Source organism: Nonomuraea basaltis (genome assembly GCF_005893125.1).
GTDB lineage: Bacteria > Actinomycetota > Actinomycetes > Streptosporangiales > Streptosporangiaceae > Nonomuraea > Nonomuraea basaltis.
This window is the reverse complement of sequence record NZ_VCJS01000021.1, coordinates 54,964-104,161: the sequence shown is the minus strand read 5'-3', so window position 1 is coordinate 104,161 and position 49,198 is coordinate 54,964. Positions and strand designations below refer to the sequence as shown.

Here is a 49,198-nt window from a genome sequence, read left to right as displayed (position 1 = left end):
TCCCGGTCCCCACCTGACGCCATCACGGACGCCTTTTCCTCATCGCTCACCACGACGGTCTTCAGCCAACGCAGCATGAGGCGGTTTGAAGCCTCCCTCCGCAGGGCGACTTCGAAGGGCCACGACCTTCATCATCCGAGCAGCATCGCTCCAGATCGCTCTCCTACATCGAACTCTCCTTCGCGTTCAGGACACACAGCCACACCCACCTCCAGGAACAGACCTGGACCAAGCGTGACGGCCTCACCACAAGAGATCAATTACCCCAGCAACGTTGAGAGACGAGCCATTAGGTAGTCAGTCCCTCTTCGGCGAGCAGAGCGAGCAGACTTTCGGGCGGGTTGTCACCGAAGAGGCTCGCAACGAGTTCGTCGCCCTGGGGAATCTCGCCCGTGCGCGGGAACATGGCCTGCTCGTACTCGGCGAGTGCGGCCTCGATGTCCTCGAGGTGCGCGGCGATTGCCTTGCCCAGCTCCGCGCCGTCGAACATGGCCAGGTTAGCGCCTTCGCCGTTCGGAGGCACCAGGTGCGCGGCGTCGCCGACCAGGGTCACGCCCGGCGCACGGTCCCACCGGTGCCCGACCGGCAGGGTAAAGAGCGGGCGCAGGATCGGCCCGCTGTCGGCGTCCGTGATCAGCGCGGTGAGCTCCGGCGCCCAGCCCTCGAACTCCTGCACGACCCGGGCGGCGGCTGCGGCGTGATCGGAGAAGTCGATGGCGTCGAACCACTCCAGCGACCGGGTGAGAGACACGTACGCATGCAGGGTGTCGCCGCTCTCGCGGTGAGCGACGATGGCGTTGCCGGGCGCGGGCGCGAACATCGAGCCGTCGCCGACCGCCCTCGCGGCCAATTGGTGGCGGGTCTCCGCGTGGTACAGGTAGGTCTCGACGTACGACTCGCCGGTGTACTCGGGGGTGGCGTCGGACAGCAGCGGACGGACCCGGGACCAGGTGCCGTCCGCGCCGACCAGCAGGCTCGTCTCGACCGTGGCGCCGTCGGCAAAGGTCACCTCGTGACGGCCGCCACCGAGCGTGCGTACGCCGCTGACCTTGTGTCCCCAGCGGACGGTACCAGCCGGGAGCGATTCGAGCAGGATCCGCCGCAGGTCGCCGCGCTGCACTTCGGGGCGTCCGCCGGTGCCGTCGTCGCCCTTCTCGAACATGACTTTGCCGTCCTTGTCGAGGAAACGCATCGCCTGGCGGCCCTCCAGGATGATGGCGTGGAACTCGTCCATCAGGCCGGCCGCCTCGAGCGCGAGCTGCCCGTTGTAGTCGTGGATGTCGAGCATGCCACCCTGGGCGCGTGCCGTGGGCGAGCCCTCGGCCTCGAAGATCGTGCTCGGGATGCCGTGCACGTGGAGGACGCGGGCCAGGACGAGCCCGCCGAGGCCGGCGCCGATGATCGTGGCTGGGGTCTTCATGATGTTCTCCTGCAAATCGTCGGGTTGACGAACCAGCGGGTGGCGACGTGCTCGAACGTTTCGGGACCGCCGGCGGCGACGCCATCGGGCCGGACGAGCACGGCACTCACGCCGAGGTCGCTTCTCGCCGGGCCGGCGCCCACGATCACTGCCCCGTGCTGCCCGCGCCGCGACGCTGACGATCCCCCGCGGCGCCGCTTGATGTCGTTCAAGGTTTCCTCCTGTGGTTCGGCATGTGAAGACTGAGGCGGGTCGCTCACACGGGGCACACACAGGGCACACGCGGCGCTGACACGGCCGCCCCGATTTGGGGCCTTGCGGGTGAGCGCGCGAAAATCGGGGAATGGACGGGGATGCACGGCTTCGCGTCAGGCTGCTCGGCGCGTTTCAGGTGTCTCGCGGTGACGCCGTCCTGCCCGTTGCGGGCGCGCGGTTGCAGGGCCTGCTCGTACGGCTGGCGCTCGCCGGTGGCCGCGCGGTCGAGCCGGGCGTGCTGGTCGACGCGATCTGGGCCGAGGAGCCGCCGTCCGGCCCTGCCCACGCCCTGCAGACCCTCGTCTCCCGGCTGCGCCGCGCCCTCACCCCGACCGGCGCGGCCGGTGGCGTGGTCGTGCAGGTCGCGGGGGGCTACCGGCTGGCGGTGGACGCGGCCGACGTGGACGCGCCGCGCTTTGAGCGGCTCACCGCTACCGGTCGGGAGAGGCTGCGGGCAGGTGACCCGGAGGCCGCGGTCGCCGCGCTTGCCGAGGCCGTGGCGTTGTGGGGCGACCATCCTGGCGCCGAACCCGCGGTCATCGCCGCGGTCGCGCCCACGGTCGCGACACGGTTGGTACATGTGTCGATCGAGGCGGTCGCCGACCTCGCCGACGCCGAGTTGTCGCTGGGGCGGGCCGAGGTGGCCGCTGCCCGGCTGACCGGGTTGCTGGCCGAGCAGCCGGTCCACGAGCGGGCGGCCGCGCTGCTGATGGACGCGCTCGCCGCTCAGGGGCGTCAGGCCGAGGCGCTGGCCGTCTACGAGCGGGTCCGGCAGACCCTGGCCGATGTCCTCGGCGCCGACCCGGGCACCGCCCTGCGGGAACGCCACCAGCGCCTGCTGCGCCCCGACCAGAGCGCTGCGGCTGTATCCGGGCGGAATGCCGGGTGGCAGGCGGCCACCGACCCCGGCCAGATCCGGCCGACCAACCTGCCCGCGCCGCTGACCAGCTTCATCGGCCGCGACGACGACCTCAGCCGCATCGGCACCCTGCTCACCACCAGGCGCCTGGTCACCGTCCTCGGCCCCGGAGGCGCCGGGAAGACTCGGCTCGCGCTGGAGGCCGCTCGCCGCCACCGCCACGAATACCGCGACGGCGCCTGGCTCATCGACCTCGCCCCCGTCACCGAACCAGCGAAGATCGCCACGGCGGTGCTCGCCGGGATCGGGCTGCGCGGCGGCGCGATGCTCGACGCCCGCAAGCGAGTCGAGGGTGACGAGCTGGACGTCCTCGTCGGCGAGCTCGGCGGCTGGGAGAGCCTGCTGCTGGTCGACAACTGCGAGCACCTGATCGACGCCGTGGCCCACCTGGTCGCGGCGCTGCTGCCCCGTAGCCCCGGGCTGCGCGTGCTCGCCACCAGCCGCGAACCCCTCGCGGTCGACGGCGAGGCGCTCGTGCCGCTGGCCCCGCTCGCGCTGCCCGACCCGGACGACAGCGTCGGACAGGCCCGAAGGGCGGCCTCGGTGCGCCTGTTCACCGAGCGGGCCACCGCCGTGCGACCCGGTTTCGACGTCGACGAGACCACACTGCCCGACATAGTGCGCGTGGTGCACGGCCTGGACGGCCTGCCGCTGGCCCTCGAGCTGGCCGCCGCCCGGCTGCGGACGCTGTCACTGCCCGACCTGGCCGACGGGCTCTCCGACCGGTTCCGGCTGCTGTCCACCGGCAGCCGCACCGCACCACCCCGGCACCGCACCCTGCGCGCGGTCATCGCCTGGAGCTGGGAGCTGCTGAGCGAGCACGAACGCATCGTCGCGGAACGGATCTCCATCCTGCCCGGCGGCGTCACACCCGTCTCAGCCACCGCCGTCTGCACCGGCACCACCGTGCCCACCGCCGCAATCCCCGAACTGCTCGCCACCCTCGTCGACCGGTCACTGCTGCAGCTCGCGCCCGGCACCGGCCGCTACCGCATGCTCGAAACCATCCGCGAGTACGGCGCCGACCGCCTGACCGGCACCGGCGACCTCCGCACGGCCCGCGACCTGGCCGCCGCCCACTTCACCGAGCTGATGGCCCGCCACGACCCTCGACTGCGCGGGCCCGGCCAGCTGACAGCCATGAAGGTCATCAGCGCCGAGTACGACAACACCCTCGCCGCCCTGCGCCACCTGTGCGCCACCCACGACTCCCCCGGCGCGACCACCCTCGCCCTGACCCTGACCTGGTACTGGCAGATGTCCGGCCGCCACCCCGACGCCGCCTACTGGCTGGGCGAGGCCCTGGCGGTGCCCGGCGACGGGCCGACGCCCGAACGCGACTGCGCCCGAGCCGCCTACCTGCTCAACCGGGCGGACATCCTGTCGGGGACCACCACCGGGCAAGCCGCGGACGACCGGGCGGAGATGCGCGAACTGGCCGACCGGCTGCTCGCGCATCCGGAGCTGCCGAGCCACTACCGCGTGTTCGGCCCGATCCTGCTCTTCCTGCTGGAGCAGGAGGCCGCGCTCGCGATCTTCCAGCGCCTGGCCGACGGCGACGACGTGTGGCTGTCCGGGCTGGCCCATATGTTCCAGGCCGAGATCGCCGAGAACGCGGGCGCGCTCGACCGGATGCGTGGCCACGTGAAGGCGGCCCTGGCCTGCTTCCGGCAGGTCGGCGACCGTTGGGGCGAGGCCGCCACGCTGCCGATGCGCGCCCAGCTGCGGCGATACGACGACCTCGACGGCGCGCTGGCCGACCTGCGCGAGGCCCGCACGCTGGCCGGTGAGTTCGGCTCGCTCAGCCTCGGCGACCAGCTCTACAGCGACTTGCGCTGGATCGACGTGCACATCCGGCGCGGCGACACCGACCGGGCGATGACGATGATCGACTCCGCCCGGGAGCGGGCGTTGCACGCGTCCTCGGCGGAGATGCTGGTCCTGGTCGACACGCAGGAGGCCGACCTCCGGGTGCGGCTCGGCGACCTGGACAGGGCGGCCGACCTGCTCGACGACGCCGAACGGGGTCTGCCCGGCGACACCGCGTTCCCCGCCGGCCACGCCCGGACGCTGGTCGGCAGCGCACGGGCCGCGCTCTGCCTGGCGCTGGGCGACCTGCCCGGCGCCGACAAGGCGCTGCGGGAGGCGTACGCGGCCGCACTGGCAACCCGGGAACTGCCGATCCTGTCGCTGGTGACGGTGAACGCGGCCGCGCTCGCCGAAACGCGTGGGCGGCAGCACGAGTCTGCCGTGCTGCTCGGGGCCGCCGCCCGGCTGCGGGGCGCGCACGACCACACCGATCCGCAGGTCCGCGAGCTCACCCGGCGTGGTCAGACCGCGCTGGGCAGGGAAGAGTTCGCCGCAGCGTACGCGAAAGGCTGGGAGCTGGACGCAAAGACGGCCGTGACCACAGCCGACCCGGCCGGCTGAGGTGCCCCCCGGGCTACGGGTCGCCGTCGTACAGCGCCTAGCCGACTACTGACACTTTCGTGGCGGAGCCCCCTGACATCCGGTGGCAATACCCACTGGCACCCTCGTGGCACTTGGCAGCTCGGCCGCCCGACCGCCCTTGACCCGCGCAAGGCGGAAGGAGTCGTCACCGCGTACCGCGAGGGGGCCACTGTGAAGGTGCTCGCTCGTGAGCACGGCGTTGCCTCCCGAACGATCCGCCGGATCCTCGATGCCGCCGGGGCCCGCGAGCTCCCCGACGACGTCAAGCAGCTCCTGCAGAGCCCGCCCACGCCGAGGACCAGGAGCGGGTGACCGCCGATCAGCCGGCGACCATCGATATCCCCGGCCTGCTCGCCGAGCACCTGCAGAACACCCCGGACGCCACGATCCGCGACGCGCTGCGCGAGGGCTGGGCCATCCGCCGCGGACAGGGCTACTCTCTCCGTATCACCGCCCCGCCGACAGTCCACCAGACCGTGCTGGAACAGTGCGCCGCGTGTAGTCGCGCACCCGCCTGCGCCCGCTCCAGCGCCAGCCGAAACAGGCGCGCGGCGTCGAGGTGTATGGGCATTATGACGACGACACCCGGGGCCGGGCTGGGTGCGATGATCCGTACGTGGCGGGATCCAGCCCAGGCTGGGCAGGTTGCGCGTGTCCAGGGTCGTGACCGCGCACGACCCGGGACGGGTGCTCAACCACCGGACCGCGCGCGGGCAGGTCATCGGCGGTGTGACCTGGGGGATCGGCTTCGCGCTGATGGAACACACGATGGTGGACCCGAACACGGCGCGGGTCGTCAACCCGAACCTGTCCACCTATCTGGTCCCGGTCTGCGCGGACACGCCGTCGGTGGAGGCCCTGTTCGTGGACCGGCCGGACCCTGACAGCACCGCGCTTGAAGCCCGCGGCTTCGGCGAGACGCCGGGGACGGGCGTGCCCGCGGCCATCGGCAACGCGATCTACCACGCCATCGGCCGCCGCCTCCGAGAGGTCCCCTTCACCCAGGACAAGCTGCTCTGATCACCGTACGCGCCGGCAGACGGACGCCCGGAGACGCTGTCCACCTGCCGGCGCCGGCTGGGCGGCCGGCCGGGTCAGCGGGCGGGGGTGTGGTTCGCGGCGCGGTCGAGGAGTTCGTTCAGCAAGGCCCGCTCACCCAGGCTGTACAGGTCCGCCACCTCGCCGAGGACGGCCTTCAAGGCCACGGCCCGCTGGGCCGCGCTCGGGGCGCTGGCCGGGCCCGCCGTGGTGATCGACACGATCATGGCCTCGCGCAGGCGGTCGGGGAGGGCCGGATCGCGCTCCTCGGGAGGTGTCCCGATGAGGTTGAGGGTGAGGCCGACGCCCGCGGCGTGCACCATGCTGACGGCGGCCTCGACGCCGACGGAGAGCAGGCCCGCGACGGCGATGCGCTCGACCAGCATGCGTAGCCGCTCCAGCGCCTGTTCGGCGGCGCGGCTCCGGGACCCGGGAGTGGGCTGGCCGTACATGAGCAGGTAATGGGCCGGGTTCTCCAGGCCGAAGCCGATGTGCGTGTTCCATCCGCGGCGCAGGTCGTCCACGGGGTCATCGGAGAGCGCCTGACTGTGCTTCTGCGCGAGGTAGTGCGCGAATCCGTCTGCCGCGACCGCTTCGAGCAGCCCGTTCATGTCGGTGAACAGGCGGTAGAGCGTGGGGGCCTGCACGCCGGCAGCCGCGCTGACGGTGCGCGTCGTCACTCCTTCGCGGCCCTTGTCCCGAAGCAGCTTGGTCGTGGCGTCGATGATGCGCCGCCGGACCTCTTCCCGATCACCCATGAATCGATGATAACAGGAAACTGATAACAGCAGTTGCGATATCGATGCTCCTGCTCGCAGGGTCCACCTCGCTGAACGGCAAGATGCGCAGCCGCCCAGGAACCGAGGTCGTCAGCGATCACGGTCGGCTGACCGCTTGATCGGCATGCGCGCGAGCGGGACATGGTGCTGGCCGGCGTGCATGTCGCGGTCCCGGAGCGATCCCTGGCTGATGGGACGTGGAAAGGAGATCTTCACGACGTTCAGCGACGGGATCCGGAACATCTGGACCGAGCTCTCCTCGACCCGGTAGAGCTCGGCGATCACGCGCTCGTTCAGGAAGGACTCGTCCGCAGCGATCCGGTAGCCGTCGGCGTCGCGCAGGAAGAGCTCCATGGTGACCCAGAACGGGCCCGCGTTCTTGGACCGGACCTCGTGGGCGAGGTCCGCCAGGGTGGTCTCAGACATCGGCCTTCCTTCCCATCTCGATGCGGAACAGGCTCGTCGGGTCGGCGCAGTCGACGACATGGTTCAGCACGAACTCGTACGCCGCGCCGCGCTCGACCTCGGCCGGCGAGGACGCGAACGCGAGGCTCGGCAGGTAGTCCATCGCCGGCGTCGGCAGGTGCAGCATCAGCGGGTTGGCGACCTTGGCGATCGCCGTGGCCGTCGCCTGGTCGGGCGCGTTGACCAGCAGCATCACGCCCACCTCCCGCGGCGGCCCGGTCTCGGGCTCGAGGTCGTCCAGCACCGCGTTGTGGCCGTAGAGGCGCAGGTCGAAGGCGTACTCGTCGTCCGCCAGCCCCAGCGTCTGGCCCACTCGCTGCTTGATCATCGTGCGCATCAGGTCCGCCCAGGCGTCGATGTCGGCGAGGATGAGGGGGTCTCGGATCGCGGTGAACGACATGGTCTCGTAGCCGGTGATCCGGGCGCCTTCCAGCTTGATCGTGTACTGGTCGGCGACGTGGAACCTCGACCCCTCGACGCGGACGATCCGGTCGTCGACCGCGGTGTACCGCGCGTCCCGAACGTCGAGGGTGCCGTCGGGCTCCCGCATCTCGAACGGGTTCGCGGTCTCGTAGAGCATGTGGGCGGCCACCGAGATCGGCGTGCACGACACCGCGGGGTCGAGCGGTTCGATGGTGAAGCCGTCGGCGTCGATGGTGGCGAGGACGCCGCCCGCGCGCGGGTTGCTGGTGCACTGACCGCCGCACTCGACGATCTTGGCGGCGTGCCACGTCGGCCCGGCGGGCATCCCCTTCATGAGCGGGTAGGCGGCGGCCACCGCCGTGTCGGTGGCACGGCCGGCGAGCACGACCTGGGCACCGGCACGGAGTGCCTCGACGATCGGTTCGTGGCCCATCGCGCCGACGATGTGGGTGCAGCTCTCGAGGGTCTCGGCCCGCAGCTGTCCCAACGGGGGTAGCGGGTGGATCCGGCCCGCGTCGAGGTGCTCCTTCAACCTGGCCGCGTCCTGCTCGCTGTAGATCCGCGAGACCTTCAGGTCCAGGCCCTCCTCCGCCATCACCTCGGCCGCGATCCCGGCGACCCAGTCGACGCCGCTGTCGGTCCCGCTCGTACCGCAGGAGCCCACGATCACGGGTATGCCCGCGCTGGACGCGGCCGTCAGCAGGCTGCGCAGGTCGCGTGCCACCGCCTTGGCCGTCGTCTTGGGGGTCGCGGAGCCGAGGTAGTAGGGGCCGGAGTCCGTTGACCCGGCGTCGATGCTGATGACGTCGGCACCCAGTGCGATGCCGCGCTCGATCGTCGCGTGGTCCCAACCTGCGCCGAGCATGCCGCTCGGCGACAGGACCCGGACCGACTTGACGGGTTCGCTGTCCATGTCCCTCTTTCTCTCGGTGTCAGTTCACCGGGAACTGTGCTCGGCCTTCGAGCGCCGCCACGAGTTCCTCGGCCCCTCTGCGCCCTGCGGCGGCTCGTGCTTCGGCGGTTTGCCCGGCCATGTGGGAGTAGACGACGATGCCGTCGACGCCGCGCAACGGGCTGCCAAGCGGAAGCGGCTCCTCTCCCACGACGTCGAGTGCGGCGCCCGCGATCTGTCCCGCCCGCACGGCCGCGACGAGCGCGTCCTCGTCGACGATGGGACCACGCGCGGTGTTGACCAGCAGCGCGGTCGGCTTCATCCGCTTGAACGCCGACTCGCCGAGCAGGCCTCGGGTCCGTTCCGTGAGCGCGGTGTGCACCGAGACGTAGTCGGCGACGGCCAGCAGCTCGGGCAGGTCGGCGAACCCGACCAAGGGATCGCTCCGCAGCCGCGCCGGCACGTTGGTGGAGCAGACCACGCTCATGCCGAAGGCGCGAGCCAGCGGCACCACCGCCCGCGCCGACGCGCCGTAGCCGATGAGTCCGAGGGTCGACCCACGCAGTTCACGTCCGTCCTCACGCGGCCAGGCCCCCTGGGCCACACCGTGTGCGGACTGCACGAGACGTCGGGCGCCCGCGAGCAACAGACCCATGGTGTACTCGGCGACGGCGTTGGCGTTGATGCCGGGCAGGTTGCTCACGCTGATCCCCAGCCGGGCCGCGGCGGCGACGTCGACCGAGTCGTAGCCCACGCCTGTCCGCACGATGACCCTCAGCCTCGGCGCGCGGGCGAGGACGTCGGCCGTCAGCGGTTCGTTGGCCACCAGCGCGGCGTCGATCCCGGCGAGCGCTGCCACGAGCTGCTCGGGGTCGCGCCGACCGACCATGGGCAGGTGCACGGTCTCCAGGCCGGAGAGTCTCAGGAACTCGTCGACCTCGTCGCCGGGGCGGAGGTAGTCCGTGGTGATCAGCACGCGGGTTGCCGTCACAGCACACGTCCGGAGGAAGACCGTCGTTGCAGGGCACTGACGCGCGCGACCGTCAGCACGGCGATGACCGCGATGATCGCGACGTGGATCAGCAGCAGGGACCAGCTCGTCAGGTCGACCATGCCGCCGACCACCGCCGGCCCGAGGAAGCCGCCACCCACCCATCCGACGGTATAGAGCCCGGTATAGGTCCCGACCACTCCGTCAGACGGGGCGAGGTTCCACAGGACGACGACCGCGTTGACCAGGAACGAGGACGCACCCGCCGCCGCGACGCACAGACCGGCCACCGCACCGGTGGGCGTCTGCACCACGGTGCCGAGCACGAGGCCGGCCGCGAACACCGCCATCCCGGCCATCATCACGCGCAACCGGCCGAAGCGCTCCGCGAGCATCGCCACCGGGTAGGCCGCCACGATGAAGGCCACCCCGCTGGGCAGGGTCAGCCCGCCCGCTTCGCCGCGGGACAGGTCCAGCACCTCCATGCCGTACGGCGTGATGAGTGCCCGGGAGGCGGCCCACGCACCGCCGAAGAGGAGGATGGACACGATGAGCAACAACCTGCTGCGGTTCGGATCCCGCACGATGTCGAGCACGACGTCCCGCACCCGCACCCGCACGCCCGCCGACGCCGTACCCTGCCGCTCGTGGTCCTCCTCCAGTGCCGTCTGGTAGGCCGGGGACCGGCTGTCCCGCAGCTTCGCGGCGAGCACGACCACGGACGCCACCATCAAGACCGCGGGAATCGCGAACGACAACCTCGGGAAGTCGTCGATCAGGAAGATGCTGATCAGCGCCGCGACCATCACCGTGAGGCTCGACGCGATCTTGACCGCCGCGTTGGCCCGGCTCCGGCGCTGCGGCCGGATGAAGTCCGGGAGCAGGGACTCGGCGATGGGCTTGAACGAGTTCGCGACCAGCGCGTAGGCGAACATCACCAGGACCAGCAGTGGTAACGCGGCCGCGGCATGCGGGATGGCGAGGAACAGCAGCGCCGCCAACGGCATCCCGACGACGAGGTACGGGATACGTCTTCCCCACGAGGTACGGGTGTTGTCCGACCGGTTGCCCATCCACGGCTGGATGAAGATGCCGAGCAGGTTGTCCATCCCCATGAGCAGGCCGATGAGCGCGGCACTGCCGATGTGCTCGCGGAGCAACGGCGGTACCTGCGAGTCGTAGAGGTTCCACGTCGACTCCTGCGCGAAGACCGCCAGGGAGACGAAGAAGGTGATGCGTCCCGCTCGCGTGGGCTGCCCGCTCATCGTCGTGGACATGGACACCTTCCCTTCACTCCTGCCGTTGTGGCGAGCACAACGCTACGGTTGCTATAGCAAGACGGTCAAGTGTCTCAATTGAGGTTTGCCATGGCAGATAGACTGCTCGCATGGCGGATGAGACGTTGAAGGGCCTGACGGCCGGCACCCTGGCCGACCGCGCGTACCGCGCCATCCGCGACGCGATCACGATCGGCGAACTACGTCCCGGTCAGAAGGTCACCGAACGGGGGCTCGCCGAGCGGTTGTCGGTCAGCCCGACGCCGGTGCGCGAGGCCATCCGGCGCCTGGAGCAGGACGGCCTGCTCGAACGAACGGGACCGAGGACGGTGCAGGTGGCCACGTTCGGCGACGTCGCGATACAGGACCTCGCCGAGGTCGAGGTGGCCCTGCGCGGGATGGTGGCCCGCTTCGCCGCCCGGCACGCGTCCCCGGAGCAACTGGACCAGCTCGACGCCATCCTCGACGATGCCGACGACCTGCTGATCCTGATCAAGCAGCGCCAGAAGGCCGGGCAGGAGCTGTCGCGGCACCTTGGCCGGCTACTCGACGCCATGCAGCGCTTCAACGAGGTCGTCGAGTCCTGCGCCGGCAACCCGGTCCTCGTGCGCCTGCTCGACCAGACCCGGGTGTTCTCGTGGCCGGAGCGCCGGGCCAGGCTGATCGAACGGATCCGCCACGACGCCGAGTTCGGCCTGCACCGCTACACGAGCCATCGTGCACTCGTCCGGGCGTTGCGGGCGCGTGACTCGGCGGCGGCCGAGGCGCTCGTGATCGAGGACGCCCGTGGCGGGCTCGGGGACCTGCTCGCCGCACCCACGACACCGGCGACGGCTTCCGTCGCCCAGCCCTGAAGGACCATGCCTGGTGTCATGACGCCGTGGTGACCTTCGGCTGCGAACCGCGCTGCCCGGATGCCCCGGTCGCGATCTCGGCGGCGATCGCCGTGCCGAGACCCGCGGTCGTCCCGGAGCCGCCGAGGTCGGGAGTGAGCACCTCCGGTTGCCCGTCGAGCACGCTCTCGATCGCGGCCACGACCCGCGCCGCCGCGGCGGGCTCTCCCAGGTGGTCGAGCATCATGGCGCCGCTCCAGATCTGACCCACCGGGTTGGCGATCCCGCGTCCGGCGATGTCGGGAGCCGAGCCGTGAACCGGCTCGAACAGGCTCGGCCAGGTGCGGTCCGGGTTGATGTTGGCGCTCGGGGCGATCCCGATCGTCCCCGCGCACGCCGGTCCGAGGTCGGAGAGGATGTCCCCGAAGAGGTTGCTGGCGACGACGACGTCGTACTGCTCGGGGCGCAGGACGAACTTGGCCGCGAGGATGTCGATGTGGTCCTTGTCCGCGACCACGTCCGGATACCGCTCCGCCATCGCGGCCGCGCGCTCGTCCCAGTACGGCATCGTGATGGAGATGCCGTTGCTCTTGGTCGCCCACGTCAGGTGCTTGCGTGGCCGGGAGTCGGCCAGCTCGAACGCGTACCGCAGCACCCGGTCCACCCCGGTTCGGGTCATCACGGTCTCCTGCACGACCGTCTCGCGGTCGGTGCCCTCGAAGATCCGGCCCCCGATGTTCGAGTACTCGCCCTCGGTGTTCTCGCGGACGACCAGGAAGTCGATGTCGCCCGGCTCGCGGTCACGCAGCGGGCTGCGCACCCCGCGCAGCAGCCGGACCGGCCGCAGGTTGACGTACTGGTCGAACGCACGGCGGAACTTCAGCAGGCTGCCCCACAGCGACACGTGGTCGGGCACGGCCTCGGGCCACCCGACCGCGCCGAAGAAGATCGCGTCGAAGCCGCCGAGCACCTCCCGCCAGTCCGGCGGCAGCATCTCGCCGTGCCGCACCCAGTAGTCGGCGCAGGCGAACCCGAACTCGACGGTCTCCAGCTCGAACCCATGGGTCTCCGCGGCGGCCCGCAGGCACCGCAGCCCTTCCGGGACGACCTCACGTCCGATGCCGTCGCCCGGGATGACCGCGATGCGGTAACGGTGGGACACAGGCGCTCCTCCGGCCTCGTCGACAGTGCACACGCCCGGTCCGGCCGGCGGGTGCGCCTCCACCTTCGTCGGCGGGGAACGCCGCAACAAGAACGAACGGAGCAACCTATCCTTTCGCTCATGGAAAGACACCGGCGCCCCACCCGCCGCGGTGCGACGCGATGACCACCTCGATGGACGACCTCCGCTTCTTCCAGGTGGTCGCCTCCAGCGAAACGCTCACGGCGGCCGCCCGCGAGCTGGACTGCTCCCTGCCTGTCGTCAGCAAGCGCCTCAGCGCCCTGGAACGCCGGCTCGACGTACGTCTGGTGCACCGCGGCACGCGGCGGCTCGCGCTGACCCCCGAGGGAGAGGTCTACGCCGCGCGCCTGGAGACGATCCTCGACCAGGTCCGCGAACTCGAGGACCTGGTCACCCATCGTTCCGGCGACCTGCGGGGCTCCGTCGTGGTCCAGGCGACCCTGGGCCTCGGACGCGCGCACGTGGCGCCGCTGCTCGGCGAGTTCACCGCCCTGCATCCCCGGCTGAGCATCCAGCTGCGAACGACGGCGCTGCCCTTGCGGCCGCACCGGCGCGAGTTCGACATGGCCGTCCACGTCGGAACGCCCCCGGACTCCTCACTGCGGATGCGCCGACTGGCGGAGAACCGTCGAGTTCCCTGCGCCGCACCCTCCTACCTGGAACGGAGCGGAACGCCCGAACGCGTGGAGGACCTGGCCGACCACGACTGCATCGTGCTCCGCGAGAACGAGGGCGACTTCGCCCTGTGGCGCTTCGGCGACGCCGGAAACCCGCGCCAGATACGCGTGCACGGCCGCCTGTCCAGCAACGACGGGGACATCGTGACCGACTGGGCACTGCAGGGCCGCGGGGTGATCATGCGCTCGGAATGGCAGATCCGGTCTCACCTCGAGAGCGGCGCCCTGGTGCGCGTGCTGCCCGGGGTACCGACACCGCCTGCCGACATCTACGCACTCCTGTCCGACGACGTCCACGTGCCCCGGCGGATCAGCGAGTTGGTCGACCACCTGGCCGCACGACTACCGGACCGGATCGCCGGCTCCGGTGAGCCGGCGCTTTCTCGTTGAGAAAGGTCGCTTTGCCGTCGACGGCATTGTCCGACCGCCACCCCGGTTCCTAGGTTGCGTACCGTGGACATCACCGAGCGCATCGACCCCCAGGTCCGCGCGCGCCTCGATCAGTACCTACAGCTGGTCGGCCCCAAAGGTCTGAGCGGTATCAGGGACATTCCCGAGCGACGCAGGCGGCGGCGCTGATCCCGGCGACTCGGGCACCTGGCCGCTCATGTACCGCAGTAGGGCTTGACTGCGCTGGGCAGTGGGAGCAGCCAGTTCTGCTCGATCACCTCCCACCGGATCGGATGCGTCAGCGCCGGGAGCCCAGCCGGGCGGCGGAGGCGACCTCGACGAGGTAAGAAGAGGTCTTCCCCATACCCTCTTTATCGTTTATCGTCGATGTTCGATGAATACTGAGCAAGGACCTCTGGCGCGGGCCGAGGCCGAGGAGTACGCCGGCTGGTTCAAGGCGCTGGCCGATGCCACGCGGATCCAGATCGTGTCGCTGCTGGCACGGCGGCGGACGCCGATGAGCGTGGGCGAAATCGTAGCCGCCTCGGGGGTAGGGCAGTCCACGGTGTCGCACCATCTGAAGATCCTGGCCGAGGTGCGGTTCGTGCTGGTCGAACGGCAAGGAACGTCCAGCCTCTACCGGATCAACGAGGCGTGCGTGGGCTGTTTCCCGACCGCCGCCGACGTGGTCATGGGCAACCCCGTCCCGGCCGCGCCCACCTGCGAGTAAAGGAGCCGATCATGGCACATGACGAGGTCGTGGAGCGCTATTCGGGGCTGGCGCGGGCCGCCCTGGACGGCGAGGCCATCGCGGGCTGCTCAAGGGAGGAGTTCGATCGGGGCCACTTCGGCGCGGCTGGCTACGACGACACCGCGGGCCTACCCGAGGGCGCGGTGCGGGCCAGCCTGGGCTGCGGCAACCCGGTCGCCGTCGCGCAGCTGCGGGCCGGTGAGAGCGTCCTGGACCTCGGCTCGGGCGGCGGCATCGACGTGCTGCTGTCGGCGCGCCGGGTCGGCCCCCAAGGGAAGGCGTACGGGCTGGATGCCAGCCCGGACATGCTCCGGCTGGCCCGCGCCCACGCCGATCAGGCGGGGGTGCGCAACGTGGAGTTCCTGCACGGCGCCATCGAGGATGTGCCGCTGCCGGATCAGGCGGTCGACGCCGTCATCTCCAACTGCGTGATCAACCTGTCCGACGACAAGGCCACGGTGCTGGCCGAGGCTTTTCGCGTGCTGCGCCCGGGCGGCCGGTTCGGGGTGAGCGACGTGGTCACCGACGGGCCGGCCGACCCGGTCCGGCGGGCCGCAGCCGAGCAGCGGACAGGCTGCGTGGCCGGGGCCCTGCCGGTCGAGGAGTACCGTCAACTGCTGGCCCGGGTGGGCTTCGTCGGCATCCGCATCACGCTGACCGCCGATCACGGCGACGGCGTGCACTCGGCCATCGTCCAGGCCGGCAAGCCCGCCATCGGGCCCGGCCTGGAGATCCGGCCGATGCGCGAAACCGACGCCGCCCAGGTGCTGGCCATCTACCAGGCCGGGCTGGACACCGGCCAGGCCAGTTTCGAGACCACCGCGCCGAGCTGGGAGGGCTTCACCGCCGGCAAGCTGCCGCACCTGCGCTATGTGGCCGCCGACACCCAGACCGGCGAGGTGGTCGGCTGGGTCGCCGGCTCGTCAGTCTCGACTCGCCCCGTCTATGCCGGGGTGGTCGAGCACAGCATCTACGTGCACCCCGGCTGCCAGGCGCACGGCATCGGCCGAGCCCTGCTGGCCGCCTTCATCGCCGCCGGCGAGGACGCCGGCGTGTGGACCATCCAAACCGGCGTCTTCCCGGAGAACGCCGCCAGCCTGTCCCTGCACCAGGCACTCGGCTTCCGCGTCGTCGGCACCCGCGAGCGCATCGGCCGCCACCACGGCACCTGGCGCGACGTGCTGCTGATGGAGCGCCGCAGTTCGACCAGCGAAACCTAGAGACTCCTCGCCGCCGAAAGCACGCGTTCATCGAATGTGGTCCGGCGGGTCCGCGGCGAGATCCGTGCGTGGATCGAGACGCTGCTCGAGGAGCTCCCGCTTGCATGCTTACGGCCAGATTGCCACGTGGCCACCTGCCTAGCTCAATCAGCACGCGGCAGCGGATCTCAATCAGTTACGGTCAGCCAGTGGCGCGCCGCGTGCTGCAGGGCGTCCCATGGGCTGCCGAGCGGTGGCGTGTAAGCGAGGTCGAGGTCCAGGATCTCCCGGACGGTGATGCCGTGGTGGATGCCGGTGGCCAGCACGTCGATGCGTTTGGCGATCTCGGCGCCGCGGCTCCCGACGAGCTGGGCGCCCAGCAGCCGTCCAGTCCTGCGGTCACCGGTGAGACGCATATGGATGGGCGTGGCACCTGGGTAGTAGGCCTTGTGATCGTCGGCGGTGGACTGCACGGTCAGCGGTGCGAAGTTCGCTCGGACCGCCTCGTCGTTGCGTAGCCCGGTTGCGGCGGCGACCGGTGACCCGTAGTCCGCGAGTCACCAGCGCTTCGGCGTAGGTGCGTCCCGGCGGGTCCAACGCGGTGGTGAAACCGAGAGTGTTGACGAACATGACACCGAGGAGGCGTCGTCCTCGCACAGGACGATCCCGCCCCGGGGCGTGAAGGTCAGGTTGTCCGGCGAGTCGAGCTCCTTGCGGCCGGGCGACTCGTACACCAGCACCAGTGTGCCACCGTCGCGGCGGCCGGGGATGTACTGCCAGACCTGCCCGTAACCCTCCCGGAAGCCATCCGCGTTGGCCGGGTCGCCGTTCTTGGCGTCGCCGCCGCTGGTGGAGTTGAAGAAGGTGCTGCCATCGCCGTACCGGCAACCCTCGAGGCGGTTGAACTTCGCGCCGCCCTTGGCCAGGCCCTTGGGAGCTCGACGACCCCGCGGGCAAGCCCGTCGAGGAGATCCGCCCAATCCGCGACGAGATCGAGCGCCGCGTCCGCGCCCTGCTCGCCGACCTCGAAGTGCCGGTGAGCGGCTGACCCTGCCACGAGTACGGATAGATGTCTGTCAATATAGACAGAAGCCGACATCGGCCGGTATCTATACAAGGAGAGTGAATGGAGCTGCTCGAACTTTTGGAGTGCAGCCCGCCGCTGGCCCGTGAGCCACTCGACGCCGAGCAGGCCGCGGGCGTGGCCCGCGTCTTCAAGGCGCTGGGCGATCCGGTACGGCTGCGCATCCTGTCCATCGTGGCCAGCCGCGAAGGCGGCGAGGCCTGTGTCTGTGACATCACCGACGCGTTCGAGCTGTCCCAGCCGACCATCAGCCACCACCTCAAGGTGCTCAAAGACGTCGGCCTGCTCACCTCCGAACGGCGCGCCTCCTGGGTCTACTACCGGCTCGTCCCCGACACGCTCGCCGAACTGTCGACGCTGCTCAACACGCCCGCCACGGTCTGAGGCTAGGAAGCTGGATGTCCTCTACAACTGTCACGCGGCCGTGATCGGCGGACTGTCCACCCTGGACCGATTCCTGCCGGTGTGGATCGGGCTGGCGATGGCCGCCGGGCTGCTCCTCGGGCGGCTGGTGCCCGGCCTGAACACAACACTGGAAGCGGTGAAGATCGGCGAGATCTCGCTGCCCATCGCGCTGGGCCTGCTGCTGATGATGTATCCGGTGCTGGCCAAGGTCCGCTACGACCGGCTCGACACCGTCACCGGTGACCGCCGCATGCTGGTGGCGTCCCTGGTGTTGAACTGGATCGTCGGCCCGGCCCTGATGTTCGCCCTGGCCTGGGCGCTCCTGCCGGACCTGCCCGAATACCGCACCGGGCTGATCATCGTCGGCCTGGCCCGCTGCATCGCCATGGTGCTCATCTGGAACGACCTGGCCTGCGGCGACCGCGAGGCCGCCGCCGTCCTGGTCGCCCTCAACTCCATCTTCCAGGTCATCGCCTTCGGCGCGCTCGGCTGGTTCTACCTGGAAATCCTGCCCGGATGGCTCGGCCTGTCCCAAGCGGCGCTGGACGTCTCAATGTGGGACATCGCCCAGTACGTGCTGATCTTCCTGGGCATCCCCCTTCTGGCCGGATACCTGTCCCGCAAGCTGAGCGAGAGGTCCAAGGGCCGGGAGTGGTACGAGACCCGCTTCCTGCCGAAGATCGGCCCGATCGCGCTGTACGGGCTGCTGTTCACCATCGTCATACTCTTCGCCCTGCAGGGGCACACGATCAGCGAACGGCCCCTGGACGTGGCCCGCATCGCGCTGCCGCTGCTGGCGTACTTCTTCCTCATGTGGGGCGGCTCGTTCCTGGCCGGGCGGGCCATCGGCCTGCCCTATGACCGCACCTCCACGCTCGCCTTCACCGCGGCCGGCAACAACTTCGAGCTGGCCATCGCGGTGGCCGTCGGCGTGTTCGGCGTCACCTCGGGGCAGGCGCTGGCCGGGGTGGTCGGCCCGCTCATCGAGGTGCCCGTCCTGGTCGCCCTGGTATACGTCAGCTTGTGGGGGCGGCGTCTGTTCAGTAAGGAGTCCGCTGGTGCCTAGTGTCCTGTTCGTCTGCGTGCACAACGCCGGCCGATCGCAGATGGCCGCCGGGTGGCTCTCCCACCTGGCCGGTGACCGCATCGAGGTCCGCTCGGCCGGATCCGCGCCCGCCGACCAGATCAACCCCGTCGCCGTCGAGGCCATGCGTGAGGTCGGCATCGACATCACCGCCGAGCAACCGAAGGTCCTCACCGTCGACGCAGTCGAGGCCTCCGACGTGGTCATCACCATGGGCTGCGGGGATGTCTGCCCTGTCTTCCCCGGCAAGCGCTATGAGGACTGGAAGCTCGACGACCCGGCGGGCCAGGGCATCGAGGCCGTCCGCCCGATCCGCGACGAGATCCGTACCCGCATCGAGCAACTGATCAAAGAGCTGCTCTCCGCTGGTTGAGGACGGCGACAAAAGGACAGGCATGGAGTGCTCCCCGGTTGGCCACGCGATCGAGGTCGCTTCATCCGATTCCGTCAGGTGGACTCGCGGACCGACTCACGGGTCCAGGTCGCCGATCTGCTCGCCGGAGTGGCCCGGAAGGTCGTGGCCGACGATCTCCTCGGCCGAAGCGATCCGGGTCTGACCGCGTTGCTGCGACCGTACGTTGATCCGGCTTCGCGCTGGTGTGAGCAACTCGCCGACCCGAGCGGTCGGACCGCTGGCTAACGGCGGGCCGGTTCGGCTGTTGCGGGCCGCGCGCCAGGCGGGTTCGGTCGGAGTCGGCGGAGCATCGGGCAGCAATCAGCGTTCCTGAGTGGTTCGCAGTTGCTCGATGATCGTGGCGATCGTCTCTCGTGCCGTGCGGCTGGCACCGATGAGGGTGGCGGAGGCGGGGCCGGTCCAGTCGCCGTAGCCGAGCAGGTGCAGACGTGGCTCGCCTGCGGCTCGGGTGCCTTCGGTCGGGATGAGCCCGTCATGGCCGCGTAGCCGCAGCGGCGCCAGATGGCCCAGGCCAGGGCGAAAGCCAGTGCACCAGATGATGGCGTCGGCATCCAGCGTGGTGCCGTCGCTCCAGGCGACCCCTGTCGGTGCGAGGCGGGCGAACATCGGTTCGGCCTTGAGCGCTCCCCGGTCGCGAGCCTCGCGTACGGGAGGGACGGCGACGATGTCACCCAGGTCACCGATGCGGGGTGCGGTTTCACCGGCCTGGACTGCTCTGTGGCGGCGGGTGGCCAGGTCGAACAAGGCGCGGCCGTCGACCTCGTCAGGCAGCAGGCGGGGCGGTCGCAGAGTGGTCCAGGTGGTGTGCGCGACGGTGGAAAGATCGGCGAGGATCTGGGCGGCGGAGTTGCCGCCCCCCACCACGACCACGCGCTGACCGCGGAAGGTCTCCGGGCCTCGGTAGCCGGCGGTGTGGAACTGCCGGCCGCGGAAGCCGCCTATGCCCGGATAGTGCGGGATATAGGGCCGCCACCAGGTGCCCGTCGCGCTGATGACGATCTTGGCCTGCCAGACGTCCCTGTCGGTCTCCACGACGCCCGTCGCCGCGCCGTACGGCACGCGCCGTCGTGGGCCGGACGATCGGGAGCTGATAGCGCTGCTCGTAGTCGGTCAGGTAGGAGACGGTGTCCTCGGCACTCGGGTAGCCGCCGCCGGGAGGCGAGGGCATCATGCGGCCGGGCAGCGAGCTGTACTGGGCGGGCGAGAACAGCCGCAGCGACGGCCAGGCGTGCCGCCACGCTCCGCCCGGTCGCTCTTGGGCGTCGAGGATGACGAAGTCGGCCTTGGCGCGGCGCAGGTAGTAGCCGGCGGCTAAGCCCGCCTGGCCACCGCCGATGACCAGGACATCGACCGCGCGGGGTGCATCGGTCATACGGGGGTGAGCTCCAGCTCACCCGGCCTGCTGGATGCGGGCTCGGTGAGCGGCGCGAACAGGGCGCCCAGCTTGTTCACCGCCTCGGGGATGATCCGGTAGTAGACCCAGGTGCCGCGGCGTTCGCCATCGATCAAGCCCGCCGTACGCAACACCTTGAGGTGGTGCGAGATCGTGGGCGCCGTCAGGTCGAAGGCGTCGGTGAGGTCGCACACGCAGGCCTCGCCTCCGGCGTGGGATCCGATCATCGACAGCAGGCGCAGCCGTACCGGGTCGGCGACGGCCTTCAGCATGACCGCGAGCTCGGCGGCGTCGGTCTCCGACAGCGGCTCGCGCGCGATCGGCGCGCAGCACTGGATCGTGACGGCGGTCATCCTGCACCCCTTAATTCGAAATCTATCGAAATTATACGCGATGGTAGGCGACCAAGGCCAACGCGGCGATCACACAGGCGGTGGCCACCGCGCCCATCACCCAGACGTAGCCGACCGCTTGGGCGAGCGCGACCGCTCCCAGCGGAGCGAGGGCCTTGTCGGCGACGGAGAAGGCGGCGATACGGCCGGACAACGAGGCGTAGGCGACGGTGCCGTACCGGCCGGCCAGCAGGTGCGGCAGGGTGATGGAGGCGATGCCGAAGCCCAGCCCGAAGCCCAGCACGCAGCCGATGGCACCCGGCACCGTGCGCCCGACCAGCGGCAGTAGCAGGACGGCGACGCCCTGCAGGGCGAAGATCGCGGCGGCGATGAGTGCGGCGGGCAGGCGGCGTTGCAGGCCGGTGGTGAGCAGGCGTCCGGTCACCGACAGCACCCCCAGAAGTCCGGCCAGCGTCGCGGCCAGGACGGGTGAGTGCCCGAGGTGGATGAGGTAGGTGATGAGCAGCACCGCCATCACGGCCACCGCGCCGCCGTTGGCGGTGAAGGCGAGCACCAGCAGCCAGAACGGCCGTCGACGGATGGCGGCCTTGACGATGCCGGCACGCTCTTCTGCGGTGGCGGGCTGATGCTTGGCGTGGGTACGGCGGCGCAGGACGAGCGCGTGCAGGGGGATCGCGGCCACGCCGTAGATCAGCGCCAGGACGACCAGGGCCTGGCGCCAGCCGTACCACTGCACCAGCAGCCCGGTGAGCGGCAGGAAGATCGAGGAGGCGAAGCCGGCCACGACAGTGAGCGCGAGCAGGGCGTTGGCCCGGCCGCGTTCCCGGGCAGGGCCGTCGAACCAGCTGACGATGACGGCGAAGGCGGACTCGTAGAGCACCATGGCGCAGGCGATGCCGATGGCGGCGAACACCGCGTACAGCTGCCACAGGCTCTCCACCCGCGACCAGGCCAGCACGGCTGTCGTGCCGAGAATCGATCCGGCGGTCATGAGGCCACGGCCGCCGCGGGCATCGAGCCGGCGGCCGACCAGCGGCGCGCCCAGCGCGGCGATCAGGATCGACAGGGTGAGCGCGGCGGCGATCTGGGCATTGGTGGCGTGCAGGTCGCGGGCCATCGGCGCGAGGAAGACGGAGAAGGCGTAGTAGAGCACGCCGTACCCGATGGTCTGGGTGACGGCCAGCGCGGCGACCATCCGCCAGCCGTGGCCGGAACGCGGCTGACCGCCGCCCCTGATCTGCGGGGCGGCGGCCTCGGTGGTGGAGCTCACTCCGGCTCGCTGGAGCACGAGATCAGGCGGCGGCCGTCCGCGGTCGTCGCCCACTCGTCTCCCGTTTCGGCGATGAAGCCCTGAGCCTCCAACCGCCAGGCCAGGGTGCCGGCCATGCGGGCGATCGCCGGCGCGAAGCCCGGGTTCGTGCTGGATCGCCGGGCGCTGACCAACTGGCGGCCCAGCTCTTCGGTGTGCAACCGGCCGCGGTCGCAGATGAGGCGCAAGGCCTCCTTCTGGGCGGCGGTGGGGTATCCGTCTGACATGTCGATCCCTGCTTTCAGCCGCAGCAACTGCCGCCGTCGTTGGAGGCGCCGACGGTGGCCAGGGGCAGCGGGGTGGCCAGCAGGCCGCCGCTGATCCCGGTGGCCAGGCCGACACGCTGCTCCTGGGCCTCGGCGAGGTTGGAGGAGCACACGCCGGTCTCCGGCAGGTCGAGCTGCACGTCGCGGGCCGCCTCCCAGTCGCCCGCGATGGCCGCGACCACCGAGCGGACCTGCTCGTAGCCGGTGGCCATCAGGAACGTCGGGGCGCGGCCGTAGCTCTTGACGCCGACGGCGTAGTAGCCCGGTTCGGGGTGGGACAGCTCATCGACGCCGTGCGCGGGCACGGTGCCACAGGAGTGCTGGTTGGGGTCGATCAGCGGGGCCAGCCGCCGAGTGGAGCCGAGGATCGGGTCGGTGTCCAGACGCAGCTCGGAGGCGATGGAGTGGTCCGGGCGGTAGCCCGTCGCGGCCACGATGCGGTCCACCGTGACCGACTGCTCGGCACCGGAGGGGTCACGGCTGACCACGCTCACCTGCTCGCCGCTCCGGGTGACGGAGTGAGCGAAGAAGCCGGTCAGCAGCTGGATGCGCCCTGACTCGACGTGGGCGCGCAGGCGAGTGCCGAGCGCGCCACGGGCGGGCAGCGCGTCGGCCGCGCCGCCGCCATAGGTACGGCTGGCGCTGCCCGCGCGGATCGCCCAGGTGATCTGAGTGTCGTCGAGCTGCGCGAGGGCGAGCAGGGTGGTGGCTGCCGAGTGGCCGGCGCCCACGACCAGCGTGTGCTTGCCTTCGTAGGTTTCACGGTCGGCGCCGAGCACGTCGGGCAGGGCGTGGTCGACCAGCTCGCCCGCCTCCGCCTCGCCGTAGGCGGGCAGGCCGCCGGCACCCAGGACGTTCGGCGTGACGTAGGTGCCGGAGGCGTCGATGATCGCGCGGGCCTGCAACTCCTCACCGCCGTCGAGACGGATCAGGAACGGGACGTCTTCGCGGCCGTTGGTGCGGACCCGGTCATAGCCGAGGCGGCTGATCGCCGTCACCTTGGTGCCGAGCCGTACCTTGTCGCCGAACAGCTTGGCCAGCGGAGCGAGATAGTCAGTGATCAGCTCGGCGCCGGTGGGCAGCCACTCGGGGTCCGGCCCGCTCCAGCCGTCGGCCTCCAGCAGGCGCTTGGCGGCGGCGTCGATGTTGAACTTCCATGGGCTGAACACTCGGACGTGGCCCCATTGGGCGACGGAGGCGGCGACCTGCTCGCCGGCCTCCAGGACCAAGAAGTCCTGACCGCGCTCGGCCAGGTGCGCGGCGGCGGCCAGGCCGACCGGGCCGGCGCCGATGACCACGACCGGCAACGCGCTGGGCGCGGCGTGTGCCACGATCCGCTCGATCTCGACGGCGGTGGTGCCGCAGCATCTGTCACTCATGATGGCCTCTCCTGAATTCGTCGGGTCTCAGCGGAAGAGCAGGGCGTTGGTGCGGGCGCGGTCCACCGAGGCGCTCGCCCGGCAGCTGGTGTCACAGACCTCGCCGCGGGCCTCGTCGAAGGTGACATCGGCGGTGACGTCGGCGGTGGAGCGGAACCGGCGGAGCAGAGCGCGCATCGCGCACCTCCTGTTTAGACGTTTGTCGAAGTAGTCAGTAGATTGCCTCATTGATTAGAGATCTGTCAAATTAGAGAAGCGCCTAACCTGTGAGGTGCATCCATGCCGGCCCGGCCGCGTCTACCCGAGTGAATCGTCCGAACCGACATGGAGGCACCCGATGACCAGCCCGTGCTGCACGCCCACCGCCCAGGAAACCTGCTGCGCCCTCGAAGCCAAGGCCGAGTGCTGCGGCACCGCTGAAAGCGCGGCGCCCGCCGAAGCACCCAGCCGCTGCGGCTGCCAGTAACCACCCGACAGGAAGCTCACCCCATGACCCAGGCCGACCCCGCCGCTCTCTGGCAGCAGATGCGCGAACGCCTCGTCGCCTTCGTGGCCCGCCGCATCGACCAGCCCGCCGACGCCGAGGACATCGTTCAGGAGGTCTTCTTGAAGATGAGCCAGACCATCGACAGCGTCCGGCAGCATGAACGGCTGGAGGCCTGGGTCTACCAGATCACCCGCAACGCCATCGTCGACCACCACCGCCGCTCCTCGACGATCGCCCGAACCCGTGCCCAGGCCGCCGCCGACCGCAGCCTGCAGCCCGGTGAGATCGACGCCGAGGAGTCGGCCCTGCTGGCGCAGTGCCTGAAACCGCTGGTCACGAGATTGCCGGAGCCGTATCGCGAGGCGATCGTCTGGACCGAGTACGACGGCCTGACCCAGGCCGAGGCCGCTCGGCGTGCCCGCATCTCCGTCCCCGGCATGAAGTCGCGGGTTCAACGCGCGCGCAGGCAGCTTGGGGACCTCCTGACCGCGTGCTGCCAGGTCGAGCTCGACGCGCGCAAGGCGGTCCGCTCCGTCGAGAACCATGGACCCTGCCCCTGCTGAACCTCAGCCGCAGCCGCCGCTCGGCCCGCAGTCATCCGGCGGGCAGCACGCCTGCAGGCTGGCCTGCAGATCGCTCAGCGCCCTGCCGATCCTGGCGGGGTCGGCGCGGTAGTAGACCGTCTTCCACTCCCGCCGCGAAGTCAGCACACCGCCGTCGCGCAGGGTCGCCAAGTGGGTGGAGGTGGCCGACTGCGCCAGCGACATGCGCTCGGCGACCTCGTTGACGGTCAGCTCGATCCCGCCGGAGAACAGCATGAGGATCTGCTGGCGGGTGTCGCTGGCCATGGCCTTGAGGAAGCCGCGCACCGCGTCGGTCAACTCGATGTCGCTCGCCATCTCCATAGGATGACCCTACCTCATCATATTGTCATTTCCTTATTTGACGATACGATGTGCCGCATGGACACCATCATCATTGGCGGGGGCCAGTCAGGCTTGGCGGCCGCCCGAACCTTGCTGGACGCCCGCCTGACTCCCGTGCTGCTGGAAGCAACCGATCAGGCCACCGGCTCGTGGCCGCACTACTACGACAGCCTCACCCTGTTCTCCCCAGCCCGCTACAGCTCCCTGCCCGGCATGGCCTTCCCGGGCGATCCGGACCGCTATCCGCACCGCGACGAGGTCGTGGCCTACCTGGCCCGCTACGCCCGCGACCTCGCCCGCCTGGGCGCGGAGATCCGTACCGGCGCCCGTGTGGTCGCCGTGGAGGCCACTGGGCAGGCCGGTGGGGAGGGCTTCACGGTACGGCTCGCCGACGGCACCACGCTGAGCGCCCCCACTGTGATCGCCGCCACCGGGTCGTTTGCCAGCCCCGCCCTGCCCCGCCTGCAAGGCCTGACGGACTTCACTGGGCAGCTCCGGCATGCCGCCGCCTACACCAGCCCCGAGCCGTACGCGGGCAAGCGGATCATCGTGGTCGGCGCCGGCAACTCCGCTGTCCAGATCACCTACGAGCTGGCCGAGATCGCCACGGTGACGCTGGCCAGCCGGGAGCCGGTCCGCTTCCTCGAGCAGCGCCCGCTGGGCAAGGATGTGCACTTCTGGTTCAACGTCACCGGCTTCGACCGGCTGCCTGCCCGGCTGGTCAGCAGCCCGCCCACCGGCCCGGTCCTGGACGAGGGCATCTACCGGCAAGCGCTACGGGACGGCCGCTTCGACCGGCGCCCGATGTTCACCCGCCTCGACGGCGGCGCGGTGGTGTGGGCCGACGGCAGCCGCGAACCCGTTGACGTGGTGCTGCTGGCCACCGGATACCGGCCGCACCTGAACTACCTCGAGGGGCTCGGCGCCCTGGATGACAGCGGCTACCCGCGCCATGACCGGGGGTTGTCCACCACCCATCCCGGACTGGGCTTCCTCGGCTTGGAATGGCAGCGCAACCCCGCCTCCAACAGCCTGCGCGGAGTGGGCCGCGACGCCCGCCACCTGGTCGGCAAGCTGAAGAGCCGCCTGGGCCCGCGCCGCCTTCGGGCGGTCGTATAGCGAGAGACCGCGTCGAGGGCCATCAGGCGGCGGATCGCCTCGAACGCTCCGGGAGAGGGTGGATCGTAGATGCTGCCGTCGGCCCAGCCGCGCCCGTAGCGGTGGATCGGGCCATCGGCGCCGGTCGCCGTGAGGATGCCGGTGTCACCCGTCAGGGCTGCCGGGTCGATGGTTTGCTCGTGGTTTCCGGTCCTGCTCCTGTCCGGTCGTGGCGGACCAGCTGGCGAGCAGCTTCAGGCCGTCCTCGGCGGCGGTTCCGGGGGGCGCGCTGCAGACGACCACGCTCAGGCCGCTCTCGTCCGGCAGGCTCATGATCTCCTGATCGAGTTCCAGATCACCGACGAGCGGATGGTGGAAGCGTTTCGTGCTCTCGCGGAAGACATGCACGTCGTGGGATCCCCACAACACGCGGAAGGCGTCGCTGCGGGTGGACAGTTCACCGATCAGGTTCGACAGTTCCCGGTCGTAGGGGTTTTTCCCCGCCTCGATGCGCAGCGCGCCCACGGCGAAGCGGCCCATGCGCTCCCAGTCGACGTAGAACCGCCTGGCTGCGGGGTTGAAGAACGCGAACCGGGCGACGTTCGCCCCGCAGGTCGGGTCGGCGTACATCTCCGAGTACAGGGCCCGCCCCAGCGGGTTGGCGGCCAGCACGTCGAGGCGGTTGTTCATCACGTACGCCGGCAGCTCCGGCATGCCTTCGACGATCCGCGCCACGCTCGGCCGCACCGTCGGCCGAACCTCCCGCTGCCGGGCCCGCGACCCGGGCGCCGGTCCCGCAGCGCGGGCGAGGTCGTACAGGTACATGCGCTCGGTGTCGTCGAGTCGCAAAGCGTGGGCGAGGGCGTCCAGCACGCTGTCGGAGACACCTCTGAGGTTGCCACGCTCCAGGCGCGTGTAGTACTCGACGCTCACTCCGGCGAGCGTCGCGACCTCACCCCGGCGCAGTCCTGGCACCCGCCGCTGACCGTACGCCGGCAGACCCGCCTGCTCGGGGGTGATCTTGTCGCGTCGGGAGCGGAGAAATGCGCTGACTGCGTCCCGGTTGTCCATGAGGACAGGGTAGGCAGGCCACGCGATGGGTGGGGGGCCCTGCCCGTACCCCTCACAGCAAAGACTCCCCCGTCACGGCCGTCTCCTGTTGCATGGTGCGTGCCCCGATCCCCGGGGCCCGACCGGTGCGAGGACGTACGCGCCCCGGCCGACCTTTCAAGTACCGAGTTCGACTGAAGGGACACACAAGATGAGCAACCAGATCGAGACGGTGACGGAGACCCCCTCGGATGTCGTGCGAGGGCTGTATGACGCGCTGAGCAAGGGCGACGTGCCGGGTGTCCTGGCCAAGCTCGACCCCGACGTGATCGTCGACGAGCCGAACCAGCTCCCCTACGGCGGCGTGCACCAGGGCCGCGAGGTGTTCGTGCAGTCGATCCTGGGCACGATGATGGGCTACGCCAACGTCGATATCACCGATGCCGAGGTGTTCGAGGGCCCGGCCGGCGTCATCGGAACGCTCACCGGAACGCTCACTGCCCACACCACAGGTGAGGCGTTCCCGCTGACCATGGTCGAAATCCACCAGGTCGAGGACGGCACGGTGCGCAAGATCGACGTCTACACCAAGAACCCCCACGAGCTCGCCGCGTTCTACGCGCGCGCCGAGGCGGGCACCCGCTAACGACGACACGCTTCAGAGTCCGGCCGCGTTCATGGCGTCGCGTCCCCCTCCAGCTGGGTGAGCATCTTGTCGGTGATGGCGGCGAGGCTGTCGAGCTCCTCGTCGGAGAGCGAGTCGAAGACGAGTTTCCGCACGGTGCCCACGTGAGCCGGTGCCGCCTGCTCGATGGCCGCGCGCCCGGCCGGTGTCAGCACGATGAAGGCGCCGCGCCCGTCGTCGGGGCACTCCTCGCGCTCGACGAGTCCGCGGCGTGCCATGCGGGTGACATGGTGCGACAGCCTGCTGCGCTCCCACTGCAGGGCCCGGGCGAGGTCGGAGACCCGCATCCGGCCGTCGGCCGTGTCGGTGAGCTGGACCAGCACGTCATAGTCCTGCAGGGACAGGCCGGCGTCCGCCTGCAGCTCACGGTGGAGGGCCGCCGGCAGCCGCGCGTTCAACGCCAACCACCTGCGCCAGACGCGCTGCTGCTTCTCCGTCAGCCACGGGCTCGCTGCGTCCATGGCAGCAACACTACCCGGGAATAGTTGACACGTCACGTATGTTGGGCGCATCGTGTACGTGACGCGTCACCTAAATAGGTAGCGCCCACTTGACCATGAGGAGCAGAGCAATGACCACCGCCCACGCCGTCCCCGCCACGCTGGCCGACCTGTCCGGCGTCTACGTCATCGACCCGACGCACACCCGGATCGGGTTCGTCGCCCGGCACGCGATGGTGACCAAGGTCCGCGGCGCGTTCAACGCGTTCGAGGGCCGCTTCACCGCCGACGGCGCCGACCCGAGCCGGTCCAGCGCGAGCGTCACCATCCAGGCCGCCAGCATCGACACCCGCAACGAGCAGCGCGATGCGCACCTGCGCAGCAACGACTTCCTCGCGATGGACGAGCACCCGCAGATCACCTTCGTCACCACCGGCGTCCGCCAGACCGGCGAGACGAGCCTGGAGCTGACCGGTGACCTGACCATCAAGGGCGTGACCAACTCGATCACCATCCCGTTCGAGTTCGAGGGCGCCTCGACCGACCCGTTCGGCAACCTCCGGGCCGGTTTCGAGGGCTCGGCCACGATCAGCCGCAAGGACTACGGCATCACCTGGAACGCCGCGCTGGAGACCGGCGGCGTCCTGGTCAGCGACAAGATCGTCCTCGAGTTCGAGGTATCGGCGATCAAGACCGCCTGAAAGCGCCCGGTTCACCACCCGTTTCGAAAGGTCAGGCATCATGAGCGACATCGTTCTTCCGGCCGGCGTGGACATTCGCCGCGCCGGGGAGCGCTTCACGAGCGACTTCGGCTGGCTGGACTCCAAGCACTCGTTCTCCTTCGGCAACCACTATGACCACCGCAACACTCACCACGGTCTGCTGCTGGTCAACAACGACGACATCGTCGACGCCGGCACCGGTTTCGACACCCACCCGCACCGGGACATGGAGATCGTCACCTGGGTGCTGGAGGGCTCGCTGGTCCACCAGGACTCCACCGGGCACAACGGCGTGATCTATCCCGGTCTGGCGCAGCGGATGAGCGCGGGCCGCGGCATCCTGCACTCGGAGAAGAACGACTCCTGGCGGCTTGGCGGGGAAGTCCACCGCGACCCGGTGCACTTCATCCAGATGTGGGTCGTACCGGATGAGAACAACATCACGCCGGGCTACGAGCAGCTGGAGATCGAGCACGAACTGCTCTCCGGCGGCCTGGTCCCGGTCGCCTCAGGCATGAGCAAGCACGACATCGAGGCGGCGATCCGCATCAGGAACAAGTATGCCGCCCTGTACGCCGCCCGGCTCCAGCCCGGTCAGGCCGTCCAACTCCCCGAGGCCCCTTACCTGCACCTGTTCGTGGCCCGCGGCGCCGTCACCCTGGAGGGGGCGGGGGAACTGGCGACCGGCGACGCGGTCCGGTTCACCGCCATCGGCGGCCAGCGGGTGATCGCCACGGAGCCGGCCGAGATCCTGGTGTGGGAGATGCACGCCACCATCGCGGCCTGAGTCGGCACCCACACCGACAGCTTCACCAAGGAGAACGATGTCCGACACCCGACGAGACGCCGCCTGGGACCGAGCGGCCCTCGATGCCCAGCGGCAGTTCATCCGGGACCGGCATCTGCGGCCGGCCGAGCAGCGGGGAGCCTTGTCAGCGAGGCCTGGACCAGCCGGCGCTGATCAGCAGCGACGTGGAGCGAACCATCCACTTCTACCAGGACTGCTGGAGCTCCCGCCGACTGAGCTGATCGCCGACCCACTCGGCGACACATACGGCACCAATGCCTCCGCCGCCTGCCTGAGCCGCTGTCCCCGACCACGCCGTACATGCCGCGCACGCCGGCGCGGGCCATGAGGTCGACGTACTGTTCCGCGATGGTCTGCTTGGCCATGGCACTCCTCGGATCCCGGCACCGCGGCGGGCTCGGTCGTGCGGTGGCACGGGCGGACCGCGGTTCGTCCCGCTCACGCTAGTGAGGAGCGGGACGGGCCGATTGACTGTCCGCGCAGGAGATCGGTTCCGGCAGCGCACCGGCCCGCCGCCGATTGCGCCGTCAGCCCAGTTCCGCGTCCAGCCACCGCAGTATGTCGGGCGTCACCGGGTCGGTAATGTCGGCGAGCCCCTCCCGCGTGGTCCGGTCCACGACTCGTGACCGCGCCGTCCCGGCCGCCGGGTCGAGCGGGGCAACCGGGGCCATCACGGGCCGGCCTGCAGGCGTCAGTCGAACGCCGTCAACTGGCGCTCGCGTGCCTCGGTCAGGTGTCCCCGCATGGCTGCCTCGGCCGCGTCCGGGTCTCCGGCCTCGATAGCCGCGGCGACGCGATGATGCTCCTCGATCGTCGTGCCGGCGTGGGCGTAGGGGAAGTATCTCCGGTGCAGGTGAAGGTGGACATGCAGGCGCTCGAGGCCATCTCGGAGCAGGGGGTTGCCCGACGCCTCGGCGATGAGGTCGTGGAAGCGGGCGTCGTGGGTGGTGAAGGCGGCGTGCCAGCGCCAGCCGCCGGGGTCGTCCGGGTCCTGCGCAATCGATGTGGCGGCCTCCGCGGTGATCGCCTCGCGTTGCTCTGAGGTGGCCCGCGCGGCGGCCCATCGCGCGGCGGCGCACTCCAGCAGCAGCCGCATCTCGAACAGGTGGTTGAACTCGGCACGGGTGAGCAGCGGACTGACCGTGTAGCCCACGAGGGGGCGCTTGCGGACCAGCCCGTCGGACTCCAGGCGGGCCAGGGCCTCGCGAATCGGTGTCTGGGACACCTCGAGCTCGCGGGCCAGCGCGTCGATGTTGACGCGGTCGCCGGGCCGCATGCTGTGCTCGAGGATCCGCGCCCTGAGCACGTCGTAGACGTCGTCGCCGAGCGTCGACCGCCTGAGCCGGATCGGTTCGGTGGGTGCCATCGGGCCCAATCCTCCCACGGAGTCGGCGCATTTCCTGAAAGTTAAGTCTTGACGTCCTGACGAGCACGGACTATACCTCCATGAAACATCCTATAGGATCCACGATCCTTTCGAGAGGCGCAGTCATGAATCAACGACCACTGGTCCGGCTCGGCGGGCTGGCTGCCGCCCTGGTGCTCGCCGTCACTGCCACCGCCGGTTGCACGAGGAAGAGCGACGACACAACGACGGCCGGCGCACCCGCCCGGACGCCCGACCAGGTCAAAATAGCCCTGGTTCCCGGCGGGGCGCACCCCTACTTCCAGCCGTGGAAGGACGCCGCCGCCAAGGCGAAGAGCGATCTTAGCGTCGGCGACGTCACCTTCAACGAGACCTCCGACTGGGACCAGACCAAGCAGAACGACGTGCTGAAGTCCCTCGCCGCACAGGGCTACAACGCCTTCGGCGTCTTCGGCGTCTCCCCGGAGAACATCAACGCCACCTTCGAGGACCTCAAGCGGCAGGGCTTCCCGGTCGCCTCGCTGGCGTCCTGCCCGGCCGGCGACGTCGACAAGGCGGACTTCTGCCTGTCCACCGACGTGCAGCTTGCCGCCTACAAGGCGGCGCAGGCCGCGATCGAGGCCATGGGTGGCCAGGGCGACCTCGTGCACCTGACCGGCAACAAGGTGGACTCCAACACCCAGCGCCGCATCGCGGGGGTGCAGAAGGCGGTCGACGAGACCGGCGGAAAGGTCAAGCTCCTGCAGACCGTGACCGACGTGGACAAGGACCTGCAGACGGCGCAGAAGGGCGTCGCCGACCTCCTCGCCGCCAAAGGCGACCAGATCCAGGGCATCGTCAACACCGCCTACAACCCCGCGGTGGCCGCCGCGGAGGGTGTCAAGCGATCCAAGCTGCCGATCAAGGTCGTCGCGGTCGACGACGACAAGACCATCCTCGCCGGCATCAGGGACGGCTCGGTCACCGCGACCGTGCTGCAGAACCCGGTCGGCCAGGCGTCCGTCGGGTCGTACGCGCTGACGAAGCTCGCGGGCGGCTGCACGATGACACAGCCGGGAGTGATCATCGACTCCGGCTCCTTCGTCGTGACCAAGGACGACATCGACACCTACGACAAGGACCGGCAGGCGAAGACGGACGAGCTGAAGAAGGCGTTCGACAGCCAGTACCTGTCCTGCAAGTAGTCCCACGAGCCCAGGAGGATCCACCCTTGCCCGCGATCACCCACGCCGCGGCGTATCTCGTCGACCTCGAGGTCGAGACCGTACGCACAGACGCCGTCCAGTCGTTCATCAAGCAGGAGACCGTCTTCGTCGAGGTCCACACCGACGACGGCGGCACCGGCACCGGTTACACGTACACGATCGGCACCGGGGGCACCGCCGTGCTCGCCCTGCTGCGCGACTACCTGCTGCCCAGGCTGGTCGGTGCCGACGCCCGCCGGGTCGAGGCCGTGTGGCACGACCTGTTCGCCGCGACCCGGGCGACCACGGTCGGCGCGATCACCTCCCTGGCCCTCGCCGCCGTCGACACGGCCCTGTGGGACTGGCGGTGCCGCGACGCGGGACAGCCGCTGTGGGTCCTCGCGGGCGGCGCGAAGGACCGCATCCCGCTGTACGACACCGAAGGCGGCTGGCTGCACCTCACCACCGAGGAGCTCATCACCGGCGCCAAGGCCAGCCAGGCCGCGGGCTGGCCCGGCGTGAAGCTCAAGGTCGGCCGCTCTCCCGTGGAGGACGCGGAAAGGCTGGCCGCCGTCCGTGCGGCGGTCGGACCGAACTTCGACCTGATGCTCGACGCCAACCAGTCGCTCACCCCCGCGGAGGCCGTCAGGCGGGCCCGACTCCTCGAACCGTCCGACCCCTACTGGTTCGAGGAGCCGCTGCCGGGCGATGACGTCGCCGGGCACCAGGCACTGGCCGCGGCCGCCTCGATCCCCGTCGCGGTCGGTGAGTCGCTCTACTCCGTGGCGCAGTTCCGCGAGTACCTGCACCGGCAGGCGGCCGGCATCGTGCAGGTGGACGTGGCACGCATCGGCGGCATTACGCCCTGGCTCAAGGTCGCGCACCTGGCCGAGGCGTACAACGTGCCGGTCTGTCCGCATTTCCTGATGGAGCTGCACGTGAGCCTCTGCTGTGCGGTGCCGAACAGCCGCTACCTGGAGCACATCCCCCAGCTCAGGGCGATCACCCGGCAGGAGATCGAGATCGCCGACGGGCACGCCCTGGCTCCGGCGTCCCCCGGGCTCGGCATCGAGTGGGACCGCGACGCGATCGACGACCGGAGAGTCGCGTGAGCACGCGGACCGCGACGCCGCCGGAGACTCCCGCGGCGGGTCCGCCGGGACCGCGCGGGCCGTCGAGGACGCCGCTCTGGGCGAACCCGCGCCTCGGGCTGCTCATCCTGCTGATCGCCCTGGTCGCGCTCTTCACCGCGCTACGACCGGCGTTCATGGACACCACGCTCACGCTCGTGCCGCTGCAGTCGGACATCAGCGTGTACACGGTGGTCGGCCTCTCCCAGCTGGCGGTCCTGTCGCTGGGGCACATGAACATGGCCGTCGGCCGGATGGCGGCGATGAGCGCGTTCGCCATGGGCCTCGCCTACGACCGGCTCGGCGTGTCGCTGGTGGTCGGCCTGGTGATCGGGCTGATCGTGAGCACGTTGCTCGGCGCGCTGGCCGGGCTGATCATCTCGCGTACCGGGGTCAACTCGTTCGTGGTCACGCTGGCGATGGACTTCGCCCTGGTGGGGCTCATCACGATCCTCTACACCGGGTTCACCGACGGTGTCGCCTTCAGCAGCCAGCCCGCCGGCATGGACGCGCTGCGCAACGACACGTTCGCCGACTACTGCATGGGCGATGTGTGCGGCCCGCACATCCCTCTCGTCGTGCCCCTCACCCTCGTCGCGGTGCTGGCGGTGGGACTGCTGTTCCGCTTCAGCAGGCTGGGCAGGGAGATCCTGATGACCGGCGCCAACGAGAAGGCGGCCGAACTGTCCGGCATCCCCGTCCGCAGCCGGGTGGTGCAGGCCCACGCCCTCAGCGGGCTACTCGCCGGGCTGGCCGGCTTCCTGCTCGCCGCGAACAACGGCGCGTTCTCGGCGCGCATCGGCGACGCGTTCCTGCTGCCGTCGTTCCTCGGCCCGGTGCTCGGCGGCACGCTGCTGGCCGGCGGCGCCGTCAGCGTGCTCGGCACGGTGCTGGGCGCGACGCTCACCCAGGTCATCTACAAAGGCCTGAACCTGCTGCAGTTCCAGCTCGACCAGCTCAATCTCTACATCGGCTTGGTGCTGCTCGGCGCGTTGTCTCTCGACCGGGTGCGCCACGTCGTCGCGGAACGTAGGGGGGCGCGGGCATGAGCGCCGGCACCACGACGGCAAGCCGCGCCGGACTCGGCGGGAGGCTCAAGGGCGTCACCGCCCGGCCGGAGTTCACCCTCGCGGTGCTCGCCGTCGCCGGGTTCGTCGCGCTCGCCGTCGCCACGGACGGCAACCTGCTCTCACGCGGCACGCTGGACGCGTTCTTCCGGTTCCTCGCCGTTCCCATCGTCATCGGGCTCTCCCAGATGGTGGTGCTGGCCATCGGCCAGATGAACCTGTCGGTCGGCACGCTCACGGGCCTGTGCGCCATGGTCGCGGCGTGGCTCATGCTCGAAGGCGGACTGCCGGCTCCGCTGGCCGTGCTGGGCGCGCTCGGGGTGGGTCTCGCCGCCGGTCTCGTCAATGGGCTGCTCGTCGTGTTCACCCGGATCAACGGCTTCATCGTGACCCTCGCCACCATGACGATCATCGAAGGGCTGCGGTACGGGATCAACGGCCCGAACACCTTCCAGGGGTACTCGCAAGGCTTGCGTGACCTCGGCACTGCCTCGGTGCTCGGGCTGCCGGTCGTCCTCCTCCTCGCTCTCATGGTGGCTGCCCTGGTGGCCCTGTTCTTCGGCCGGGCGGTCGTGGGACGGCAGTTGCTGGCGACCGGCGGCAGCCCGTTCGCCGCGCGGCTGTCCGGCGTCTCCAACGACCGGTCGATCGTCATCGCGCATGGGCTCAGCGGCCTGCTCGCCGGGGTCGCCGCCGTCATCACGGTCGCCGCTTCCGGCTCCGTCAACTCCAGCATCGGCGACGATCTGCTGCTGCCGAGCTTCGCCGCGCCGATCATCGGCGGGGTGGCGCTCGCCGGCGGGGTGGTCAGCGTGGCCGGCACCTGCCTCGCGGCGTTCCTGGTCCGGCTGGTGGACGTCATGCAAGCGCAGTTCGACATCAACCCGCGCTGGATCGACCTGATCGTCGGCGCGGTCATCCTCGGTGCGGTGTTGCTCAGCACCGTACGCCAGAAGCTGTCGAAGGGGTCGTCATGATGCTCACCGCCGAGAACCTGGTGAAGACGTTCCCGGGAGTCCGCGCGCTGGACGGGGCCACCCTGAGGCTCGCCGCAGGCAGCGTGCACGCCCTGCTGGGCGAGAACGGCGCGGGCAAGAGCACGCTCATCAAGATCCTCACCGGTGTGCACCGGCCGGACGGCGGGCGGGTCGCGCTCGGCGACACCGAGCTGCACATGAACGGGCCGCTCGACGCCCAGCGGGCCGGCATCGGCGTGGTGCACCAGGAACGCAACCTGATCGCCGAGTTCTCCATCGCCGAGAACATCCTGCTGCACCACCTGCCGCGGCGCTTCGGTCTCGTCGACCGGGCGCGGATGCGTGCCGAGGCCCGCCGCTGCCTCGCCCTGCTCGATCTGGACCTCGACCCGGACACCCCGATCTCCCGGCTGTCCGTGGCGCAGGCGCAGCTGGTCGAGATCGCCAAGGCGCTGAGCGTCGACAGCAAGGTGCTGCTGCTCGACGAGCCGACCGCGTCGCTCACCGGGGACGAGGCCAACCGGCTCTACGGGATCGTGCGCAAGCTGCGCAACAGCGGACACGCCGTCGTGCTGGTGAGCCACAAGCTGGAGGAGGTGTTCGCGGTCGCGGACACGGTCACCGTGCTGCGCGACGGGCGCAGCATGGCCGAGGCCGAGCCGCTCGGCGGCTACACGCAGGACCAGATCGTCGACCTCATGGTCGGGCGGGCGTACTCCTCGGTCCACCTCGCCGAGCGGCACGTCGACCCGGCGACGGCGCCGGCCCTGCGGCTGGACAAGGTGTGCACCGCGCGGGGCCACCGCGACATCTCCCTGTCGGTGCGCCCGGGGGAGATCCTCGGACTGTACGGCCTGGTCGGGGCCGGCCGCAGCGAACTGGCCAAGGCGCTGCTCGGGCTCGACCGGATCACCTCGGGAACGGTGGAGGTGCGGAGCCGTCCGGTGCGCATCCGCGATGTCGGCGAGGCGCTCCGCGGCCACCGCATCGGCTACGTGACCGAGAACCGCAAGGAAGAGGGCCTCTTCCTTGACCAGCCGATCGCCCGCAACATCGGCGTCACCGTGTGGCGGCGCCTGGCCAGGGCCGGGCTGGTGACCGATCGGGCGGAACGTCGCCTGCTGGCCCGGTACGTCGATCGGCTGGGCATCCGGATCTCTTCGCCGTCCCAGCTCGCGGGCCAGCTCTCCGGCGGCAACCAGCAGAAGGTCAGCCTCGCGAAGTGGCTCGCCGCCGAATGCGAGATCCTCATCGTGGACGAGCCGACCGTCGGCATCGACGTACGCACCAAGGCGGCGTTCCACGAGCTGATCGCCGAGCTGGCGGGGGCCGGGCTGGCGCTACTGCTGATCTCCTCGGACTTGCCGGAGATCGTCACCCTCGCCGACCGGATCGCGGTGATGAACGACTTCAGCCTCCGCGGCGAGCTGGTCAACGACCACGACTACGCCCGGATGAGCCACGCGATCATCCGGTTGATCCACACTGAGCCTTCGCGGCCACCCACGGGCGATGAGGAAGCGGCATGAATCCAGCCCGGCCGCCGCGTCCGAGGCGAGGAGCGCACGACTTCGGCGATCTCTCCGCTGGCCCCCAACCTCCGAGGAGAACCCGGGAAACCGTGAATGCCGCCGCAGCAGTTCTGTCGTTCGCTGCTGCTATAGATTGCGCCACCACTTGATCTCGACGATAAGAGGATGGCCGATGGCATCGGTGACGTTTCGCGACGAGTCCGCGACCGGCCAGGCGTTGGAGGAATTCTCCCGCAACGGCTTCCTGCTGCTGGTCGGTGACCGGCAGGTCGAGGACCTGGGCGTGGAGATCGATCTGGTCGCCGACCCCGTCGTCTCGTTCGTCAAGCTCGTCCCCCTGGTCGGTGGCTGACATGGGCGTTCTCGACGGCGTACTGTCCCCGCTCGCGCAGCGCCTGCTCCACCTGATCGCCGGAAGCACGGACGACCCCACGTACTGGCCCGAGGTCCCCCGGCTGAGTGTCGGCCTGGTCGGGCTGGGCAGCGGCGCACCGGTTCAGACCCTCGGCGGATCGATCCGGGCCCGGTACGCACTCGACGAGCAGGCCAGGCGGCGGCTGGTCGAGCCGGCCCGCGAGCTGGTCGGATTTCTGCTGGCGGAGGTCAGGAGGCACGCATACAGCCGCTTCTCCGTGCTGGTGGCGGCGGGGCTGGCGGGCATGGACGCCGAAGTGCGCTCCATGCGCGCCGAGGGCTGGGGACCGATCGCGGTCGCCGAAGTGGACCTGCTGCTCGGGTGGGATGTGGAGCTCCGGGCGTTGTTCTCTGAAGCGGTACGCTCGTCCGAGCCGGTGCCCGGCTTGCCCGAATGGCTCGGCGGCCTGCCCGGCTACCTGGGCTTCGCCCGTACGGCTCTGGAGATGGCGCGGGCTCGGGTCGCGGCGATTCACGCGGGCGAGATTCCGTACAAGGCGGAGAAGGCGTTCGACGATGGGGAGAAGTCGGCGCTCGGCCGGGCCGTCCGTCTGGCGCTCTTCCGGGACGAACCCTGGCTGCCCGAGCTGCTGGACGCACTGGTACGCGGGATCGCCGTGGCGCCCACCCCGGCCAAGACGCTACCTTCGCAGGGTCTGCTGTTCGAGATCGCCCGTGCGGTGGAGGAGCATCCGACGCCCGAGGCGATCTCCGCGCTGCGCACCGCCCGCCGCATCACCCGGCACGGCGGGGTGCCCATGCAGCTCGATCGCAAGTTCAAGCGCATGGAGCCGGCCCTGGCCGAGCGGCTGGAGGTGGCGTTCAGGATCCCCGACGGGCAGGTCCGCCAGGCCGTCGGCGAGCACACGGCGGTGATCTCGACCAACGGCAAGGTCGAGCTGTCGTGGTGGCACGGGGACAAGAAGCTGAAGACGGTCCCGGCGGCGGTCAGGCGGGAGCACCCCGACGAGGTCAAGCGGCTGCGCGAGCTGGCCAAGCTGACCCAGCAGCAGCAGATGACCCTCGGCAGGGCGTTGGAGGCCGGACACACCGCCGAGACGACCGCGCCGTACCGGCAACTTGAGGGCCATCCGGTCGCCGAACGGCTGATCTGGGAGTTCGAGGTCTCCCCCGGCGTGTGGCGCGGCGAGCTGGGGATGAACGTGCCGGACCTGCCGGTGCGGCTGTGGCATCCGGCCCGCGCGTCGGTGGAGGAGGTACGCGGCTGGCGGGAGGTGGTGCAGGGCAAGGAGCTGCGCCAGCCGTTCAAGCAGGCCTTCCGCGAGATCTACCTGCTCACCCCCGCGGAGGAAGCGGCCGGGCACTGGTCCAGCCGGTTCGAGGGGCACGTGGTGCACTATCGCCGGCTTCGCGCGCTGTTCAAGGACCGCGGCTGGCAGTCCCGCTTCCAAGGACATTGGGAGGAGGACAGCAACGCCCACCGGGTCATGGCGGGCGGACGATGGCGGGCGACGCTGGAGCACTACCTGTGCGACGAGAACCACGCGGAGATCGGCCGGGCCCGCTTCCAGCGGATGGCCGACGGCAGCTGGCATGACGCGCCGCTGGCGGAGGTGCCCGCGCTGGTGTTCAGCGAGGCCATGCGGGACATCGACCTGTTCGTGGCCGTCGCCTCGATCACGACCGATCCTCAGTGGGCCGGCCAGGGGCCTGACCGGCTGCGGGACTACTGGCAGACCGGCTCGTTCGCGGCGCTGCCGCCCTCCGCCGAGGTGCGCAGGGACGCCCTGTCCCGCCTGATCGGGCGCACGTCCATCGCCGACCGGTGCACCCTCAGCGACCGCTACCTGGTGGTACGGGGTGACCTGCGCACCTACAAGATCCACCTGGGGTCGGCGAACATCCTGATGGAGCCCAACGACGCCTACCTGTGCATCGTCTCCGCCCGCGACCCCCAGCCCGGGCTGTTCCTGCCTTTCGAGGAGGACGGCCGGTTGGCGCTCATCCTCAGCAAGGCTTTCCTGCTGGCGAACGACACCGCGATCACCGACCCCTCCATCACCCGCCAACTCCAGGCGTGACCTCCGCCCCAGAGCGTTTCGATCTGGTCAAGTCGGCGTTCTTCAAGCTGGCGCTGGTGAAGGCGGCGTCGTTGAGGTCGCATCCGATCAGAATCGCGCCATCGAGGCTGGGACCCCGAACATCGCGTATCGTCCCAGCGTCACAGGCCGCTCACCGCTTCGTCGGTGGTTCCGGCGATGGCATAGCCACGCTGAAGATGCACCGATCCAGTAGCGACGTCGATGCCGTAGACCTTCACCCGCACCAGCTTGAACCCAACCTTCCTGACCATCCGCAGGGTGGAGTCGCCCGTCCAGTCGAGTCTGACATCAGTGTCGACCTCCACGATCCTGCCCTCCCCAGGGTCCCGCTCCACCTTCTGGCCCGACGCCGGCACGGAGAACGTGGCGGTGACCAGTTCGGTGTCCAGGTCGTACAGGGCAATCTTGGGTTTGCGGCCGGCGACGTAGACGGCCACGGTGTGCCCGTCGGCGTTCAGCACGGCGGTCGCCGCGTTGTCGCCGATCAGCCGAGGTGGCACGACGCTGGTGGTCCGCCTGCCGTTCAGGTCGTAGGCGCTGAGCCTGCCGGACTTGTCATCATCCGTCCTGACGAGGATCTGGTCGGCGTCGCCGCTCAAGCTGAGAGCATCCTCATGAACCGACACCCCCGGCACCTTGGCCAGCAGGGCGCCGGTGGCCGCGTCGTAAACCCGGGCAGAGTGGTTAGTGAATCCGGCCCAGCAGCAGTTCACCGCCACGAGGGAGCCGTCATACGACATCGTCACGCGGGTGACATCGAGCTCCGACCTCGACGGCCATGCCTTGGCCCGTGAAACCCGCGTCCGGCCGTCGAGGTCGCGGATAACGAGTCGGGCATCCTTGGCCCTGATGTAAGCCAGGCGGCGGCCGTCCCCGCTGACGGCGACCGGCATCGTCGTTCGGGCCACTCCGTTGAGCGAGTGGCGCTTGCCGTAGGTGGTCCGGTACCACCAAGACCCACACCTCTCGGCGTTGTGCGGGTCCTTGGTGCAGTCGGAAACGGCGGCGTACCGGATCGGGGCGGACGTCTCGCCTGCGGGAACGGCCCCATGAGCGGTAGCAGGAACGGCCACGAGAGCCGAGAGGACAACGAGCGCCCCACAAAGAATCTTCACACAGGGTTGGACTTCTCATCTCCGCGCAAGGTTGATCGCCATCCGATAACGGACCATAGACCCCGCCGCGCGGTGGAGCTGTCAAGTGGAGACCAACTGGTACCCGCCTGGTGGCGCCAAGTACGGCAGCCGCATTTCGCTGAAGCGCCCCGGCTTCGCTGGAGGCTCTGGGGTGCCCAGGGATACACAGCTATAGGGGAACAATTTCGCGCCCGCCACATGGACGGAGGGCCGCCGCCACGCACCGACAGAAGTGTTGAGGCAAGGCTTTCCGCTGCCTCAAAGGGTCATGAGGTGCTCGCCATACTTACCGCGCAGTACGGCGAGCACCTTGCCCACGGTGGGCAGTCGTTTCTCGGTCGCCGGATCCCACACCAGACCGGCCGTGAGGATCATGCGCGGCTCATCCAATGGGACGAGGGCGATTGCGGGCGTGTCGTAGAGGAGGCGCGCCGACGGATGACTCCCCGTGAGCGTCAGCGCAACCGCGCCGGTGTGCAGGATGTGCGCGATGGACTGGACCGGATCATTCGGGATCTCCATGATCCGGACTATTCCGGCCTCGATCATGGCCTCCTGGATCGTTCCCAAAAGCGTGGGGTGGACCTTGCGGGAGGTGGTGAGGACCTTGCGGCCCTTCAGGTCGCGAAGGGATACGGAGGGGCGGTCGGCCAGGACGTCGTCGGCCCGCACAGCGATCGCGAACGTCGACTGTCCCAGCGGCAAGGCGTGCAGGCGCGGTTCTTCCACGGGAAGATGCACCACCGCCAGATCGATGCCACCGCTTGTCACTTTGGGCAGCAAGTCCGCTGTGGGCTCCAGCGTCACCGGCAGTTCCGTCTCGGGGGCCGTCTCGTGGAAGGCCGACAGCACGGCGTCGAGAATCTGCGGTGCGGCCAATGGGGTCGCTCCTATGTGGAAGCGTCGCTCGGCGAACGCGTCCCGGTCGCGGGCGAGGCCCTTCAGCGCATCGAAACGCTGCACGACATCGCGAGCGTGTTCCAGGAAGTCCCGGCCGAAGCGGGTGAGCTGCACGTTGTGGTACCGGCGGAGGAACAGCTCCGCTCCCAGTTCGTGCTCCAGCGCCCGGATGTGGCGGCTCAGCGGCGAGGGGCTGATGCGCAGCCGCTCCGCCGCGCGCCCGAAATGGAGCTCGTCGGCGACGGTGACGAAGTAGCGAAGCTGCTGGATGTCCACCTGGCCAATAAACCACTCACAGAAGATCACTTCCAAACCTCTGGATCACTTTCCGCACCTCACGAGAACTCACACGTTGCGGTTCCGGAAACGTGCACGTTCGGAAATCGGCCATGGTCAGCGAGATGACGGTGATGCGACCCTGTACGTACGAGACGCGCCGTTGACTTCGCGGTAACTCGGGCGGCCCGCCGAACCAGGGTCGTCACCTCATCGCCCCGTCCTCTCCTCGACATGCCCAACGGGCCTGCTCGCGCATGCCCGAAACGCGTTAAGGGACGGCCGGTGACCGGAAGGAATGTGATGACGGATGTCTGAGAGCGGAAACTCCTGCTCCCTGCCCCTCCTCGGGGTCCGCGTGGTCGACACGACGGCCGGGCGGGAAGGGACCGCCGGCCGGTTTCTCGCGGATCTCGGAGCGGACGTGATCCTGGTGGAACCGCCGGGTGGCGCGGACGCACGGCGGCTGGCGCCCCTGCACGAGGGAACGAGCCTGCATTTCGCCACGCACCACGCCGGCAAGCGAGGCGTGACCCTGGACCTGATCCGTTTGGAGGACCGGGATCGGTTGCTGGCGCTACTGGACGCCGCCGATATCTGGATCGAGGGCGGACGTCCCGGCGATATGGCGGACAAGGGCGTGAACTTCGGTGCAGTGGCCGCCCGCAACCCCGGTCTGGTGATCCTGTCGATCTCCGACTTCGGGCAGACCGGCCCCTACAGCGGGTACACCGCCACCGAGCGCGTGCATCTGGCCCTGGGCGGCGTCCTCTCGCGCTCCGGGCTGCCAGGTCTGGCTCCGTTGCTGCCGCCGGGCTCCTTGGCCACGGAGGCCGCCGCGTACCAGGCGGCCTGGACCGCGCTCCTGGCCTACCTCAACCGCCTGGCGACCGGTCGTGGCGACCACATCGACTTCTCCGTCAGCGAGGCTGTCGCGCAGGTTCTCGATCCGGGCTACGGAATCGGCGGTTCGGCGACCGGCGGGACACGTCCCACCGATCTGCCCCGAGGGCGTCCGGACGGCAGGCACCTGTACCCGATCTTCGCCTGCGCGGACGGCCATGTCCGGGTATGCCTGCTCAGCGCCCGCCAGTGGCGCGGCATGCGGGCCTGGCTGGGCGAGCCCGAAGAGCTCTCCGACCCGGCATACGAGTCGCTCGGCGCCAGGTTCATGGCCGCGGACAAGATCCATGCCTACATCCGGGAGTTGTTCCGGGTCCAGACCAGGGACGAGCTCGTGGAGCAGGGGCAGCGGCTCGGCGTGCCGATCGCCGCCGTGCTCACTCCACGGGAGGTGCTGGACGCCGGGCACTTCGTGGAGCGCGGGGCGCTGGCCGACGTCGAGGTCACCCCCGGCCTCACGGGCCGCGTGCCCACGGGGTTCCTGGAGCTCGACGGTGTGCGGGCGGGACTCCGGCGCCGGGCGCCCCTGCCCGGCGAGCACAACGCCGAGGTCTTCGCCGAGCTGGACCACTCCGGGGACGGCGGCGAGCAACCTGCGAGCTCCCCCGACCAGGGTTTCGAGGGACGGCGGCAGCCGCTGAGCGGGTTGCGGGTCCTCGACCTCGGCGTGATCGTGGCGGGTGCGGAGGCCGGCCGGCTGCTCGCGGATTTCGGCGCCGACGTCGTCAAGGTCGAGAACCGCGCCTTTCCCGACGGCAGCCGCCAGTCGCTCACCGGCGAGGCGATCACCGCCTCGTTCGTCTCCGGGCATCGCAACAAGCGCGGACTCGGGCTCAACCTGCGTTCCCCCGAGGGAGTCGCGCTGTTCAAGCGGCTGGTCGCCGGTGCTGACGTGGTGCTGTCGAACTTCAAGCCCGGCACCCTCGAGTCGCTCGGACTCGGGTACGACGATCTCCGGACGATCAACCCGAAGATCGTCATGGCGGACAGCAGCGCGTTCGGCTCCTGGGGCCCGTGGAGCAAGCGCTTGGGCTACGGCCCGCTGGTCCGGGCCTCGACCGGGCTGACCTCGCTGTGGCGCTACCCGGACGTGGCGGAGGGGTTCAGCGACGCGACGACGATCTATCCCGACCATCTGGTCGGCCGGGTCTGCGCCACCGCCGTCCTCGCCCAGCTCGTGCGCTGTCGGCGGGCCGGCGAGGGCGGCACGGTCGGCGTCTCTCAGGCCGAGGTCATCCTGACCGCGATGGCCGACCTGCTGCTCGCCGAGTCGTTGAATCCCGGGTCGCTGACCGCGGGAGGCGGCACCACCGATGCTCCGCAAGGCGTGTACCCGTGCGCCGGCGACGACGAATGGTGCGCGATCGACGTCCGCGACCGTAAGGACTTCGAGCGCCTGTGCTCCGTGATCGGTCGTCCCGACCTGGCCGAGGACGCGGAGCTCGCGACCGCCGCGGGACGCATGGAACGACGCGAGGAGATCGAAGCGGCCCTGGTGCGATGGACGAGCGGCCACGAGCCCCGCAAGGTCATGGAGCTGCTCCAGCAGGCCGGAGTTCCGGCCGGCGCCATGCTGCGCGTCTCCGACTACCCCGGCGACCCGCACCTGTCCTCGCGGGGCTTCCTCACCGTCCTTCACCAGCCTGGCCGTGCGGAGGGCCTGCTGACCGAGGCCCGTCCCGCGCGGTTCCAGCACGTCGCCGACCCCCTCCTCGGGCCCGCGCCACTGCAGGGGGAGCACACCAGGGAGATCTGCCAGGAGTGGCTGGGCCTGCCGGAGCCGGAGATCGAGGAGCTGCTGCGCGCCGGCGCACTGGAAGAGGGCGGTTCTCGCGCCTGAGCCGAAATCCGGCGCGACAGCGAACAGGAGATATCAATGTTGGTGCACGACCACACCCTCTACATCGATGGGGAGTGGACCGAGCCGCTGGCCACGGCGACCGTTCCCGTCATCGAGGCCGCCACCGAGGAGCCGCTCGGCTCCATCGCCGACGCCGGCCCCAAGGACGTCGACCGCGCTGTCGAGGCCGCCCGCCGCGCCCAAGGACCGTGGGTGGCCACGGCGCCGGCGGAGCGTGCCGAGCTGATGGAACGGCTGGCGGACTCCGTCGAGAGCCGGGCCAAGGAGCTCAGCGAGCTGGTGTCCCGGCAGAACGGCATGCCGCTCGCGCTGTCCGAGCAGGCCAACGTCACGGCCCTGGCCGGGACCCTGCGTTACTACGCCGCACTCGCCCGGGCCGGCTTCGACGACGAGACCCGCACCGCGCTGTCCTATCAAGGGCACGTCCGCATCCAGCGCGAACCGGTCGGCGTGGTCGCCGTGATCGTGCCGTGGAACTACCCTCTCGCCCTGACCGCCATGAAACTCGCGCCCGCGCTCGCCGCCGGCTGCACGGTCGTCCTCAAGCCCGCCCCCGAGACCTCGCTCGACAGCCGGCTCCTCATGGAGGCGGTGGCCGAGGCCGGCCTGCCGGCCGGAGTGGTCAACCTCCTCACCGGAGGGCGGGACACCGGCGAGGCGCTGGTCAGGCATCCAGGAGTCGACAAGGTGGCGTTCACCGGCTCGACTCCGGCCGGACGCGCCATCGGTGCCATCTGCGGCGAGGCGCTCAAGCCGGTGACCCTCGAGCTGGGCGGCAAGTCCGCGGCCGTGGTGCTGCGCGACGCGGACCTCTCCCAGGTGATCCAGGGCCTGGGCTTCCTGTCCTTCGTCAACGCCGGCCAGTCCTGCTTCCTCAACTCCCGGGTGCTGGCGCCGCGCGAGCGGTACGACGAGGTCGTGGACGGCCTCGCCGGCGTCGCCCGGTCGTTCCGCGTCGGCGACCCCCTGGACCCGTCCACCACGATGGGCCCGCTGGTCAGCCGGCGCCAGCGGGAACGCGTCGAGTCCTACGTCGAGAGCGGGCGGTCGGAAGGCGCACGCCTGGTGACCGGTGGCGGCAGGCCGGCGGACCGGCCGCGGGGCTGGTTCATGGAGCCTGCCGTCTTCGCCGACGTCGACAACGCGATGAGCGTCGCCCGAGAAGAGATCTTCGGCCCGGTCGTGTGCGTGATCCCGTACCACACGGAGGAGGAGGCGATCGGAATCGCCAATGACTCCGACTACGGGCTGGCCGGCAGCGTCTGGAGCTCCGACACCGAACACGCGCTGGCCGTGGCGCGCCGCATCGAGACCGGCAGCATCGGGCTCAACATGTGGACCCTCGATCCGGGCTCCCCGTTCGGCGGGTGGAAGGCCAGCGGCGTCGGCAAGGAATACGGACCCGAGGGCCTGGCGGCCTACTTCCGCACCAAGTCCATCTTCGTACCTGGGGAGGGGATGTGAAGATCACTGCCGCCGTGTCGCGGGGCCCGCGGCAACCGTTCGTCCTGGAAGAGGTGGAACTGGCCGAGCCGGGCGACGGGGAGATCCTCGTTCGCATGGTCGCCAGCAGCATCTGTCACACCGACCTCGCCACCAAGGGCATGCTGCCCGACGGCCTGCCGTTCGTCCTCGGTCACGAGGGCGCGGGCGTGGTCGAGCAGGTGGGAAGCGCGGTCGAGGGTGTGCGGCCGGGTGATCACGTGCTGCTGAGCTACCGTTCGTGCGGGGCGTGCGGGCGGTGCTCCGCCGGGCGGGCCGCGTACTGCGAGCGGTTCGTCCCGCTCAACACCCAGGGAACGCGTGCCGACGGCTCGGCCCTGCTGACCCAGGCCGGCGCCCCGGTGATGGGGTCGTTCTTCGGCCAGTCCAGTTTCGCCACCCACGCCGTCACCACGCCGGACAACACCGTGGTGGTCCCGCGGGACGTGGACCTGACCACGTCGGCGCCGCTCGGCTGCGGCGTCCAGACCGGCGCCGGGGCCGTGCTCAACGTGCTGCGGCCGGGTGCGGACGCGCGGTTCGTCGTGTACGGCGCGGGCGGCGTGGGGCTGGCCGCCCTGATGGCGGCCAAGGCGGCCGGGGCCTCCCGCATCGTCGCCGTCGATCCCGTCGAGAGCCGCCGCGCGCTCGCCGTCGAGCTCGGCGCGACCGCGGTCATCGACCCGGCCGGCGACGACGTCGTGGCGGCGGTGCGTGACCACACCGGCGGCGGGGCCACGCACGCCCTCGACACCACCGCCGTGCCCGCCGTGATCGGCCAGGGGGTGCAGGCCCTCGATGCCGGGGGCGTACTCATCCTGGTAGGCATCGGCATCCCCGAGGTCACCATCGACGCGCAGGACCTGATCGCCGGCGGGAAGACGGTACGCGGCTCCATCGAGGGGGACGCCGTGCCCGCTGACTTCCTGCCCAGACTCCTGCGCATGCGGGCCAACGGCTCGTTGCCGGTGGAGAAGCTGATCACTACCTATCCGTTCGAGGAGATCGGGCAGGCGATAGCGGACACGCGGGCAGGCGTCGCCGTCAAGCCCGTCCTGGTCTTCTGAGAAATGCGCTGGAGCGAGAACATGGCCTTGCAGGAGATCGACCCCCGGACGCCGGTGCTCGTGGGCGCCGGGCAGTCATCCGAACGGCTCGGCGAGCCCGGATACCGGCAGCTCTCCCCCGTCGAGCTGGCCGCGGCCGCGGCTCGTGACGCGATCGCCGACACCGGCGCGGACGTCACGGCGGTCGCCTCCGCCATCGACACCGTGGCAGGGGTGCGGCAGTTCGAGATCTCCACGCCCGGCGCCCGCGCCCCGCTCGGCAAATCCAGCAACTATCCCCGCTCGGTCGCCCGGCGAGTGGGGGCGGACCCCCGTCGCGCGATCCTCGACGTGGCAGGCGGGCAGTCTCCGCAGCACCTGGTCAACGAGCTCGCCGCGACGATCGCGGCAGGCTCGTCCCAGGCGGCCCTGATCGTCGGATCCGAGGCGATCTCGACGATCCAGCACTTCACCAAGGCCGAGAACAAGCCGGACTTCAGCGAGAGCGTCGAAGGTGACCTGGAGGACCGCGGCTACGGCCTCAAGGGCCTGGTCTCCCGGCTGCACGTCACCCATGGTCTGACGGACGCGCCCAGTCAGTACGCGTTGTTCGAGAACGCGCGCCGGGCCAGGCTGAAGCAGGGCAAGGAGGAGTACGCCGCCGGAATGGGGGCATTGTTCGCGCCCTTCACCAAGGTCGCCGCGGCCAACCCGCACGCGACCGCGCCCACGGAGCGAAGCGCCGAGGAACTCGTCACTCCCACGCCGGACAACCGGATCATCGCCGAGCCGTACACCCGTTTCCTCGTCGCGCGGGACAAGGTCAACCAGGGCGCGGCCGTGCTGCTGATGTCTGTGGCCACGGCCCGGCGGCTCGGCGTGCCGGAGGAGAAGTGGGTGTTCCTGCACGGGCACGCGGACCTGCGTGAGCGCGACCTGCTCGACCGGGCCGACCTCAGCCTCAGCCCCGCCGCCGTCCTGGCCGCCCGGCACGCTCTGGAACTCGCGGGGATCGGCGTGGCCGACCTGACCACCATCGACCTGTACAGCTGCTTCCCCATCGCCGTGTCGAACGTGTGCGACGGACTCGGCCTGCCCGCCGACGATCCGCGCGGCCTCACCGTCACCGGTGGCCTGCCGTTCTTCGGCGGGGCAGGCAACAACTACTCGATGCACGCCATAGCCGAGACCGTCCGGCTGCTTCGCGATCAGCCTGGCGCCTACGGGCTGATAGGCGCGAACGGCGGAACCCTGAGCAAGTATTCGGTCGGCGTCTACTCGACCAGCCCCGCCGAGTGGCGCCCGGACGGCAGCGCCGGCCTCCAGGCCGAGATCGACGCCTGGCCGTCCGTCGAGCAGGCCGTCCACGCCGACGGCTGGGGCACGATCGAGACCTGCACCGTCAAACATGACCGCCGCGGTGGCCGTACCGGCATCGTGATCGGACGGCTGGAGGCCGACGGCCGCCGGTTCCTGGCGATGACGGCCGACGGCGACGAGGACATCCTCGATCTGCTCGGCGGCGGCGAGGCCATCGGCTGCCGCGTGTACGTCCGCTCCTTCGGCTTCGGCAACCGCGCGACGGTCAGCGACACCAGGATGGAGGAGCTGTTCCCGGCCAGGCCCGCCGGGTTCCGCGACGACTACGAGCACGTGCACGTGCGCCGCGACGGTCACGTCCTCGAGATCACCATCAACCGGCCGGAAAGCCGCAACAGTCTCCACCCGCCCGCCAACGACGAGCTCGACCAGGTCTTCGACGCCTACTTCGCCGACCCGGACCTGTGGGTGGCGATCCTCACCGGCGCCGGCGACAAGGCGTTCTCGGCGGGCAACGACCTGCGGTATTCGGCCTCCGGCAAGCCGATGTGGGTGCCGAAGAACGGCTTCGCGGGGCTGACTGCCCGCCGCGGCATGCGCAAGCCCGTCATCGCGGCCGTGAACGGCTTCGCGATGGGCGGCGGCTTCGAGATCGCCCTGGCCTGCCATCTCGTGGTGGCCGACGCCGCCGCGC

Annotated in this window: 50 protein-coding genes and 2 pseudogenes (1 of these 52 cut by a window edge); 28 read left to right on the top strand and 24 right to left on the bottom strand. The window is 70.1% G+C overall.

Annotated elements, in window-relative coordinates; all coding sequences use genetic code 11:
• Positions 1 to 289 precede the first annotated feature (289 nt).
• Entirely contained in the window at positions 290 to 1,420 is a 1,131-nt protein-coding gene (locus EJK15_RS13065; protein ID WP_138710657.1) for an FAD-dependent oxidoreductase, read from the bottom strand.
• 47 nt (positions 1,421 to 1,467) lie between these two features.
• Here EJK15_RS13065 and EJK15_RS76260 point away from each other — a divergent pair, with 47 nt between their 5' ends.
• The 4 genes from EJK15_RS76260 (at position 1,468) to EJK15_RS13055 (ending at position 6,065) form a co-directional block, all read left to right on the top strand.
• Positions 1,468 to 1,599: a hypothetical protein gene (locus EJK15_RS76260; RefSeq protein WP_276615386.1), complete on the top strand. Its 132-nt coding sequence runs from the start codon at positions 1,468 to 1,470 to the stop codon at positions 1,597 to 1,599.
• 164 nt (positions 1,600 to 1,763) lie between these two features.
• The gene (locus tag EJK15_RS13060; protein WP_138710656.1) at positions 1,764 to 5,024 is read left to right on the top strand and encodes an AfsR/SARP family transcriptional regulator; all 3,261 of its coding nucleotides are present in this window, start codon (positions 1,764 to 1,766) and stop codon (positions 5,022 to 5,024) included.
• Between the two features lie 192 nt (positions 5,025 to 5,216).
• Positions 5,217 to 5,357, top strand: coding sequence for a hypothetical protein (locus tag EJK15_RS70495; RefSeq protein ID WP_171074269.1), 141 nt, complete (start codon positions 5,217 to 5,219; stop codon positions 5,355 to 5,357).
• Between the two features lie 339 nt (positions 5,358 to 5,696).
• Positions 5,697 to 6,065, top strand: a complete 369-nt coding sequence (locus tag EJK15_RS13055; protein ID WP_206060821.1) for a molybdopterin cofactor-binding domain-containing protein — start codon at positions 5,697 to 5,699, stop codon at positions 6,063 to 6,065.
• A 74-nt stretch (positions 6,066 to 6,139) separates the two neighbouring features.
• Here the strand turns inward: EJK15_RS13055 and EJK15_RS13050 are convergent, their stop codons facing one another.
• The 5 genes from EJK15_RS13050 to EJK15_RS13030 form a co-directional block, all read right to left on the bottom strand.
• Positions 6,140 to 6,841 carry a TetR/AcrR family transcriptional regulator gene (locus EJK15_RS13050; protein ID WP_138710655.1) on the bottom strand — a complete coding sequence of 234 codons (702 nt, stop codon included), beginning with the start codon at positions 6,839 to 6,841 and terminating at the stop codon, positions 6,140 to 6,142.
• Positions 6,842 to 6,952: 111 nt separating this feature from the next.
• A complete protein-coding gene (locus EJK15_RS13045) occupies positions 6,953 to 7,288 on the bottom strand; it encodes a DUF4387 domain-containing protein (RefSeq protein WP_138710654.1) in 336 nt (111 codons plus the stop codon).
• A complete protein-coding gene (locus EJK15_RS13040; protein ID WP_138710653.1) occupies positions 7,281 to 8,663 on the bottom strand; it encodes an acyclic terpene utilization AtuA family protein in 1,383 nt (460 codons plus the stop codon). The genes EJK15_RS13045 and EJK15_RS13040 overlap by 8 nt, the downstream gene beginning before the upstream one ends.
• A 19-nt stretch (positions 8,664 to 8,682) precedes the next feature.
• Complete coding sequence (locus EJK15_RS13035; RefSeq protein ID WP_138710652.1) at positions 8,683 to 9,633, bottom strand: phosphoglycerate dehydrogenase; 951 nt, start codon at positions 9,631 to 9,633, stop codon at positions 8,683 to 8,685.
• Complete coding sequence (locus EJK15_RS13030; RefSeq protein ID WP_138710651.1) at positions 9,630 to 10,910, bottom strand: MFS transporter; 1,281 nt, start codon at positions 10,908 to 10,910, stop codon at positions 9,630 to 9,632. Before EJK15_RS13030 ends, EJK15_RS13035 begins: the two co-directional genes overlap by 4 nt.
• Positions 10,911 to 11,020: 110 nt before the next feature.
• Between EJK15_RS13030 and EJK15_RS13025 the strand changes: the two genes are divergently transcribed.
• Positions 11,021 to 11,764: a GntR family transcriptional regulator gene (locus EJK15_RS13025; RefSeq protein ID WP_138710650.1), complete on the top strand. Its 744-nt coding sequence runs from the start codon at positions 11,021 to 11,023 to the stop codon at positions 11,762 to 11,764.
• Positions 11,765 to 11,780: 16 nt separating this feature from the next.
• Here the strand turns inward: EJK15_RS13025 and EJK15_RS13020 are convergent, their stop codons facing one another.
• Complete coding sequence (locus tag EJK15_RS13020) at positions 11,781 to 12,905, bottom strand: tartrate dehydrogenase (protein WP_138710649.1); 1,125 nt, start codon at positions 12,903 to 12,905, stop codon at positions 11,781 to 11,783.
• Between the two features lie 161 nt (positions 12,906 to 13,066).
• On the opposite strand from EJK15_RS13020, the gene EJK15_RS13015 reads away from it, so the two are divergent.
• The 4 genes from EJK15_RS13015 to EJK15_RS72720 all read left to right on the top strand — a co-directional run bounded on the left by EJK15_RS13015 (position 13,067) and on the right by EJK15_RS72720 (position 15,964).
• Positions 13,067 to 13,993 (top strand): LysR family transcriptional regulator, encoded by a 927-nt coding sequence (locus tag EJK15_RS13015; RefSeq protein WP_138710648.1) that lies wholly within the window; start codon positions 13,067 to 13,069, stop codon positions 13,991 to 13,993.
• A gap of 63 nt (positions 13,994 to 14,056) precedes the next feature.
• Positions 14,057 to 14,182, top strand: coding sequence for a hypothetical protein (locus tag EJK15_RS76255; protein ID WP_276615385.1), 126 nt, complete (start codon positions 14,057 to 14,059; stop codon positions 14,180 to 14,182).
• A 205-nt stretch (positions 14,183 to 14,387) separates the two neighbouring features.
• Positions 14,388 to 14,723 carry an ArsR/SmtB family transcription factor gene (locus EJK15_RS13010; protein ID WP_138710647.1) on the top strand — a complete coding sequence of 112 codons (336 nt, stop codon included), beginning with the start codon at positions 14,388 to 14,390 and terminating at the stop codon, positions 14,721 to 14,723.
• Positions 14,724 to 14,734: 11 nt separating this feature from the next.
• On the top strand, positions 14,735 to 15,964 hold the full coding sequence (locus tag EJK15_RS72720) for a GNAT family N-acetyltransferase (protein WP_206060820.1): 1,230 nt from the start codon (positions 14,735 to 14,737) through the stop codon (positions 15,962 to 15,964).
• A 167-nt stretch (positions 15,965 to 16,131) separates the two neighbouring features.
• Here the strand turns inward: EJK15_RS72720 and EJK15_RS12995 are convergent.
• Both EJK15_RS12995 and EJK15_RS12990 read right to left on the bottom strand, forming a co-directional pair.
• Positions 16,132 to 16,479 (bottom strand): annotated as a pseudogene (locus EJK15_RS12995) (FAD-dependent oxidoreductase); the annotation flags it as partial.
• 21 nt (positions 16,480 to 16,500) lie between these two features.
• Complete coding sequence (locus tag EJK15_RS12990; protein ID WP_206060819.1) at positions 16,501 to 16,923, bottom strand: alkaline phosphatase PhoX; 423 nt, start codon at positions 16,921 to 16,923, stop codon at positions 16,501 to 16,503.
• Between the two features lie 146 nt (positions 16,924 to 17,069).
• On the opposite strand from EJK15_RS12990, the gene EJK15_RS12985 reads away from it, so the two are divergent.
• Genes EJK15_RS12985 through EJK15_RS12975 form a run of 3 tightly spaced genes read left to right on the top strand, consistent with a single transcriptional unit; the run spans position 17,070 to position 18,889 of the window.
• Positions 17,070 to 17,411, top strand: coding sequence for an ArsR/SmtB family transcription factor (locus EJK15_RS12985; protein ID WP_138710645.1), 342 nt, complete (start codon positions 17,070 to 17,072; stop codon positions 17,409 to 17,411).
• A gap of 40 nt (positions 17,412 to 17,451) precedes the next feature.
• Complete coding sequence (gene arsB, locus EJK15_RS12980) at positions 17,452 to 18,498, top strand: ACR3 family arsenite efflux transporter (protein ID WP_276615384.1); 1,047 nt, start codon at positions 17,452 to 17,454, stop codon at positions 18,496 to 18,498.
• The gene (locus EJK15_RS12975) at positions 18,491 to 18,889 is read left to right on the top strand and encodes an arsenate reductase ArsC (RefSeq protein WP_276615383.1); all 399 of its coding nucleotides are present in this window, start codon (positions 18,491 to 18,493) and stop codon (positions 18,887 to 18,889) included. Before arsB ends, EJK15_RS12975 begins: the two co-directional genes overlap by 8 nt.
• A 96-nt stretch (positions 18,890 to 18,985) precedes the next feature.
• Here EJK15_RS12975 and EJK15_RS70490 read toward each other — a convergent pair whose 3' ends face one another.
• The 7 genes and pseudogenes from EJK15_RS70490 to EJK15_RS70485 all read right to left on the bottom strand — a co-directional run bounded on the left by EJK15_RS70490 (position 18,986) and on the right by EJK15_RS70485 (position 23,808).
• A complete protein-coding gene (locus EJK15_RS70490; RefSeq protein ID WP_171074268.1) occupies positions 18,986 to 19,123 on the bottom strand; it encodes a hypothetical protein in 138 nt (45 codons plus the stop codon).
• A gap of 108 nt (positions 19,124 to 19,231) precedes the next feature.
• A pseudogene (locus EJK15_RS12965) lies at positions 19,232 to 20,303 on the bottom strand (ArsO family NAD(P)H-dependent flavin-containing monooxygenase).
• Entirely contained in the window at positions 20,300 to 20,677 is a 378-nt protein-coding gene (locus EJK15_RS12960; protein WP_138710644.1) for an ArsR/SmtB family transcription factor, read from the bottom strand. The pseudogene EJK15_RS12965 and the gene EJK15_RS12960 overlap by 4 nt, the downstream one beginning before the upstream one ends.
• Before the next feature lie 31 nt (positions 20,678 to 20,708).
• Complete coding sequence (locus EJK15_RS12955) at positions 20,709 to 21,947, bottom strand: MFS transporter (RefSeq protein WP_138710643.1); 1,239 nt, start codon at positions 21,945 to 21,947, stop codon at positions 20,709 to 20,711.
• Positions 21,944 to 22,213, bottom strand: coding sequence for a hypothetical protein (locus EJK15_RS12950; RefSeq protein ID WP_138710642.1), 270 nt, complete (start codon positions 22,211 to 22,213; stop codon positions 21,944 to 21,946). The genes EJK15_RS12955 and EJK15_RS12950 overlap by 4 nt, the downstream gene beginning before the upstream one ends.
• A gap of 14 nt (positions 22,214 to 22,227) precedes the next feature.
• Positions 22,228 to 23,631, bottom strand: a complete 1,404-nt coding sequence (locus EJK15_RS12945; RefSeq protein ID WP_138710641.1) for an FAD-dependent oxidoreductase — start codon at positions 23,629 to 23,631, stop codon at positions 22,228 to 22,230.
• Between the two features lie 27 nt (positions 23,632 to 23,658).
• The gene (locus EJK15_RS70485) at positions 23,659 to 23,808 is read right to left on the bottom strand and encodes a hypothetical protein (RefSeq protein WP_171074267.1); all 150 of its coding nucleotides are present in this window, start codon (positions 23,806 to 23,808) and stop codon (positions 23,659 to 23,661) included.
• A gap of 312 nt (positions 23,809 to 24,120) precedes the next feature.
• On the opposite strand from EJK15_RS70485, the gene EJK15_RS12940 reads away from it, so the two are divergent.
• Positions 24,121 to 24,681: a sigma-70 family RNA polymerase sigma factor gene (locus EJK15_RS12940; RefSeq protein WP_138710640.1), complete on the top strand. Its 561-nt coding sequence runs from the start codon at positions 24,121 to 24,123 to the stop codon at positions 24,679 to 24,681.
• Positions 24,682 to 24,684: 3 nt separating this feature from the next.
• Here the strand turns inward: EJK15_RS12940 and EJK15_RS12935 are convergent, their stop codons facing one another.
• A complete protein-coding gene (locus EJK15_RS12935) occupies positions 24,685 to 25,017 on the bottom strand; it encodes an ArsR/SmtB family transcription factor (RefSeq protein ID WP_138710639.1) in 333 nt (110 codons plus the stop codon).
• 63 nt (positions 25,018 to 25,080) lie between these two features.
• Here EJK15_RS12935 and EJK15_RS12930 point away from each other — a divergent pair, with 63 nt between their 5' ends.
• Positions 25,081 to 26,163, top strand: coding sequence for a flavin-containing monooxygenase (locus EJK15_RS12930; RefSeq protein ID WP_206060817.1), 1,083 nt, complete (start codon positions 25,081 to 25,083; stop codon positions 26,161 to 26,163).
• Positions 26,164 to 26,307: 144 nt separating this feature from the next.
• Here EJK15_RS12930 and EJK15_RS12925 read toward each other — a convergent pair whose 3' ends face one another.
• Positions 26,308 to 27,213, bottom strand: a complete 906-nt coding sequence (locus EJK15_RS12925; RefSeq protein ID WP_138710637.1) for a helix-turn-helix domain-containing protein — start codon at positions 27,211 to 27,213, stop codon at positions 26,308 to 26,310.
• Between the two features lie 190 nt (positions 27,214 to 27,403).
• Between EJK15_RS12925 and EJK15_RS12920 the strand changes: the two genes are divergently transcribed.
• Positions 27,404 to 27,838: a nuclear transport factor 2 family protein gene (locus EJK15_RS12920; protein WP_138710636.1), complete on the top strand. Its 435-nt coding sequence runs from the start codon at positions 27,404 to 27,406 to the stop codon at positions 27,836 to 27,838.
• Positions 27,839 to 27,867: 29 nt separating this feature from the next.
• Here the strand turns inward: EJK15_RS12920 and EJK15_RS12915 are convergent, their stop codons facing one another.
• Positions 27,868 to 28,338, bottom strand: a complete 471-nt coding sequence (locus tag EJK15_RS12915; protein WP_138710635.1) for a MarR family winged helix-turn-helix transcriptional regulator — start codon at positions 28,336 to 28,338, stop codon at positions 27,868 to 27,870.
• Between the two features lie 110 nt (positions 28,339 to 28,448).
• Here EJK15_RS12915 and EJK15_RS12910 point away from each other — a divergent pair, with 110 nt between their 5' ends.
• Both EJK15_RS12910 and EJK15_RS12905 read left to right on the top strand, forming a co-directional pair.
• Positions 28,449 to 29,018 carry a YceI family protein gene (locus EJK15_RS12910; RefSeq protein ID WP_138710634.1) on the top strand — a complete coding sequence of 190 codons (570 nt, stop codon included), beginning with the start codon at positions 28,449 to 28,451 and terminating at the stop codon, positions 29,016 to 29,018.
• Positions 29,019 to 29,058: 40 nt separating this feature from the next.
• Positions 29,059 to 29,826 carry a pirin family protein gene (locus EJK15_RS12905; protein ID WP_138710633.1) on the top strand — a complete coding sequence of 256 codons (768 nt, stop codon included), beginning with the start codon at positions 29,059 to 29,061 and terminating at the stop codon, positions 29,824 to 29,826.
• 548 nt (positions 29,827 to 30,374) lie between these two features.
• Here the strand turns inward: EJK15_RS12905 and EJK15_RS70480 are convergent.
• A complete protein-coding gene (locus tag EJK15_RS70480; RefSeq protein ID WP_171074266.1) occupies positions 30,375 to 30,518 on the bottom strand; it encodes a hypothetical protein in 144 nt (47 codons plus the stop codon).
• A 20-nt stretch (positions 30,519 to 30,538) separates the two neighbouring features.
• Complete coding sequence (locus EJK15_RS12895) at positions 30,539 to 31,213, bottom strand: GntR family transcriptional regulator (protein ID WP_138710631.1); 675 nt, start codon at positions 31,211 to 31,213, stop codon at positions 30,539 to 30,541.
• A 125-nt stretch (positions 31,214 to 31,338) separates the two neighbouring features.
• Between EJK15_RS12895 and EJK15_RS12890 the strand changes: the two genes are divergently transcribed.
• The 7 genes from EJK15_RS12890 to EJK15_RS12860 all read left to right on the top strand — a co-directional run bounded on the left by EJK15_RS12890 (position 31,339) and on the right by EJK15_RS12860 (position 39,559).
• Positions 31,339 to 32,397, top strand: a complete 1,059-nt coding sequence (locus EJK15_RS12890; protein WP_138710630.1) for a sugar ABC transporter substrate-binding protein — start codon at positions 31,339 to 31,341, stop codon at positions 32,395 to 32,397.
• A gap of 26 nt (positions 32,398 to 32,423) precedes the next feature.
• Positions 32,424 to 33,509, top strand: a complete 1,086-nt coding sequence (locus tag EJK15_RS12885) for a mandelate racemase/muconate lactonizing enzyme family protein (protein WP_138710629.1) — start codon at positions 32,424 to 32,426, stop codon at positions 33,507 to 33,509.
• Positions 33,506 to 34,576: an ABC transporter permease gene (locus tag EJK15_RS12880; protein ID WP_138710628.1), complete on the top strand. Its 1,071-nt coding sequence runs from the start codon at positions 33,506 to 33,508 to the stop codon at positions 34,574 to 34,576. Before EJK15_RS12885 ends, EJK15_RS12880 begins: the two co-directional genes overlap by 4 nt.
• On the top strand, positions 34,573 to 35,571 hold the full coding sequence (locus EJK15_RS12875) for an ABC transporter permease (RefSeq protein ID WP_138710627.1): 999 nt from the start codon (positions 34,573 to 34,575) through the stop codon (positions 35,569 to 35,571). Before EJK15_RS12880 ends, EJK15_RS12875 begins: the two co-directional genes overlap by 4 nt.
• A complete protein-coding gene (locus EJK15_RS12870; RefSeq protein WP_138710626.1) occupies positions 35,568 to 37,100 on the top strand; it encodes a sugar ABC transporter ATP-binding protein in 1,533 nt (510 codons plus the stop codon). Before EJK15_RS12875 ends, EJK15_RS12870 begins: the two co-directional genes overlap by 4 nt.
• A 175-nt stretch (positions 37,101 to 37,275) precedes the next feature.
• Positions 37,276 to 37,455: a hypothetical protein gene (locus tag EJK15_RS12865; RefSeq protein WP_138710625.1), complete on the top strand. Its 180-nt coding sequence runs from the start codon at positions 37,276 to 37,278 to the stop codon at positions 37,453 to 37,455.
• Between the two features lies 1 nt (position 37,456).
• The gene (locus EJK15_RS12860; RefSeq protein ID WP_138710624.1) at positions 37,457 to 39,559 is read left to right on the top strand and encodes a DUF4132 domain-containing protein; all 2,103 of its coding nucleotides are present in this window, start codon (positions 37,457 to 37,459) and stop codon (positions 39,557 to 39,559) included.
• Here the strand turns inward: EJK15_RS12860 and EJK15_RS77495 are convergent.
• The 3 genes from EJK15_RS77495 to EJK15_RS76250 all read right to left on the bottom strand — a co-directional run bounded on the left by EJK15_RS77495 (position 39,537) and on the right by EJK15_RS76250 (position 41,922).
• A complete protein-coding gene (locus tag EJK15_RS77495) occupies positions 39,537 to 39,653 on the bottom strand; it encodes a pentapeptide repeat-containing protein (protein ID WP_420847052.1) in 117 nt (38 codons plus the stop codon). The genes EJK15_RS12860 and EJK15_RS77495 overlap by 23 nt on opposite strands.
• 46 nt (positions 39,654 to 39,699) lie before the next feature.
• Entirely contained in the window at positions 39,700 to 40,653 is a 954-nt protein-coding gene (locus EJK15_RS12850) for a WD40 repeat domain-containing protein (RefSeq protein ID WP_138710623.1), read from the bottom strand.
• Between the two features lie 321 nt (positions 40,654 to 40,974).
• Entirely contained in the window at positions 40,975 to 41,922 is a 948-nt protein-coding gene (locus EJK15_RS76250; RefSeq protein ID WP_276615388.1) for a LysR family transcriptional regulator, read from the bottom strand.
• Positions 41,923 to 42,202: 280 nt separating this feature from the next.
• Between EJK15_RS76250 and EJK15_RS12840 the strand changes: the two genes are divergently transcribed.
• The 4 genes in view from EJK15_RS12840 to EJK15_RS12825 are tightly spaced (at most 36 nt apart) and all read left to right on the top strand, a layout consistent with a single transcriptional unit that may run on beyond the window.
• Positions 42,203 to 44,635: a CaiB/BaiF CoA transferase family protein gene (locus EJK15_RS12840; RefSeq protein ID WP_138710621.1), complete on the top strand. Its 2,433-nt coding sequence runs from the start codon at positions 42,203 to 42,205 to the stop codon at positions 44,633 to 44,635.
• A 36-nt stretch (positions 44,636 to 44,671) separates the two neighbouring features.
• Positions 44,672 to 46,120, top strand: coding sequence for an aldehyde dehydrogenase (locus tag EJK15_RS12835; protein WP_138710620.1), 1,449 nt, complete (start codon positions 44,672 to 44,674; stop codon positions 46,118 to 46,120).
• Positions 46,117 to 47,205, top strand: a complete 1,089-nt coding sequence (locus tag EJK15_RS12830) for an NAD(P)-dependent alcohol dehydrogenase (protein WP_138710619.1) — start codon at positions 46,117 to 46,119, stop codon at positions 47,203 to 47,205. Before EJK15_RS12835 ends, EJK15_RS12830 begins: the two co-directional genes overlap by 4 nt.
• A gap of 21 nt (positions 47,206 to 47,226) precedes the next feature.
• Positions 47,227 to 49,198, top strand: partial view of an acetyl-CoA acetyltransferase gene (locus tag EJK15_RS12825; protein WP_138710618.1) — the 5' portion only. 401 nt of this gene lie beyond the right edge of the window; only the first 1,972 of its 2,373 coding nucleotides appear in the window; the start codon lies at positions 47,227 to 47,229; its stop codon lies off the right edge, out of view.

Excerpts from the sequence above, each read along its gene's own strand:
- EJK15_RS12915 (WP_138710635.1), bottom strand. The coding sequence starts at position 28,338 with ATGGACGCAGCGAGCCCGTGGCTGACGGAGAAGCAGCAGCGCGTCTGG.
- EJK15_RS70485 (WP_171074267.1), bottom strand. The coding sequence starts at position 23,808 with ATGCGCGCTCTGCTCCGCCGGTTCCGCTCCACCGCCGACGTCACCGCC.
- EJK15_RS12890 (WP_138710630.1), top strand. The coding sequence starts at position 31,339 with ATGAATCAACGACCACTGGTCCGGCTCGGCGGGCTGGCTGCCGCCCTG.
- EJK15_RS13040 (WP_138710653.1), bottom strand. The coding sequence starts at position 8,663 with ATGGACAGCGAACCCGTCAAGTCGGTCCGGGTCCTGTCGCCGAGCGGC.
- EJK15_RS13030 (WP_138710651.1), bottom strand. The coding sequence starts at position 10,910 with ATGTCCACGACGATGAGCGGGCAGCCCACGCGAGCGGGACGCATCACC.
- EJK15_RS12920 (WP_138710636.1), top strand. The coding sequence starts at position 27,404 with ATGAGCAACCAGATCGAGACGGTGACGGAGACCCCCTCGGATGTCGTG.
- EJK15_RS12960 (WP_138710644.1), bottom strand. The coding sequence starts at position 20,677 with ATGACCGCCGTCACGATCCAGTGCTGCGCGCCGATCGCGCGCGAGCCG.
- EJK15_RS12860 (WP_138710624.1), top strand. The coding sequence starts at position 37,457 with ATGGGCGTTCTCGACGGCGTACTGTCCCCGCTCGCGCAGCGCCTGCTC.
- EJK15_RS12935 (WP_138710639.1), bottom strand. The coding sequence starts at position 25,017 with ATGGCGAGCGACATCGAGTTGACCGACGCGGTGCGCGGCTTCCTCAAG.
- EJK15_RS13060 (WP_138710656.1), top strand. The coding sequence starts at position 1,764 with ATGGACGGGGATGCACGGCTTCGCGTCAGGCTGCTCGGCGCGTTTCAG.
- EJK15_RS12945 (WP_138710641.1), bottom strand. The coding sequence starts at position 23,631 with ATGAGTGACAGATGCTGCGGCACCACCGCCGTCGAGATCGAGCGGATC.
- EJK15_RS13045 (WP_138710654.1), bottom strand. The coding sequence starts at position 7,288 with ATGTCTGAGACCACCCTGGCGGACCTCGCCCACGAGGTCCGGTCCAAG.
- EJK15_RS12835 (WP_138710620.1), top strand. The coding sequence starts at position 44,672 with ATGTTGGTGCACGACCACACCCTCTACATCGATGGGGAGTGGACCGAG.
- EJK15_RS12950 (WP_138710642.1), bottom strand. The coding sequence starts at position 22,213 with ATGTCAGACGGATACCCCACCGCCGCCCAGAAGGAGGCCTTGCGCCTC.
- EJK15_RS12870 (WP_138710626.1), top strand. The coding sequence starts at position 35,568 with ATGATGCTCACCGCCGAGAACCTGGTGAAGACGTTCCCGGGAGTCCGC.
- EJK15_RS13025 (WP_138710650.1), top strand. The coding sequence starts at position 11,021 with ATGGCGGATGAGACGTTGAAGGGCCTGACGGCCGGCACCCTGGCCGAC.
- EJK15_RS12865 (WP_138710625.1), top strand. The coding sequence starts at position 37,276 with ATGGCATCGGTGACGTTTCGCGACGAGTCCGCGACCGGCCAGGCGTTG.
- EJK15_RS12940 (WP_138710640.1), top strand. The coding sequence starts at position 24,121 with ATGACCCAGGCCGACCCCGCCGCTCTCTGGCAGCAGATGCGCGAACGC.
- EJK15_RS12905 (WP_138710633.1), top strand. The coding sequence starts at position 29,059 with ATGAGCGACATCGTTCTTCCGGCCGGCGTGGACATTCGCCGCGCCGGG.
- EJK15_RS13010 (WP_138710647.1), top strand. The coding sequence starts at position 14,388 with ATGAATACTGAGCAAGGACCTCTGGCGCGGGCCGAGGCCGAGGAGTAC.
- EJK15_RS12985 (WP_138710645.1), top strand. The coding sequence starts at position 17,070 with ATGGAGCTGCTCGAACTTTTGGAGTGCAGCCCGCCGCTGGCCCGTGAG.
- EJK15_RS13065 (WP_138710657.1), bottom strand. The coding sequence starts at position 1,420 with ATGAAGACCCCAGCCACGATCATCGGCGCCGGCCTCGGCGGGCTCGTC.
- EJK15_RS12930 (WP_206060817.1), top strand. The coding sequence starts at position 25,081 with ATGGACACCATCATCATTGGCGGGGGCCAGTCAGGCTTGGCGGCCGCC.
- EJK15_RS12875 (WP_138710627.1), top strand. The coding sequence starts at position 34,573 with ATGAGCGCCGGCACCACGACGGCAAGCCGCGCCGGACTCGGCGGGAGG.
- EJK15_RS13050 (WP_138710655.1), bottom strand. The coding sequence starts at position 6,841 with ATGGGTGATCGGGAAGAGGTCCGGCGGCGCATCATCGACGCCACGACC.
- EJK15_RS13015 (WP_138710648.1), top strand. The coding sequence starts at position 13,067 with ATGACCACCTCGATGGACGACCTCCGCTTCTTCCAGGTGGTCGCCTCC.
- EJK15_RS12910 (WP_138710634.1), top strand. The coding sequence starts at position 28,449 with ATGACCACCGCCCACGCCGTCCCCGCCACGCTGGCCGACCTGTCCGGC.
- EJK15_RS12840 (WP_138710621.1), top strand. The coding sequence starts at position 42,203 with ATGTCTGAGAGCGGAAACTCCTGCTCCCTGCCCCTCCTCGGGGTCCGC.
- EJK15_RS70480 (WP_171074266.1), bottom strand. The coding sequence starts at position 30,518 with ATGGCCCCGGTTGCCCCGCTCGACCCGGCGGCCGGGACGGCGCGGTCA.
- EJK15_RS12895 (WP_138710631.1), bottom strand. The coding sequence starts at position 31,213 with ATGGCACCCACCGAACCGATCCGGCTCAGGCGGTCGACGCTCGGCGAC.
- EJK15_RS12925 (WP_138710637.1), bottom strand. The coding sequence starts at position 27,213 with ATGGACAACCGGGACGCAGTCAGCGCATTTCTCCGCTCCCGACGCGAC.
- EJK15_RS72720 (WP_206060820.1), top strand. The coding sequence starts at position 14,735 with ATGGCACATGACGAGGTCGTGGAGCGCTATTCGGGGCTGGCGCGGGCC.